The sequence below is a fragment of the Streptomyces melanogenes genome (assembly GCF_014649795.1).
In the GTDB taxonomy this organism is placed as follows: domain Bacteria; phylum Actinomycetota; class Actinomycetes; order Streptomycetales; family Streptomycetaceae; genus Streptomyces; species Streptomyces noboritoensis.
Window position 1 is genome coordinate 55708 of sequence record NZ_BMTS01000006.1, and the last position, 55921, is coordinate 111628.

At 71.9% G+C, this 55921-nt stretch carries 55 protein-coding genes (2 of these 55 running past the window's edge); 39 read left to right on the top strand and 16 right to left on the bottom strand.

The features are described 5' to 3' along the window. The 3 genes from IE252_RS14895 to IE252_RS14905 all read left to right on the top strand — a co-directional run. Window positions 1-1644: the 3' portion of an alkyl sulfatase dimerization domain-containing protein gene (locus tag IE252_RS14895; protein ID WP_190089881.1), read on the top strand. Its footprint begins 234 nt before the window's first position; 1644 of the gene's 1878 nt are visible here — the last part of the coding sequence; its start codon lies beyond the left edge, outside the window; its stop codon occupies window positions 1642-1644. Window positions 1645-1809: 165 nt separating this feature from the next. Continuing rightward, a complete protein-coding gene (locus IE252_RS14900) occupies window positions 1810-3045 on the top strand; it encodes an FG-GAP-like repeat-containing protein (RefSeq protein ID WP_190089882.1) in 1236 nt (411 codons plus the stop codon). Window positions 3046-3077: 32 nt separating this feature from the next. Then, a complete protein-coding gene (locus tag IE252_RS14905; RefSeq protein ID WP_190089883.1) occupies window positions 3078-4310 on the top strand; it encodes an FG-GAP-like repeat-containing protein in 1233 nt (410 codons plus the stop codon). Window positions 4311-4326: 16 nt separating this feature from the next. Here IE252_RS14905 and IE252_RS14910 read toward each other — a convergent pair whose 3' ends face one another. Both IE252_RS14910 and IE252_RS14915 read right to left on the bottom strand, forming a co-directional pair. Beyond that, the gene (locus IE252_RS14910) at window positions 4327-5988 is read right to left on the bottom strand and encodes an N-acyl-D-amino-acid deacylase family protein (protein WP_268248405.1); all 1662 of its coding nucleotides are present in this window, start codon (window positions 5986-5988) and stop codon (window positions 4327-4329) included. Window positions 5989-6199: 211 nt separating this feature from the next. Then, a complete protein-coding gene (locus tag IE252_RS14915; RefSeq protein ID WP_190089885.1) occupies window positions 6200-7471 on the bottom strand; it encodes an amino acid deaminase in 1272 nt (423 codons plus the stop codon). A 90-nt stretch (window positions 7472-7561) separates the two neighbouring features. Here IE252_RS14915 and IE252_RS14920 point away from each other — a divergent pair, with 90 nt between their 5' ends. From IE252_RS14920 to IE252_RS14935, 4 genes are all read left to right on the top strand, one after another. Then, the gene (locus IE252_RS14920) at window positions 7562-8773 is read left to right on the top strand and encodes a sugar kinase (protein WP_190089886.1); all 1212 of its coding nucleotides are present in this window, start codon (window positions 7562-7564) and stop codon (window positions 8771-8773) included. After that, window positions 8770-9534 carry an IclR family transcriptional regulator gene (locus tag IE252_RS14925; RefSeq protein ID WP_190089887.1) on the top strand — a complete coding sequence of 255 codons (765 nt, stop codon included), beginning with the start codon at window positions 8770-8772 and terminating at the stop codon, window positions 9532-9534. The genes IE252_RS14920 and IE252_RS14925 overlap by 4 nt, the downstream gene beginning before the upstream one ends. Then, a complete protein-coding gene (locus IE252_RS14930) occupies window positions 9531-9944 on the top strand; it encodes a RidA family protein (protein ID WP_190089888.1) in 414 nt (137 codons plus the stop codon). The genes IE252_RS14925 and IE252_RS14930 overlap by 4 nt, the downstream gene beginning before the upstream one ends. A 118-nt stretch (window positions 9945-10062) precedes the next feature. Further along, window positions 10063-11520 carry a GntP family permease gene (locus IE252_RS14935; protein WP_190089889.1) on the top strand — a complete coding sequence of 486 codons (1458 nt, stop codon included), beginning with the start codon at window positions 10063-10065 and terminating at the stop codon, window positions 11518-11520. A 170-nt stretch (window positions 11521-11690) separates the two neighbouring features. Here the strand turns inward: IE252_RS14935 and IE252_RS14940 are convergent, their stop codons facing one another. Continuing rightward, entirely contained in the window at window positions 11691-13046 is a 1356-nt protein-coding gene (locus tag IE252_RS14940; RefSeq protein WP_190089890.1) for a M14 family metallopeptidase, read from the bottom strand. Between the two features lie 312 nt (window positions 13047-13358). On the opposite strand from IE252_RS14940, the gene IE252_RS14945 reads away from it, so the two are divergent. From IE252_RS14945 to IE252_RS14960, 4 genes are read left to right on the top strand one after another with little or no spacing between them, the layout of a single operon-like run. Continuing rightward, window positions 13359-14465 (top strand): macro domain-containing protein, encoded by a 1107-nt coding sequence (locus tag IE252_RS14945; protein WP_190089891.1) that lies wholly within the window; start codon window positions 13359-13361, stop codon window positions 14463-14465. Then, window positions 14462-15124, top strand: a complete 663-nt coding sequence (locus IE252_RS14950) for a hypothetical protein (RefSeq protein WP_190089892.1) — start codon at window positions 14462-14464, stop codon at window positions 15122-15124. The genes IE252_RS14945 and IE252_RS14950 overlap by 4 nt, the downstream gene beginning before the upstream one ends. Before the next feature lie 3 nt (window positions 15125-15127). Beyond that, window positions 15128-15781, top strand: a complete 654-nt coding sequence (locus IE252_RS14955; protein ID WP_190089893.1) for an RES family NAD+ phosphorylase — start codon at window positions 15128-15130, stop codon at window positions 15779-15781. A 17-nt stretch (window positions 15782-15798) separates the two neighbouring features. Continuing rightward, entirely contained in the window at window positions 15799-19515 is a 3717-nt protein-coding gene (locus tag IE252_RS14960) for a CHAT domain-containing protein (RefSeq protein WP_190089894.1), read from the top strand. On the opposite strand, the gene IE252_RS14965 is transcribed toward IE252_RS14960, so the two are convergent. Beyond that, entirely contained in the window at window positions 19496-21382 is a 1887-nt protein-coding gene (locus IE252_RS14965) for a caspase family protein (RefSeq protein ID WP_190089895.1), read from the bottom strand. The two genes, IE252_RS14960 and IE252_RS14965, sit on opposite strands and share 20 nt — an antisense overlap. 158 nt (window positions 21383-21540) lie before the next feature. Between IE252_RS14965 and IE252_RS14970 the strand changes: the two genes are divergently transcribed. From IE252_RS14970 to IE252_RS14995, 6 genes are all read left to right on the top strand, one after another. Next, the gene (locus tag IE252_RS14970) at window positions 21541-22071 is read left to right on the top strand and encodes a hypothetical protein (RefSeq protein ID WP_190089896.1); all 531 of its coding nucleotides are present in this window, start codon (window positions 21541-21543) and stop codon (window positions 22069-22071) included. A gap of 61 nt (window positions 22072-22132) precedes the next feature. Beyond that, window positions 22133-23905 carry a hypothetical protein gene (locus IE252_RS14975; protein ID WP_190089897.1) on the top strand — a complete coding sequence of 591 codons (1773 nt, stop codon included), beginning with the start codon at window positions 22133-22135 and terminating at the stop codon, window positions 23903-23905. Further along, window positions 23902-24090 carry a hypothetical protein gene (locus IE252_RS14980; RefSeq protein ID WP_190089898.1) on the top strand — a complete coding sequence of 63 codons (189 nt, stop codon included), beginning with the start codon at window positions 23902-23904 and terminating at the stop codon, window positions 24088-24090. Before IE252_RS14975 ends, IE252_RS14980 begins: the two co-directional genes overlap by 4 nt. 5 nt (window positions 24091-24095) lie before the next feature. Beyond that, a complete protein-coding gene (locus IE252_RS14985; protein WP_229848438.1) occupies window positions 24096-24644 on the top strand; it encodes a hypothetical protein in 549 nt (182 codons plus the stop codon). Window positions 24645-24707: 63 nt separating this feature from the next. After that, a complete protein-coding gene (locus IE252_RS14990; RefSeq protein ID WP_190089900.1) occupies window positions 24708-26273 on the top strand; it encodes an AAA family ATPase in 1566 nt (521 codons plus the stop codon). Between the two features lie 147 nt (window positions 26274-26420). Continuing rightward, window positions 26421-27263: a S1 family peptidase gene (locus tag IE252_RS14995; protein ID WP_190089901.1), complete on the top strand. Its 843-nt coding sequence runs from the start codon at window positions 26421-26423 to the stop codon at window positions 27261-27263. A gap of 50 nt (window positions 27264-27313) precedes the next feature. Here the strand turns inward: IE252_RS14995 and IE252_RS15000 are convergent, their stop codons facing one another. Further along, on the bottom strand, window positions 27314-29005 hold the full coding sequence (locus tag IE252_RS15000; protein WP_308434539.1) for a chitinase: 1692 nt from the start codon (window positions 29003-29005) through the stop codon (window positions 27314-27316). A 261-nt stretch (window positions 29006-29266) separates the two neighbouring features. Between IE252_RS15000 and IE252_RS15005 the strand changes: the two genes are divergently transcribed. The 16 genes from IE252_RS15005 (at window position 29267) to IE252_RS15080 (ending at window position 41567) form a co-directional block, all read left to right on the top strand. Then, window positions 29267-30118: a hypothetical protein gene (locus IE252_RS15005; RefSeq protein ID WP_190089902.1), complete on the top strand. Its 852-nt coding sequence runs from the start codon at window positions 29267-29269 to the stop codon at window positions 30116-30118. A 68-nt stretch (window positions 30119-30186) separates the two neighbouring features. Next, entirely contained in the window at window positions 30187-30891 is a 705-nt protein-coding gene (gene cpaB / locus IE252_RS15010; protein ID WP_190089903.1) for a Flp pilus assembly protein CpaB, read from the top strand. A 7-nt stretch (window positions 30892-30898) separates the two neighbouring features. Beyond that, window positions 30899-32134, top strand: coding sequence for a CpaE/TadZ family protein (locus tag IE252_RS15015; protein WP_190089904.1), 1236 nt, complete (start codon window positions 30899-30901; stop codon window positions 32132-32134). Then, window positions 32131-32517, top strand: coding sequence for a TadE/TadG family type IV pilus assembly protein (locus IE252_RS15020; protein ID WP_190089905.1), 387 nt, complete (start codon window positions 32131-32133; stop codon window positions 32515-32517). The genes IE252_RS15015 and IE252_RS15020 overlap by 4 nt, the downstream gene beginning before the upstream one ends. After that, window positions 32514-32891 (top strand): TadE/TadG family type IV pilus assembly protein, encoded by a 378-nt coding sequence (locus IE252_RS15025; protein ID WP_190089906.1) that lies wholly within the window; start codon window positions 32514-32516, stop codon window positions 32889-32891. The genes IE252_RS15020 and IE252_RS15025 overlap by 4 nt, the downstream gene beginning before the upstream one ends. Before the next feature lie 17 nt (window positions 32892-32908). Further along, complete coding sequence (locus IE252_RS15030; RefSeq protein WP_190089907.1) at window positions 32909-34246, top strand: TadA family conjugal transfer-associated ATPase; 1338 nt, start codon at window positions 32909-32911, stop codon at window positions 34244-34246. Window positions 34247-34254: 8 nt separating this feature from the next. Continuing rightward, window positions 34255-35193 (top strand): type II secretion system F family protein, encoded by a 939-nt coding sequence (locus IE252_RS15035; protein ID WP_190089908.1) that lies wholly within the window; start codon window positions 34255-34257, stop codon window positions 35191-35193. A 10-nt stretch (window positions 35194-35203) separates the two neighbouring features. Continuing rightward, the gene (locus IE252_RS15040) at window positions 35204-36091 is read left to right on the top strand and encodes a DUF5936 domain-containing protein (RefSeq protein WP_190089909.1); all 888 of its coding nucleotides are present in this window, start codon (window positions 35204-35206) and stop codon (window positions 36089-36091) included. An 11-nt stretch (window positions 36092-36102) separates the two neighbouring features. Next, a complete protein-coding gene (locus tag IE252_RS15045; RefSeq protein ID WP_190089910.1) occupies window positions 36103-37356 on the top strand; it encodes a DUF8745 domain-containing protein in 1254 nt (417 codons plus the stop codon). After that, window positions 37344-38072, top strand: a complete 729-nt coding sequence (locus IE252_RS15050; protein WP_229848368.1) for a response regulator transcription factor — start codon at window positions 37344-37346, stop codon at window positions 38070-38072. The genes IE252_RS15045 and IE252_RS15050 overlap by 13 nt, the downstream gene beginning before the upstream one ends. Window positions 38073-38198: 126 nt before the next feature. Next, on the top strand, window positions 38199-38429 hold the full coding sequence (locus IE252_RS15055) for a hypothetical protein (RefSeq protein ID WP_067163534.1): 231 nt from the start codon (window positions 38199-38201) through the stop codon (window positions 38427-38429). Further along, a complete protein-coding gene (locus IE252_RS15060; RefSeq protein ID WP_190090171.1) occupies window positions 38426-39112 on the top strand; it encodes a pilus assembly protein TadG-related protein in 687 nt (228 codons plus the stop codon). The genes IE252_RS15055 and IE252_RS15060 overlap by 4 nt, the downstream gene beginning before the upstream one ends. A 43-nt stretch (window positions 39113-39155) precedes the next feature. Then, on the top strand, window positions 39156-39746 hold the full coding sequence (locus IE252_RS15065; protein WP_190089911.1) for a hypothetical protein: 591 nt from the start codon (window positions 39156-39158) through the stop codon (window positions 39744-39746). Window positions 39747-39760: 14 nt separating this feature from the next. Then, the gene (locus IE252_RS15070; protein ID WP_190089912.1) at window positions 39761-40417 is read left to right on the top strand and encodes an OmpA family protein; all 657 of its coding nucleotides are present in this window, start codon (window positions 39761-39763) and stop codon (window positions 40415-40417) included. A gap of 302 nt (window positions 40418-40719) precedes the next feature. Next, the gene (locus IE252_RS15075) at window positions 40720-41139 is read left to right on the top strand and encodes an SRPBCC family protein (RefSeq protein WP_190089913.1); all 420 of its coding nucleotides are present in this window, start codon (window positions 40720-40722) and stop codon (window positions 41137-41139) included. Further along, complete coding sequence (locus IE252_RS15080) at window positions 41139-41567, top strand: MarR family winged helix-turn-helix transcriptional regulator (RefSeq protein WP_190089914.1); 429 nt, start codon at window positions 41139-41141, stop codon at window positions 41565-41567. The genes IE252_RS15075 and IE252_RS15080 overlap by 1 nt, the downstream gene beginning before the upstream one ends. A 7-nt stretch (window positions 41568-41574) precedes the next feature. On the opposite strand, the gene IE252_RS15085 is transcribed toward IE252_RS15080, so the two are convergent. From IE252_RS15085 to IE252_RS15095, 3 genes are all read right to left on the bottom strand, one after another. Then, window positions 41575-41961: a VOC family protein gene (locus IE252_RS15085; RefSeq protein WP_190089915.1), complete on the bottom strand. Its 387-nt coding sequence runs from the start codon at window positions 41959-41961 to the stop codon at window positions 41575-41577. A gap of 123 nt (window positions 41962-42084) precedes the next feature. Further along, window positions 42085-42450, bottom strand: a complete 366-nt coding sequence (locus IE252_RS15090; protein ID WP_190089916.1) for a DUF192 domain-containing protein — start codon at window positions 42448-42450, stop codon at window positions 42085-42087. Window positions 42451-42772: 322 nt separating this feature from the next. After that, the gene (locus tag IE252_RS15095; protein WP_190089917.1) at window positions 42773-42952 is read right to left on the bottom strand and encodes a hypothetical protein; all 180 of its coding nucleotides are present in this window, start codon (window positions 42950-42952) and stop codon (window positions 42773-42775) included. A 345-nt stretch (window positions 42953-43297) separates the two neighbouring features. Between IE252_RS15095 and IE252_RS15100 the strand changes: the two genes are divergently transcribed. After that, the gene (locus tag IE252_RS15100) at window positions 43298-43567 is read left to right on the top strand and encodes a GntR family transcriptional regulator (RefSeq protein WP_190089918.1); all 270 of its coding nucleotides are present in this window, start codon (window positions 43298-43300) and stop codon (window positions 43565-43567) included. Window positions 43568-43608: 41 nt separating this feature from the next. On the opposite strand, the gene IE252_RS15105 is transcribed toward IE252_RS15100, so the two are convergent. Together IE252_RS15105 and IE252_RS15110 are read right to left on the bottom strand one after the other, a co-directional pair. Further along, window positions 43609-43803, bottom strand: coding sequence for a hypothetical protein (locus IE252_RS15105; protein ID WP_190089919.1), 195 nt, complete (start codon window positions 43801-43803; stop codon window positions 43609-43611). A 305-nt stretch (window positions 43804-44108) separates the two neighbouring features. Beyond that, the gene (locus IE252_RS15110) at window positions 44109-44429 is read right to left on the bottom strand and encodes a hypothetical protein (RefSeq protein ID WP_190089920.1); all 321 of its coding nucleotides are present in this window, start codon (window positions 44427-44429) and stop codon (window positions 44109-44111) included. A 517-nt stretch (window positions 44430-44946) separates the two neighbouring features. Here IE252_RS15110 and IE252_RS15115 point away from each other — a divergent pair. Beyond that, window positions 44947-46299, top strand: coding sequence for an NsdA family TPR-like regulatory protein (locus tag IE252_RS15115; RefSeq protein ID WP_190089921.1), 1353 nt, complete (start codon window positions 44947-44949; stop codon window positions 46297-46299). 85 nt (window positions 46300-46384) lie between these two features. Here the strand turns inward: IE252_RS15115 and IE252_RS15120 are convergent, their stop codons facing one another. The 5 genes from IE252_RS15120 to IE252_RS43175 all read right to left on the bottom strand — a co-directional run bounded on the left by IE252_RS15120 (window position 46385) and on the right by IE252_RS43175 (window position 51438). Beyond that, window positions 46385-47320, bottom strand: coding sequence for a major capsid protein (locus IE252_RS15120; protein WP_190089922.1), 936 nt, complete (start codon window positions 47318-47320; stop codon window positions 46385-46387). A gap of 40 nt (window positions 47321-47360) precedes the next feature. Next, window positions 47361-47858, bottom strand: a complete 498-nt coding sequence (locus IE252_RS15125; RefSeq protein ID WP_190089923.1) for a phage terminase small subunit P27 family — start codon at window positions 47856-47858, stop codon at window positions 47361-47363. 816 nt (window positions 47859-48674) lie between these two features. Next, window positions 48675-48842 (bottom strand): HNH endonuclease, encoded by a 168-nt coding sequence (locus IE252_RS43170; RefSeq protein WP_229848372.1) that lies wholly within the window; start codon window positions 48840-48842, stop codon window positions 48675-48677. Window positions 48843-49709: 867 nt separating this feature from the next. Further along, window positions 49710-51113, bottom strand: a complete 1404-nt coding sequence (locus tag IE252_RS15135; protein ID WP_229848374.1) for a recombinase family protein — start codon at window positions 51111-51113, stop codon at window positions 49710-49712. Then, window positions 51106-51438, bottom strand: coding sequence for a recombinase family protein (locus tag IE252_RS43175; RefSeq protein ID WP_229848376.1), 333 nt, complete (start codon window positions 51436-51438; stop codon window positions 51106-51108). The genes IE252_RS15135 and IE252_RS43175 overlap by 8 nt, the downstream gene beginning before the upstream one ends. Before the next feature lie 504 nt (window positions 51439-51942). On the opposite strand from IE252_RS43175, the gene IE252_RS15140 reads away from it, so the two are divergent. Genes IE252_RS15140 through IE252_RS15155 form a run of 4 tightly spaced genes read left to right on the top strand, consistent with a single transcriptional unit; the run spans window position 51943 to window position 55420 of the window. Further along, the gene (locus IE252_RS15140; protein ID WP_190089924.1) at window positions 51943-52641 is read left to right on the top strand and encodes a prepilin peptidase; all 699 of its coding nucleotides are present in this window, start codon (window positions 51943-51945) and stop codon (window positions 52639-52641) included. A gap of 43 nt (window positions 52642-52684) precedes the next feature. After that, window positions 52685-53479, top strand: coding sequence for a class I SAM-dependent methyltransferase (locus IE252_RS15145; protein ID WP_190089925.1), 795 nt, complete (start codon window positions 52685-52687; stop codon window positions 53477-53479). A gap of 29 nt (window positions 53480-53508) precedes the next feature. Then, on the top strand, window positions 53509-55020 hold the full coding sequence (locus IE252_RS15150; RefSeq protein WP_190089926.1) for a DUF2079 domain-containing protein: 1512 nt from the start codon (window positions 53509-53511) through the stop codon (window positions 55018-55020). 34 nt (window positions 55021-55054) lie between these two features. Beyond that, complete coding sequence (locus IE252_RS15155) at window positions 55055-55420, top strand: winged helix-turn-helix transcriptional regulator (RefSeq protein ID WP_190089927.1); 366 nt, start codon at window positions 55055-55057, stop codon at window positions 55418-55420. Between the two features lie 276 nt (window positions 55421-55696). Here IE252_RS15155 and mgrA read toward each other — a convergent pair whose 3' ends face one another. Beyond that, on the bottom strand, window positions 55697-55921 hold the end of the coding sequence (gene mgrA, locus IE252_RS15160; RefSeq protein ID WP_190089928.1) for an L-glyceraldehyde 3-phosphate reductase. The gene runs 819 nt beyond the window's last position; 225 of the gene's 1044 nt are visible here — the last part of the coding sequence; the start codon falls outside the window, past its right edge; its stop codon occupies window positions 55697-55699.

Genomic DNA, 55921 nt, shown 5'->3' on the forward strand with positions numbered 1-55921 from the left:
AACGCCCGCGTCTGGCGCCAGGGCCGTATGAACGCCATGGCGGGCCTCTACCTCGTCACCCGCGCGGAAGACGGCGGCGTCTACCAGGTCCGCGGCTACGACCTCGCCAACATGACGATCGTCGAGGGCCGCACCGGACTGATCGTGATCGACCCCCTCGGCTCGTACGAGACCGCCCAGCACGCCCTGCGCCTCTACCGCGCCACCACCGACGACCGCCGCCCGGTCAGGGCGATCGTCTACACCGCCAGCTGCGTCGACCACTTCGGCGGCTCGCGCGGCCTCTTCGCGGACGAAGGGGACACCGTCCCCGACGACCTCGCCGTGTACGCGCCCGACGGCTTCCTCGACGACGCCGTCCGCCGCCACGTCGTGGAGGGCCTGGCCACGGCGTGCCTGGTCGACCACACGTACGGCACCCGCCTGGAGGCCGGCCCGTACGGCCTGATCGACAGCGGACCCGGCCTCACCGTCTCCGCGGGCGAGGCCACCCTGATCCCGCCGACCCACCAGCTCTCCGGCGAGGTCGAGGCCGACGGCGTGCGCCTCGTCCTCCAGCCCGCCGCGGGCCTCCAGTCCCCGGCCGAGATGAACGTCTACCTCCCCGACCGCAAGGTCCTCTACCTCACCGCCCCCGGCCTGCTCGGCGGCCTCGGCGACGTACGCGCCCGCCACCTCGACGAGACGCTGAAGGCCTTCGGCGGGATCGCGGAGATCGTGGCCGGGGCGTACGAGTGGCCCGGCTGGGGCGACAAGGCCGTCTCCGCCCGGCTCGCCGCGCGCCGGGACGCCTGGGTCCGGCGCCAGAGCCAGCCCTCGAACCAGCCGTTCTACGCCCCCGGCTACGTCGGCACCGCCACCCAGGCCGCCCGCCAGACCTGGCTGCGCCTGCTCGGCCACGAGTTCGTCGCCGCCACCGACGCCGTCGCCGCGACCCCCGCCTCCGCCGCCACCGCCCAGCGGTACGTGGTGGCCCTCGGCGGCGCCGAGGCGGTGCTCGCCGCCGCGCGCGAGGAGTACGACGCCGAGACGCCCCGGTACGGCCGGGTCGTCGAGCTCCTCGACCACGTCGTGGCCGCCGCCTGCGACCGGGCGACCGTGTCGGCGGCGGTCCTGGAGGCCGCCACCTCGCTCCAGGCCCTGGCGCTGACCCAGCTCGGCTACCTCGCCGAGTACGGCCCGCTGCGCAACGCCTATCTGACGGCCGCCCGCGACCTGCGCCCCGGCCCGCAGCCGCCCGGCTCCCGCCCGGTCGTCGCCGACCTGGTCCGCCACGCCAACCCCGCCCAGTACTTCGCCGCCGTGGCCGCCCGCCTGGACGGCCCCCGGGCCGCCGAACTGCGCGACCCCGTCGTCCTGTTGTGGCACTTCACCAACACCGGCCAGTCGGGCGTCACCGTGCTGCGCGACGGCGTCCTCGTCTACACCGACACACGCGGCGACACCATGCCGCCCGGCGTCGACAAGCCGCACGCCACGATCACGCTCACCCGCGAGACCCTCGATCAACTCCTCGCCCCGGGCCCGGACTTCGCCGCCAACTTCGACGCGGCGGTCCGCGCGGGCCGCGTCCAGACCGACGACCGGACCGCGGCCGACACGGTCTTCGGCTACCTGCTCCCGGGGGTGCAGGCCGTGAACTGAGCCCGGGCGGAGGCGGGGACGGCGAACGCGGGACCGTCCCCGCCGAGCCCGGAGTCCCGTACGTAGACGCTCTGGTTCGAACTGATCCTCGACGGGCGGCTATGATCCGTCGACTTTCGACGTATTCACAGCATCCGCACATACCGGGGGGACCACGTGCGTTCCATGTCTGCGCGCCTCATACGCGGCGGGCTCGCGGCCGCCGCCACGGCGGGGCTGGCCGCCACCGTCACCACCGCGCCCGCCCGGGCCGCGAGCGGCTACGACCGCTGCGCCTACGGCAAGCTGTGCGTCTTCAGCGAGCCGCTGGGCAAGGGCGACATGCTGGTCGTCTCCGGGTCCATGCTGCGGCTGGGGTCCTGGGACAACCGCATCAGCTCCTTCGCGAACTACTCCGACATGCCCGTCTGCTTCAACAGCGAGCCGGACCTCGAAGGGAACCCGGAGCGGGCCAGGGCCACGCACTACTACTCCGGCCAGGTGTCGTTCGACGAGAGCTCCCGGCCCGACCTCGACAACACCGTCAGCTCGCTCGACCTGGACCCCGAGGCGGACTACTTCTGCGGTACGGAGGGGCGCTTCCCGACGTACTCCACCTGGCAGTCCGAGACCAGGCAGCGCCCGGCCGGGCTGCCCGCCTCGGCCGCGTTCGGGGACGCCGACGGCGACGGCTTCGGCGACCTGTACGCGCGCGACAAGTTCGGGCAGCTGTGGACGGACCACGCCTACGCGAGCAAGACCCGCACCCGGGTCGTGGGCGGCGGCTGGAACGCGATGACCCAGCTCACCCGGCACGGCGACTACAACGGGGACGCCAAGGAGGACCTGTTCGCCCGGGACCGCTCCGGCGTCCTGTGGTTCTACCCGGGCCTGGGTGACGGCACCTTCGGTGACCGCGTCAAGGTCGGCGGGGGCTGGAACGCCATGCGCGACCTGACGGCCGCCGGGGACCTGACGGGCGACGGCCGCGCCGACCTGCTCGCCGCCGACACCACCGGCACCCTGTGGACGTACCCCGGTGACGGGCACGGCACCTTCGGCGCGCGGCAGAAGGTCGGCGGGGGCTGGAAGGTCATGAACGAGCTGGTCGGGGCCGGTGACATGAACTCCGACAAGCGGGCCGACCTGGTGGCCCGGGACACCGCAGGGAAGCTGTGGTTCTACCCCGGCACCAGGCGCGGCACCTTCGGCGACCGCAAGCTCATCGGCACCGGCGGCTGGAACGGGCTCACCGAGCTGGCGGGCGTCGGCGACGTCACCGGCGACGGCCGCCCGGACCTGGTCGCGCACGCGCCGGGGCAGAAGGAGCTCCGCGTGTACCCGGGCACGGGCGCGGCGGACGGCGGCCTGCGGTCCCCGAAGCAGTACGCCCAGGCCCGCTCCACCCACCTCGTCCTCTGACCCCCTCACTGTTCTCGAACGGAGTTCGGTCCATGCTCGGCACCACCTCGGCCCGGCGCCTGATCGGTACGGCCACCGCCGTCGCCGCCTCGCTGGCCACCCTGCTCACCGCGGCCCCGCAGGCGGCCGCCGCGGAGAACTACGACCGCTGCCCGGCGGGCAAGCTCTGCGTGTTCCAGTACGGGGACTTCAAGGGCAAGATGGAGATCGTCTCCTCCAGCCGCCCCACCCTGGGCATCTGGAACAACTCGATCTCGTCCTTCGTCAACAACAGCGACCTCTACGTCGCGATGGCCCAGGACGCCGACTACGGCGGCGAGCACTACTACATCAGTCCGCACAGCGGCCCCAACGACCTCTCCGGCGGCACCATCGGCCGGCAGTGGGACAACAGGATCAGCTCCATCCGGGTGGCGACCACCGACTACGAGGTCACCCAGGGCGTGCCGTGGATGGAGTGGTTCGTCCAGGACCACGAGAAGCGGCCCGCCGGGCTGCCCGCGGTGGCGCAGTTCGGCGACCTGAACAACGACGGCCGCCCCGACCTCCTGGAGCGCGCGGACGACGGGCGGCTGTGGTTCCTGTCGGGCATCGGCGACGCCGACTGGGTCACCAAGGGCAAGCTCGTGGGCGGCGGCTGGAACGCGATGACCCAGCTGACCCGGCACGGCGACTACAACGGGGACGGCAGGGAGGACATCTACGCCCGCGACCGCTCCGGCGTCCTCTGGTTCTACCCGGGCCGGGGCGACGGCGCCTTCGGCGACCGCGTCAAGGTCGGCGGCGGCTGGAACTCCATGCGCGAGATCAGCGCGGCCGGTGACCTCAACGGCGACGGCCGCCGCGATCTGCTGGCCCGCGACACCTCCGGGGTGCTGTGGTCCTACCCGGGCAACGGCCGGGGCATCTTCGGCGACCGCGTGAAGGTCGGCGGCGGCTGGAACGTCATGAACCAGCTCGCCTCGCCCGGCGACCTCAACGGCGACGGCAAGGCGGACCTGGTGGCCCGCGACGGTTCCCGGAACCTGTGGCTGTACCCGGGCAACGGCCGCAGCAACTTCGCCGGCCGCACCAAGCTGCCGTACGCCTGGCCCGCGGACGCCCCGGTGCTGGCCACCGGTGACGTCAACGGGGACGGGATCTCCGACCTGATGCGGCCCATCGACTCCCAGCTGTTCGCGTACTTCGGTGACGGACGCGGCGGGCTCGGCTCCCCGTACGCGGACATGCTCTGGGACACGGCCCGTAACGTGCGGGTCTTCTGACGACTTGTCAGGTGTTTTACGGGGTGGGCGTTCTGCGGACCGCCCGCCCCGCCAGCACGTCCGTGCGCCGGCCGTCCTCGATGACGAACCTGCCGTCGATCAGGACGTACGGGATGCCGGTGGGCAGGGTGCGGGGGTGCTCGAAGGTCGAGCCCGCCGCGACCGCCTCCGGGTCGAAGAGCACGAGGTCCGCGCGGTAGCCCTCCTTGATCAGGCCCCGGTCCGGGAGGCGCAGCCGGGCCGCCGGGCGCGAGGTCAGATGGGCGACCATCTCCTCCAGGGGGAGAACGCCTAGGTCACGGGCGTAGTGGCCCAGGTAGTGGGGGAACGTGCCGTAGGCGCGGGGGTGGGGCTTGTCGCCCTGGAGGATGCCGTCGCTGCCGCCGGTGTGGACGCGGTGGCGCATGATCGCCCGGACGTTCTCCTCGTGGCCCACGTGCTGGAGGATCGTCGAGCCGAGGCCGTCGTCGATCAGGAGGCGGCGGGCGGTGGTCCAGGGCGCCTCGCCGCGCGCCCGGGCCGACTCGGCGACCGTGCGGCCCACGAACGACGCGAGCCCTGGCTCGCCCACCCCCGAGATCTCGATCGTCTCCCAGTCGATCGGCACCCCGTGGCAGCCGTCCGACCCCACCACCTCCAGGGCGTGCCGGATCCGCTCGGCCGCCGCGTCGTCCCGCAGCCGCGCGAGGACCGTCTCAGGCCCGCCCTCGCCCGCCCAGCTCGGCAGCATCGCGGCGAGCGTCGTACAGCCCGGGGTGTACGGATAGGTGTCGAGCGTGATGTCCGAACCGGTGGCGAGCGCTTGGTCGAGGAGGGTGAGGAGCTCGGGCGCCTTTCCTTCGTTGACGCCGAAGTTCATGGTGGCGTGGGCCAGGTGGAGCGCGCAGCCGGCCGCGCGGGTGAGCTCGACCATCTCCTCGTAGGCGCGGAGGGCGCCCGCGCCGTACGAGCGGTGGTGGGGGCAGTAGTAGCCGCCGTACCGGGCGACGACCTTGCAGAGTTCGGTGAGCTCGGCGTCGGGGGCGTACATGCCGGGGGTGTACGTGAGCCCGGACGACATGCCGACCGCGCCCTGTTCGAGGCCCTCGGCCACCAACTGTCGCATGCGGTCCAGCTCTTGGGGGGTGGCCTCGCGGTCCTCCCAGCCCATCGCGTACATCCGGACCGTGCCCTGCGGGATCAGGTAGGCGGCGTTGACCGCGATGCCGTTGCCGTCGAAGCCGTGGTCGAGGCGGTCGAGGTAGCCGCCGACGTCGCGCCAGTCGAAGTCGATGTCCGAGCCGTCGCCGTTCCAGCCGGTGATCGCCTTGCGGACCTCGGTGAGGGTGCGGTCGTCCGTGGGCGCGTACGAGAGGCCGTCCTGGCCCAGGACTTCCAGGGTGACGCCCTGGGCGGCCTTGGCGCGGTGGTCCGGGTCGCGGAGGAGGGCTAGGTCGGAGTGGGCGTGCATGTCGATGAAGCCGGGGGATAGGGCCAGGCCTTGGGCTTCGATGGTGCGGGTGCCGGTGAGGCGGGGTGCGCCCTCTTTGTGCAGTGCGGCGATTCGGCCGTCTTTGATGCCGACGTCTGCGCGGTGGCGGGGGGTGCCGGTGCCGTCTATGACTAGGGCGTCGCGGATGACTAGGTCCATGGTCCGGTTTCCGTTTGCGGTGGCTGATGTCGCGGGCGGATTCCCCACCCCGCCCCTTCCCGAAAGCCCTCTGGCGGGCGGCCGGGTGTGGGTCGGGGTGGGCTGCCGGGGGCTTTGCCCCCGGACCCCCTTGCTTTGTCTGCGGGCCGTGGTGGGTTGCTCGCGCAGTTCCCCCGCGCCCCTTAATGGGCCCGGAGGGCCCTCCTAGGGGCGCGGGGAACTGCGCGGCCAGCCAGCCACGGTCCGCAGTCGAAAACGCTTAGAAGTACGTGCGTACGTAGTCCGTCACCGTTCCGTCCGCCTCCACCAAGGGGATCAGGGGCCACTTGTCGAAGCTGGTGCAGGGGTGGGAGAGGCCCAGGCCTACCCAGTCGCCTACCTCCAGGTGTACGTCGGGGGACGTGCGCAGCCAGGCGTGCTGGTCGGAGAGGGCGGTGACCTCGATGCCGGTCGCGGGTCGCTCGACGCCGTCGCGGGCGCCGCGCACCACCTGCGCCTCGGGCAGGTCGAGGTCGTACGCCGCGTCCCGCTTGCCCGCGTTCACGAACGCCTGGTCGGGGCTGGGGCGGGAGACGACCTGCGCCCACAGGCGGAAGGCGGGGTGGAGGGCGCCCTCTTCCGGGATGCGGTTGAAGGGTGTGACCCGGCGGTACTGGCCGTCGTCGTGCGAGACGTACGCCCCCGAGCGCAGCAGCTTCAGTACGGGAAGGGAGAGTTCGGGGATCTCCGCGAAGGTGTCGGCCACCGCGTCGAACCACGCGCTGCCGCCCGCGCTGACCACGATCTCGTCGAGTCCCGTCCCCGAGAAGCGGCCCGCCTTGTCGAACTCCGAGGCCAGCGCGGTCAGTCGGCGCAGCCAGGCCGCGACCCGCTCCGGGGTGGCCCCGGGGACCTCGGCCTCGTAGCCCGCCACGCCCACCAGGCGCAGGGTGCGGGTGGCGGCCACGGCGTCGGCGACCGCCGTGCACTCGGCCTCGGTGCGCGCGCCGGTGCGGGCGCCCTCGCCCGCGCCCAGCTCGACGACGACGTCCACCGGGCGGGCCGCGCCGGCCAGCGCCGCGTCCATCAGCTCGACTCCGCGCACCGAGTCCACGTAGCAGATGAGCTGGAACTCGGCGTCCCGCGCCAGCTCGGCGGCGATCCACTTCAGGGCCGCCGCGTCGACCAGCTCGTTGGCGAGGAAGATCCGCCGGATGCCGAACGCGCGGGCCACGCGCACCTGGTGGGGCACGGCGAGCGTGATGCCCCAGGCGCCGTGGTCGAGCTGGCGGGCGAACAGCTCGGGGGCCATCGTGGTCTTGCCGTGCGGGGCGAAGGCGAGGCCGTGCCGGGTCGCGTACGTCTCCATCAGCGCGAGGTTGTGCTCCAGGCGCTCGGCGGAGAGGGCGAGCACGGGGGTGGTGAAGCCGTCCGTGAACAGGTTCCGGCGCTGGGCCGCCAGCTCGCCGACGGTCAGGCCGTCGGCATCCGGGGGAAGCCCCTTGAAGCGGTGGTCGACGCGCTCTTCGGCCAGTCCTGCCAGGAACCCCATGGAAGCCCTCCGGTGCCGCGTTGCACTATGTGCAACGCCCGTTGCGTGTATCGCTTACTGCTGTCTAACATCCGGGCCAACGCCGGGTCAATGGTGCGCCGGGTCGAGGTGCGGGGAGTGTGGGCGCTGGTGGATGCGGACGTGGATGTGGATGTCGTCTGTCTCGGGGAGTCCATGGTCACCTTTCTGCCGTCCCGGCCCGGGCGCCTCGCCGACGTGCCGTCCTTCGCCCGGGGGATCGGCGGCGCCGAGTCCAACGTGGCGTGCGCGCTGGCGGCCGCCGGGCACGCGGTGAAGTGGGTCAGCCGGGTGGGGGCGGACGGCTTCGGGGACCATCTGGTCGAGGCGGTGGGCGCGTACGGGGTGGACACGTCCGGGGTGCGGCGCGACCCCGGTCGCCCCACCGGCGTGTACTTCCGCACCGCCGACGACCGGGCCGCCGGGACGCACGAGGTCGCGTACTACCGGGCCGGGTCGGCCGCCTCCGCCATGTCGGTGGCGAACGTGCCGGTGGGTGAGGTGTGGGCGGGGCGGGTGCTGCATCTGTCCGGGATCACTGCGGCGTTGTCCGCGGACTGCCTCGCCCTGACCCGCGAGCTGACCGCCCGCCGGCCCGGCCGTCCGCTGGTTTCCTTCGACGTCAACCATCGGAGCGGGTTGTGGCGTGACTCGGCTGGGCCGGGGGTGCTGCTCGAACTTGCTCGGGGGGCGGATGTGGTGTTTGTGGGGGAGGACGAGGCGGAGGAGGCGTGGGGGTTGCGGGGGGCGCTGGCGATCCGGGACGCGTTGCCGGAGGTGGGGGTGTTGGTGGTGAAGCGGGGTGCGGTGGGGGTGACCGTGTTTGAAGCCCCCACCCCGCCCCTTCCCGAAACTCTCCGAGGGAGCTCTTTGTCTGGGGGCCGTGGTGGGCTGGTCGCGCAGTTCCCCGCGCCCCTAGGAGGGCCCTCCGGGCCCATCGAGGGGCGCGGGGAACTGCGCGACCAGCCCCCACCGGCGGACGGCCGGACGACAAGCGTGATCACCGTTCCCGCGCCCCGCGTCGACGTCGTCGCCACCGTCGGGGCCGGGGACGCCTTCGCCGCAGGGTTCCTGCACGGCACCCTGCGCGGGCTCCCCGTACAGGCGCGGGCACGCATCGGGCACCTCTTCGCCGCCGCCGCCCTCACCGTCCCCGGCGACCACGCGGCTCCGCCGCCCCGCGCGCACGCCGACCGGCTTGCCGCTCTGGACGACGACGCCTGGGGGAGACTTCGTCTCGGCCCCGGGTGGACGGGGGAGGAGCAGGAGGTACGTACGTCATGAGCCAGACCGTCGACCGGGCGCTGAGCATCCTGCCGTTGCTGGCGCAGGGCCCCGCCGACCTCGGGCAGGTCGCCGAGCGGCTCGGGGTGCACAAGTCGACCGCACTACGGCTGCTGCGCACCCTGCACGAGCACGGGCTGGTCTACCGCCAGGAGGACCAGCGCTACCGCCTCGGCGCCCGCCTCTTCGCGCTCGCCCAGGAGGCCGTCGAGAACCTCGACGTACGGGAGATCGCGCACCCCCACCTCGTCGCGCTCAACGAGCGGATCGGACACACCGTCCACCTCGCCGTGTACGAGGACGGCGAGGTGCTGTACATCGACAAGGTCGAGAGCCGCTACCCGGTGCGGATGTACTCCCGCGTCGGCAAGCCCGTCGCCATCACCGTCGCCGCCGTCGCCAAGCTGCTCCTCGCCGACCTGCCCGACGCCGAGCGCCGCGCGGTCGCCGACAAGCTCGACTACCCCATGTACACGTCCCGTTCGACGCCGAACGCCGCCGCGTTCCTGAAGGAGCTCGCGGCCGTACGCGAACAGGGCTGGGCCACCGACCTCGGCGGCCACGAGGAGTCCATCAACTGCGTGGGCGCGCCGGTGCGCGGCACCGACGGCCGCGTCGTCGCGGCGATGTCCGTCTCCGCCCCCAACGTCGTCGTCACCGCCGAGGAACTCCTCGGCCTCCTCCCGCTGGTGCGCCGCACCGCGGACGCCATCAGCCGGGAGTACTCCGGCAACATCCCAGAACAGGAAGGCAGTTCATGACCGAGAAGGTCGCCATCACGCCCCCCACCCACACCACCCCTCCCGCCAAGTTCTCGCACGGCGTGCGCAAGGGGAACATCCTCCAGGTCGCCGGGCAGGTCGGCTTCCTGCCCGCCGAGGAGGGCAAGCCGCCCACGACCGCCGGGCCGACCCTGCGCGCGCAGACCCTCCAGACCTTCGCCAACGTCAAGGCGATCCTGGAGGAGGGCGGCGCCACCTGGGACGACGTGATGATGATGCGCGTCTACCTCACCGACGTCGACCACTTCGCCGAGATGAACGAGATCTACAACGCGTACTTCGAGGAGCAGGGCCTGAAGGCGCCCGCCTCGGCGCGTACGACGGTGTACGTGGGCCTGCCGAAGGGCCTGCTCATCGAGATCGACGCGCTGGCCGTGCTGGACGCCTGACCTTGCCCTTAGTACGACCACTCCACAGGCCGCACGGAGCGGCGCCCCGGACCGCCGGGGCGCCGCCCCGCGGTCCCCCACGCCCTGGAACAGCCCTGCCAGCCCTGGGAGTCCCCGTATGTCGTACCCGCTCGCCGCCACCGCGCCCCCGCCGCCCCCGCCGCACACCGGCGGGATCCTCCCCCTCGTCGGCGGTACGACCGGTCTGCTGACCGTCGCCGCCGTGGGCATCGCCCTCCTCCTCTACCTGATCATCAAGGTCAGGCTCCAGCCGTTCGTGGCGCTGCTCGCCGTCTCCATAGCCGTCGGCCTCGGGGCCGGCCTCTCCGTGACCGAGCTCTTCGGTACGGTCCAGAAGTCCGCCGCCGTCTCGACCGTCGAGTCCGGCATGGGCGGCATCCTCGGGCACGTGGCGATCATCATCGGGCTCGGTACGATGCTGGGCGCGATCCTCGAAGTCAGCGGCGGCGCGGAGGTGTTGAGCGCGCGGCTGCTGGCGTTGTTCGGGGAACGGCGGGCCCCGCTCGCCATGGGTCTGACCGGTCTAGTCTTCGGCATCCCGGTCTTCTTCGACGTCGGCATCTTCGTCCTGGCGCCGATCGTGTACGCGGTCGCCAAGCGGTCCGGCAAGTCGATCCTGCTCTACGCCATGCCGCTGCTCGCGGGCCTGTCCATGACCCACGCCTTCCTGCCGCCGCACCCCGGCCCGGTGGCGGCCGCCGGGCTGTTCCACGTCTCGCTCGGCTGGGTGATCCTGATGGGCGCGGTGGTCGGCCTGCCGTCGGTGGCGGCGGCGTGGGCGTACGCCGCGTGGATCGGCAAGCGGATCTTCGTGGCGGTGCCGCAGGACATGGTGGAGGCGGCGGAGGAGGCGCGGGCGGGGGTGGCGGCGGAGCAGCGGGAGCGGCCGGTCGCGCTGGCGACGGTGCTGGTGATCATCGGCACGCCGCTGCTCCTGATCCTGTCGGCAACGTTCTCGTCGATAGCGCTGGACGCTTCCCGTGGCCGCTCAGTGATCGAGTTCTTCGGCAACCCGTTCGTGGCGCTGACGATCGCGCTGGTGCTGGCCTACTACCTGCTCGGCATCCGGCGCGGGTGGTCCCGCGCGTCCCTGGAGACGGTGTCGACGGCGTCACTCAAGCCGGTCGGGAACATCCTGCTGGTGGTGGGTGCGGGTGGGGTCTTCGGCGCGGTCCTGAAGGCGTCCGGGATCGCGGACGCGCTGGCCAAGACCTTCCACGACGTGGGCCTGCCCGTCATCGTGCTGGCCTGGCTGATCTCCGTTGCCCTGCGGGTGGCCCAGGGCTCGGCGACGGTCGCGATCGTCACGACGGCGGGCATCGTGGTCCCGCTGGTCGAGGGCGCGGACTACTCCCAGGGGCACCTGGCCCTGATCATCATGGCCATCTCGGCGGGCTCGATCTTCGCGTCGCACGTCAACGACGGCGGTTTCTGGATGGTGTCGAAGTACTTCGGAATCTCGGAGCGGGACACGCTGAGGTCGTGGACGGTACTGGAGACGGTGCTGGCGGTTACGGGAGGCGGAGTGGCAGCACTCCTGAGCCTCCTGATCTAGCCCCACCCCGCCCCTTCCCTAAACCCTCCGGGGGAGCTCTTCGTCTGCGGGGTGCAGGGGCCGCAGGCCCCGCCCGGGGTCCGGGGGCGCAGCCCCCGGGAAACCACCTTCACCCCTTCCCCACCCCCGGAGGGTTTAGGGAAGGGGTGGGGTGGGGGCCAAATCTGCCGTCAGCCCGTGCAGTACTGCTGTTCCTTCCCGATCGACCGGTACATGCAGTCCGCGTTCTCCAGCAGCTGCAACACCGCATCCCGGTTCCGAGCCGTCTCCCGCTCGATCACCTCGTCCGGCGGGTAGAAGCCGCCACCCGCGCCCGATTCACCCGGGTACATCTCGAAGGTGTAGTCGAAGATCTTCTGCGTGCCCCACAGGAAGTCGTCGATCGTGCCGTCCGTGATGTACAGGTCACTGGACTGCTCCGGCGTGTACCCGTTGGACGCCGCCATCTTCCCGCCCACCGCGGCGAACGCGTCGTGGTCGTCCTTCGTCAGCCCCGGCGCCGTGTCGTTGTACGTGTAGCCGAACGGCCACAGCACCAGCTCGCTGTAGGTGTGGAAGTCGATCCCCGCCTTGATCTGCTGCTTGCCGCCCACCACCCGGCTGCGGGCGAAGTCGGAGACGACCTTCACCTCGGGCGCGGACTCGGCCGCCGTGCCGCGGTACGTCTCGGAGCCCTTGCTGGACGAGGAGCCGCCGCAGCAGCCCCACTTGTAGTTCCAGTTGCGGTTCAGGTCCGTACCGACGTACGAGGAACCGGAGTTGGGCTGACGGTTCTTGCGCCACGAGCGGTAGGAGCCGGTCGCGATGTCGTACTCGCCGCCGTCCGGGTTGAGGTCCGGCACGATCCAGATCTCGCGGCTGTTCACCATGTTGGTGATGCGGGAGTCCTTGCCGTAGCCCGCCCCGAACTCGCGCAGCAGGTACAGCGCCATCTCCACCGTCAGGTGCTCGCGCGCGTGCTGGTGGAAGGTGAAGAGGACCTCCGGCTCGTTCTCGTCCGTCGCCACGTTGTCGCTCACCTTGATCGCGACGATGTCCCTGCCCTGGTACGACTTGCCGATCACGCGCTTGCTCATGATCGAGGGGTAGGCCGCGAGCCGCTGGTCGATCTCCGTCGTCATCTCGGTGTAGTTGTGGTACCCCGAGTCCGCCGGCGGGAAGTCGAAGGGCTGGGGCGCCGCGCCGTTCGTGCGCGACGGCGGGCCGGGCAGGGCCTTCAGCGCGTAGCCCAGCGTGCGCAGGTTCTTCGCCTGCGCCGCGTCCGCGCTGACCACGACGGTGTGCTCGCGCACCTCGTCGATGGCCACCCCGGTCGCCGCGATGGCGGTGCGCGCGGCGGGCGTGGCCGGGCCGTGGATCTCGTACTGCGTGGTGGCCTCGTCGGCCGCCACGTCCGCGCGTTCGCTGGGCGAGGGCGCGGGGGACGCGGTGGCGTGCGCGGTCAGGGGTGCGGCCAGGGCCATCGCGAGGAGGGCGGCGAGGCCCGCCGAGCGTCTGGCGGCGCGCGGGCGCGTACGGAGTCGCATGAATTCTCCTGGGGATGTGGAGGAGGTGGGGGTGTTCATGTCGACGTTGCTGGGGAGTGCGTTGTTGCTGGGGGAGTGCGTTCTCGGCTCGCCTCCCGAGCATCTGCTCGTGGCATGTCTGCGTCAAGATGGCTTGACCTCTGCCCGGGTGGGTGTAGGTGATATCTCGTCAAGAACCTTTTGCATCCCGTGACTTCGACCTGGAAGCGACCCGCTACCGACCCGAGTCCGACCCGCCCCCGGCGGACAATGGGAACCCGAGGACCGGAGCGGGGTTGTGATGCCTGCGCGTGCGGTGCGATTCTTTGCGCCATGCCGCACACTCAACTGCCCGACCACGGGGCGGTCCTCGCGGAGGTGAGGGAAGTGCGGCGGGCCGGGGTCGTCCGACTGCGGGAGCTGCGGGTACCGGCGCTCGCCGAGATATCGGACGGCCTGGAGGCGGCGGCCCCAGGGGCACCGCACTTCCCCGCCGTCGAGCGGCTGCTGCGGCTCGCGGTCTCCCGCATCGGCGGCGGCACGCTCCAGGAGGCCGCCGAGTACAGCCTCGGGCTCGCCCAGGGCACCCGCGACTGGCCGGCCGCCGACCGGCGCAAGCGCGCCGCGCAGGTCTACGGCATCAGCGTCGAGCGCTTCCGCAAGCATCATGAGCTGATGGTGCTCGGCGAGGTCGCCGAACAGATCGTCCGCATGGCCCCGGTGGGCCGTACGGTCGTACGAGATGCCCCGGTGGTGCTCTTCCCCGGCATCCGCCGCGCCGCGCCCCGCCTCGCCCCCGCGCACCGGCGGCTGCGGGTCCGGTCCGCGCGGCTCACCGTGCACGTCCACCCCGCCGACCTGCTCCGCGACGTCGACGTGGTGGTCTCGCCCTCCAACACGTACTTCGCGCTGCCCGAGGCCTACAAGTCCTCCGTCGCCGCCTCGCTGCGCCGCGCGGGCGCCCTGCGCGACGCGGCGGGCGGGCTCGTCGAGGACCGGATACACGACGAGTTACGGGCCTGGGTCGCCCGGCACGGCAGGCCCGGCGGCCCCGTCGCCCCCGGCACGGTCGCCGTCACCGGCGCCGGGGCCCTGGAGCGGCAGGGCGTGCGGCGGCTCTACCACGCGGCCGTCGCCGTGCCCCGGGCCGGCACCAACGACTACGACGTGCTGCCCGCCGACGTCACCCGCGCCGTGGCCCGCGCGTTCGCGCTGCTCGGCGAGGAGGCCGGGCGCCACCGGCCGCCGCTGACCTCCCTGTGCCTGCCGCTGCTCGGCGCCGGGCGCGGCGGACTCGCCCCGGCCGAGAGCCTCGCCGCCGTGTGGGCCGCCGTCGAGGCGGAGCTGGCCCGGGGCGCCCGCTGGGACCTGCACTTCGTGGTGCGGCGCGCCGAACGCGCCGATCTGATCGAGCAGTTGCTGGGGGCGGAGACCGCGTGAATCCCTATGCCGTGCTGGCGGCGGCCGCCGCCGAGTGGGACACCGTCGGGCCCCGGCTCGACACCGACGTACGGGAGGAGCTGGCCTCGCTGCTCGCGCGCGTACGGGCCGCCGCCCGGCTCGAAGCCGATCCCGCCGGGACCGCCGAACGCGCCGTGGAGCTGCTGCGCACCCGGCTGCCCGACCGGTTCGGACCCGGCCGGTTCGCCCCCACCGCCTTCCTGCCGGACGCCGGTGAACTGGACGCCACCTATCTGGGCTTTCGCGCCGAGGACCTCGCCGTCCTGCTGCTCGACGGCCACCGGATGGTCGGGCCGGTGCTCGGCGCCGTACGGGAGCGGCTGCTCGCGGCCCCGGCCGTGGACGGCGACACCGTGCTGCGCGCGGGCGGCGACCCGTACGCACCGGGGCTCGTGCGGCTGCGCGGCGAGGGCGGGGTGCTGCGGCTGCCCGCCTTCCAGTTCTCCGAGGGCACCCTGCCCTGGCTCACCGTCCTGGAGGTCAACGAGGTGCTGCGGGCCGATACCGACCCGTGGGGAGCCGCCGACTGGTGGCTCTCCGAGAACGCCTGGCTGGGCACCGAGCCCGTACGGCTGCTCGGCACCCCCGACGACCGGCGGCTCGCCGCGACCGCCCGCCACCTCGTCGAGGGGGAGTAGCCCGTGCCGAACTACCAGCCGCCCGCCGCGATGGCCGGGACCCCGGCCAAGGTGACCCTGACGGCCGGGACCGTGCTCTACCGGGTGCACGCCTCGCGCCGGGCCGGGCACTCCTTCAACCCCGTTCCGGCGCACTGTCTCTACGGGGGCGGCCGGTTCGACTCGACGGGCTGCGACGCGTACGGCTATCTGTACGCCGGGCTCAGCCCCGACTCGGCGGTGAGCGAGACGCTGCTGCACTCGCTGTCGTTCGACCCGGCCGGGGGCGCCCGGCTCGTGCCCAAGGTCGCGGTGGAAGGGCGGCGGCTGACCGTGCTGCGGCTGACCGCCGGGCTCGACGTGGTCTCCCTGGTGACCGGGCACGAGCTCGCCGCCGTCCACCAGGACAGCTGGCTGGTCCAGGCCGAGTCGCGGGACTATCCGTACACCCGCGACTGGGCGCACTGGATCCGCCGCCACACCGAACCGTGGGCCCAGGGCTTCCTGTGGGCCTCCAAGCGCGAGCCGGGCGACCGGGCGGTGGTGCTCTTCGGCGACCGCTGCCCGCCGGACGCGCTCGCCGCCACCGCCGACGACCCCGTCGAGTTCGCCACCCCGGCGGGCGAGGAGTGGCTGAACTCCGTCCTGCTGCCGTACCACGCGCGCCTCGCGCCCTGATGAGATCCGGACTCCGCGTGCCCGAGAACGACGAGCTGAATGCTGTATTGGACGAACTGTGGGGCGAGCGCGCCGCGTTCATCGAGTCGGACGGGACGGACGAGGAGCGGCTCGCCCTGCTCGACCCGTCCGTACGCCACCACGAGGCCGTGCTCGACGCGCTCGCGGACGACGCCCCCGAGGCGGCCGAAGTGCACGAGGGGCTCGGGTTCCTGTGCCAGCAGCGGGCGCTGCTCACCGACGAGGGCGAGGACCTGCTGCTCTCGGCCCGGCACTACGCGGCCGTGCTCGACGCCGCCCACCCCGACAGCGACCTCCCGCTGGTGCGCTACAGCCGGGCCGTCTCGCTGATGCTGCACGGGCGGGCCACCAGGAACCGGGCCGAACTGGAGGAGGCGCGCGCCGAGTTCGACACGGCGGCCGTCGAGGCGCGGCGGACGGGCGGCGAGCGGCCGCCGTGGGTGGAGGACGCCGAGTACAAGCTGGTGCTGTGCCGGGCGCTGATCTGGACGATGTGGCAGGACGAGGCGCAGGCGGCCGCCGCCGAGGCCGAGCTGGGCACCCTCTTCGCCGCAGACCCGGGCGTCGAAGAGCGGCTGCTGCCGCAGTACCTCGACTTCTTCGGGCGGGTGCTGTACGAGCGCGGGGTCGTCCGGCAGGACGCGGCGGCCAAGGACCGTGGCGTACGGCTGCTGCGGCGCGGGCTCGTGGAGTGGGAGCCGGAGCGGGACGGGCGGCTCGCGGCCACCGCCACCCTGCTCTGCGTGGCCCAGCAGGCCCGCTACCGCGACGACCCCGACCCCGGGCGGCTGCACGACGTGGTGCTCGGCGCCCGTGCGGTGATCGGGGAGGAGGGCGCGGAGAAGGAGCTGCGGGACATGGCCGTCCTGATGCTCGGCTGGGCCCGCCAGATGCTCGCCGAGCACGGGCTCGAGGACGACAGCGAGGGGCCGGACGTCTCCTTCGAGGAGGTGCGGGGCGTCTACCGGTCGATGATGGACGGCGTCCAGGACGGCACCTACCAGCTGGACTACGGCGAGGAGGGCTACTTCGCGCTGATCAACGACGCCGCCTCGCCGGACCGCGCCAAGCACGGCTTCGACCACGTCTTCGCCAAGTGGAGCGAGCTGGAGCCCGGCAGCGTCGAGCACACCCGGGGCGCGGCCGCCCTCCTCGCGCACCTGCCGATGTTCGACCCGCACGGCGACCAGGTCACCAAGGAGCAGCGGGACGCGCTGACCCGGGCCGTGCTGCGGCCGGGCCCCGACGACGACCCCGACTGGCGGCGCCGGGCCCACGCCGTGGCGGGCGGCGCGCTGCTCACCGAGGAGCTGGCGGCCGGGGCCGGGGCCCGCCTCGACGAGGTCCTCGCCCACTTCGACAGCGCCGACGAGGGCCCCGGCGTCGGCGCCGACCTGGGCCTGGTGCGGATGATGGCGACCGTGCACCGGGGTCAGATGAGCGGCACCGCCGACGACATGGCGGCGGGCGCGCAGGCCTGGCGGCAGCTGCGCGAGAACCCGGAACTACCGCCGTACGCACGCCGGTTGATGGACGCCCAGCAGTCCGGCTACGACGCGGCGCAGGCGGCCCGCAGCGGCGACCTGGCCGCCACCGACGGGCATATCGCGGCCCTTCACGCGGCCATCGGCACGCTCGCCGAGGACGACACCTCCCGCATCGAGCTGTGGACCTTGCTGGAGAACGCCCGCTCGGCCCGCGACGAGCTCGCCGAGCGGCTCGGCGCCCCGCCCGCGCCCCCGCTCGCCGGCCGGCCCACCGCCGCCGAACTGCGCCGGGGCGCCGCCCGGTTGAGCCGCGACCACCGGGCCTGGGTGCTCGGCGACGGCGGCATCGCGCGGGCCCGCCGGGCCGGGCTCACCGGTGACGTGGAGCGGATCCGGGAGTCGCTTGCGCTGATCGAGGAGGGGCTCGCGCTCAGTGACGAGGGCAGCGACAGCTGGCTGCGCTACTCGCACACGGCGGGCAGCGTGTACTGCGGGCTCGCCTCGGGGGAGCGGCTGCCGTACCGCCGCACCGAACTCCTCGCCAAGGGCATCGGCCTCCTGGAGGCGGCGACCCGGCAGGCCGCCGGGCCCGGGCACCGGCTGTGGGCGCAGGCGGCGCTCGCGCTCGGCCGGGCGTACCGCACGCGCGCCCGGACCGGGGACCGCGCGGCGGGTCGCCGCTACGGCCTGGACGCGCTGCGCGGCCACGCCTGGGCGGCCTTGCTCCAGTCCGGCACGGCCGACGCCGCCGAGGCCGCGCGCACGGCCACGGCCATGTCCCTGGAGGTGGCGGCGTGGTGCCTGGCGGACGGGGTGCCCGAGGAGGCCGTGCAGGCCCTCGACTCCTGCCGGGGCCTGGTCCTGCACGCCGCCACCACCGCCTCCTCGGTGCCCGAACTCCTGGAGGACGGCGGCCACGACGCGCTGGCCCGGGAGTGGCGTGCCACGGGCGCGAGCGCCGACCTGGTGCCGAGCGCCCTGCGCCGCAGGGCCCTTTCGGCGCTGACGGCCGACGGCGGCCCGGGGGAGCCCGGCACCGGCGCCGCCCGCCTCCTCGACACGCCCGCGCCCGGCGAGATCGGCGCCGCCCTCAAGGCGCTCGGCAAGGACGCGCTGGTCTATCTGGTGCCCAAGTCGGAGGACGGCGGCGGCGTCGCCGTCCTGGTCACCTCGCGCGGCGACGTCCACCACGTGCCGCTGCCCCGGCTCACCGAGGACGCCGGGCCGCTGCGGGAGTACGAGCCGCTGGCCCGCGCCACCGGGCGCGACGTCGGACCGGTGCCGGGCTGGGGCGGGGCCGCACCCGCGCGGCCGCTGCGCGACCAGCTCGACCGGCTCTGCTCCTGGGCCTGGTACGCCGCCGTGCGCCCGCTCTTCGACCTGTTCGTGGTGCCCGACCGGCCCGGCCGCGTGCCCCGGCTCGTCCTCGTCCCGATGGGGGCGCTCGGCCTGGTGCCCTGGCACGCGGCGTGGGCGCCCGACGGGGACGGGGCGCGGCGGCACGCCATCGAGGAGGCGGAGATCTCGTACGCCGCCTCGGCCCGGCTGCTCTGCGAGGTCGCCGCCCGCCCCCGCACCCCGCACACCGGTGCGGCCCTGGTGGTGGGCAACCCCACCGGCGACCTGCGGTACGCGGGCGAGGAGGCCGACGCGGTGTGCCGGGCGTTCTACCCGGACGCGCGCTTCCTCGGGCTGCGCACCGGCGACGGCACCCCGGACGAGGTCGCGCACTGGCTGCGCGAGGGCGGTGACGGCGGGGCCGTGCTGCACTTGGCCTGCCACGCCGCCGTAGAGGAGAGCCGCGGCAGCAGCGCCTACCTCTCCCTCAAGGGCGGCGAGCTGGCCGCCGAGCACCTCACCGCCACCCTGCGCGGCCGGCTCGGCCTCGTCGTGCTCGCCGCCTGCCGCAGCCATGTCTCCGGGCGCGGCCACAACGAGGCCTACAGCCTGGCCGCCGCCTTTCTGGTGGCGGGCGCCCGCTCGGTCGTCGGCTCGCTCTGGCCGGTCCCGGACGACGCCACCTCCGTGCTGATGTTCATGACCCACTACTTCCTGCGCCGCGAGGACGAGCCGCCCGTACGGGCCCTGCGCCGCGCCCAGTTGTGGATGCTGGACCCGGCGCGCGAGCTCCCGCCCGAACTGCCGCCGCTGCTCGCGGCCCGGGCCGGCGCCATCGACCCGGCGGACCTCAGCGCCTGGGCAGGCTTCACGCACCTCGGCCAGTGACCCCCGGCCCCGGCACCACCGTCCGCAGCGCGACCGTCCGCGTCGCCCACTGGCCGGGCCCCACCGCCCTGACCGGCCCGACGTCCCGGCCCCCGGGCCCGGCCAGCCGCAGCACACCGTCCGGGGCGGCGCCGTCGCGCGCCCCCGGCCCGTACGGATCCCACGCCCCCAGCCGGAACGGCACCGTGTTCAGCTCGCCCTCGGCCACGATCAGCTTGAGCCAGTCGCGCGCGTACGCCCCCGGGCGCGGCTCCCGGGTCGCGGGCAGGCTCAGCCGTACGGGCTGGCCGTCGAGGGCGTGGCCGGTGTGGCCCGGGGCGATGAAGTGGCCGGGGAACAGGGTGGAGTCGATGGCGTACCGGTCGTTCAGGTCGAGCAGGACGCACCACAGCGGGCGGTCGCCCACGTTGCGCAGCCGGATGGAGACCCATGGCTCCTGCGGCCCGTCGTAGGCGCGGACGATCTCGCCGTTCCCGTCCGGGACCAGCGGCTCCTGGTCGCCCCACGGCACGACCTCCACCCGTATGTGCCCCCGCAGCGGCGAGGTGCGCGCCTCCAGGTCGCGGATGCCGTGCCAGTGGGCCAGATGGGTCAGGCAGTCGGCGACCCGGGCGGTGTCCGCCGGGTCGTACAGCGGCAGCGGCGCCACGAACGGCGAGCCGTCCCGCCGCAGCACCCGCACCTGCCCGTCGCCGTGCGCCTGGACCCGCAGGAGCAGCCCGGCGGACTCGGCTTCCGGGCCCGTCACCAGACGTACGACCGGTGAAGTGAGCTGGTCCGCAAGCGACTTGGCGAAACCTTCCGGCCCGTCGACCGTCACAGCGGCCGACGCCGACGGCGTCGCGCTCAGCGCCACCGGATGCACCCGCCCGGGCGCAGGCGTCCACCCGTCGGGGTCCACCAGCGTCCGGTCCGCCAGCACCGCACGGGCCACCAGCGGGCCGCCGCCCGGCCCGGTCGCCGTGAACTCGGTGCCGGGACCGCCGGGCAGCCCGTGGACCCGCCCGCAGTCCACCTCCCAGCCGTCCGCCCCGAACCGCAGCAGGTGCGGGCTCGGTGTGCGCGGCGCCCCGCCCAGGAACGGGGTGTCCGCGAGGCCGCCCGCGTCGGCCGGGAACAGCACCGGGTGCTGCTCGAACCCGGTGCGCCGCACCCCGGCGTGCGCGGCGGCCAGCAGCTCCCGGTAGGTGGTGTCCGGGCCCGCCGCGCCCAGGGCGTCGAGCAGCGCGTGGGTGAAGACCCCGCGCCGGACGGGAGCGCCGGACGCACTGTCGGGCGCGTAATCCGCCTCGAACGACAGCTGGTTGAGGCGGCTGGCCGCGAGGAGGACGTGGCCGGACGCGCGCTGGGGGCCGCCCGTGTCCCGGGGCGCGGCGGGCGCGAGCCAGGACGGGTCGGGCGGGGTGGAGCGCGGGGCCAATCGCGGATCGCGGGTGCCGCCGCCCGAGAAGCAGCAGTCGAGCACCGCCGCCACATGCGCGCCGCCCGCCGCGAGCCCGTCCAGGAGCGCGCCCAGGCGCTTGTCGGGCAGCGGCCCGTCCACACAGACCAGTGCCTGGCTGCGGCCGGTCGCCTCCACCACCTGCTCCTCGATGGTGCCCAGGACGAGCTCGGTGCCGTGCCCGGAGAACCACAGCAGCGCCGTGTCGTCGGGACCGGCCTGCCCGAGGTGGTCGCGCAGCGCGGACTCGACGGCGGCGACGGTGGCCTCGCCGTCGAGCAGCGTACGGACCGACAGCCGGTCGCCGACGCGGTGTTCGAGGGACCGGCGGGCCGCCAGGACGTCGTTCACACAGCCCGAGAGGCGGGCGTGCCGAGGGCCGCGGTAGGCGTCGATGCCGACGAGCAGGGCGTAGATCATTCGCATGGGCGGGAGTCTGGCAGCAGAACCTGGCCGGAAACAGGTCGTACCCCGGTCGCCGTCCGGGCGCCGGGGCCACAATTCCCGTTCCGGCACACACGATTGACGCCGACTCACTAGTCTGCCTGAGTCCGCCCGCACGACCCATGATCTCCGGGGGAACCATGGGACCCATCGAACGACCCCGCCGCGTGGTGCAGCCGCCCGCGACCGCACCCGTCCAGCCGCTCCAGCAGTCCGGGACGGCACGGACCGGCCACCAGCCGTGGCAGCCCGCGCCGCAGCAGCAGGAGCGGACCTCGCAGCGCCGGGGCGCCACCGCCCCGCCCCTGCGCCACGCGCTGTACGGGGACCGCTCGGCGGACCTGCGGGAGGCGCTGTCGCGCCTGGACGCCCAGGTCGACGAGGCCGCGCGCAGACAGCTCGCGGACTGGATCCGCGAGGAGTACGAGGTCCAGCACACCGCGATCCCCGTCGGGTTCGTCACCAAGTGCTACCTCGGCGCCCCCTTCGTGGACCACATCCTCGACCTCGCCGGAGCGATCGTGGAGCACTACGCGCCCGGCACCCCCATGCCCGAGCCCTTCGGCGCGGGCCGGATGCTGGCCCGCTCCGGCTCGTACGTCTGCGTAGAGGTGTACGGGGACGGGCTCGTGCTGCCCGTGCTGCCGGACGGCTCGGTCGTCCACCCGTGAGCACCCCCGCGGACGCGCATCCGTACACGTACATCTGACGCACCCCGATCGGAGACACCGCATGGCTGACGTCGACTACTCCCTGCACAGGAAGGTGCAGGAAGTCAGCGGCCTCGTCGTCCGGCTCAGCGAGCAGGTGGGAGCCGTGGGCGGCCAGGTGGCCGCCGTCGACGCCAACCAGCAGCTCACCCGCACCGAACTCCAGGAGCTGCGCGACGAGTTCCGCGCCTTCGTCCAGCAGGCCCAGCTCACCGCGAACGTCCAGCGCGCGGAGACCCGCGTCGGCGTCATCCAGGACCAGGTCGACCACGAGTTCGGGCACCACAAGGTGGTGCGCCGCACCGCCGTCGGCATGCTCCAGGCGTTCGACGTGGGCCTGGTCTCCGAGGAGACCGTGCGCGCGGTCAGCGAGCAGCTGATGATCCAGACGCCCCGGTACTGGCTCGCCCCGGCCCTGGTCGCGCTGGCGGCCTGGTCGGCCGACGACCCGGGTCTTTGCGGGCGCGCCGTGGAGGAGGCGTTCCGCCGCTCCTCCCACCGCACCTCGCTCTTCTTCGCCCTGGTGCTGCGCCGCCAGAACCGCCGGGACGAGTCGGTGCGCTGGCTGCGCCACTATCTGCTCGCCCAGGACCCGGCGCACCTCGGCCGGGAGTTCGCGGTCATCCTGGAGTCCATCTCGCAGGGCGCGTTCGGCGCGGCGGGCCGCGAGCTGCTGCGCACCACGCTCGACGGCTGGCGCGAGACGATGCGATACGACGACGCGGCCCAGCGGGCCCAGATCACCCGCTGGCGCGCCGAGCTCGACTCGCTGCGCCCGGCCGCCCCGCAGGACGAGTACCCGGTGCTCGCCCAGGTCTCCCCGCAGGGCCCGCAGCTCGCCGGAGTCCTGTCGTCGGCCCGCGTCCAGCGGGTGGCGCACGACAAGTACCGGGCGCTCCTGGAGCGGGAGTTCACCACCTCGGACCGGATCGAGGACGCCGTCGACGACATCCTCGACCGGCTCGTGTCCGAGTACGACAACGAGGAGCTGCCGCTGCGGCGCGACCTCGCCTTCAACCACGCGGTCATCGACCACGGCGGCGACCTCACCGCCGCGAAGGGCGCCCTCGACACGGACTCCGCCGCGTACGAGGAGACGCTGGACTATCTGACCGTGCAGACCACGGCCGCGCTCAGCCCCGAGGCCATCGGCACCTCGGTCGCCACCCAGCGGCTCGCGGTCGCCGCCTGCCGGGAGTGGTTCCGCCACGCCCACCAGCAGTTCTCGGCGGACTACCGGGGGGCCGTGCCGCAGGACGTGCAGGCGCGGTTCGGTGGCGCGTACCCGATCGCCGGGCGCACCTTCCAGCTGCCGCCGTGGACCGGCTCGTACACCCAGCCGCTGCCGGGCCTGGAGCAGCAGCTCGCCGCGCACTGGGACACCCACGCGCGCACGTTCCTCGCCTCGTTCGCCTATCCGCTGGCCCGCAAGGTGACCCCGCTGGCCCTGGTGCTGCTGGGGATCCTGGTGATCGGCTTCGGGATCAGCGCGGGCGTCACGCTCACGCTCATGGCGATCACGGGCGCCGTGTGGGGCCTGGTGATCCACCAGGGCCTCAGCGCCGCCCGCAAGGTCGAGAACGCCGCGAAGACCCTCCTCGACCAGTCCAGGCGCGACGCTCTGCACCAACTGCGCGCCGGATCGGCCGAGTTGACCGACTGGTACGAGTCCTACCGCACCGCCGACGCCGTGGAGCCGCGGCTGCGCGAACTGATCGACTCGCTGGGGGCCGCCCTCGACGGCGCCTCCCCCTTCGACGGCCGTACCGTCCGCAAGGAAGGCAGCAACGCATGACCGTCCCGCACCAGCCCCCGCCGCCGGACCGCCCCGCGCCCTCGCCGTGGGCGGCCACCGCCGCCAAGCCCGGCGAGCGCGTCACCACCCGGCTGCGCCGGATCGTCGAGGGCCTGCCCGACTGGTCCCCGCTGCCGCCCGGCGAGACCCTGGTGCGCCGCCGCCGCGACCCCGGAGGGCTGTGAGCACCATGTGGGGGCACGGCGGCACCTACCAGACGTGGACGGACCACCTGGCCCGCTGGTCGCGCGGCGAGCAGGTCGACGGGCGCGCGCTGCCCGCGCTGGAGCGGGGCGACTACCACCAGGACACCTGGGTGCGACTCACCGACCAGCTCACCCGGGCGCTCTCCACCCGCCTCCAGGGCTGGGCGGACGACCTGACCCGGGCGCTCAACGCCGAGCAGGACGAGTTCGCGGCCGCCCGCGCGCTCGTCCAGGCCCGGTCGGGGCTGCACGCGGTGCGCGCCCTGGCCGGGCACCCCTCGCTCACGCCCGAGCTGCGCACCCGGCTGATCAAGCTGGTCGACGGCCAGATCGCCGACCTCCAGCGGCAGTTGGAGACCCAGCTCGACCGCCTCGGGCGCACCGGGGCGGACCCGCGCTGGATCGAGGCGCGCCGCCGCACCCTGCGCGACAACCCGCTCACGGGCGGCGCCGCGCCCGGCGCGCCCGAGGCCCCGCAGCCCTGGGCGTACGACCCGACGGCGACACCGCGCCGCCGCATCGTCACGGACTGAGCGGCCGACGACGACCGCCCGCACACGTACGTACGCAACCGATCCGACCGGAGAAGCCCCCGCATGCCCAACTACGCCGAAAGCCATCGCGACCTCGACAGCTACATCTCCGCCCGGGTGCCGGTCATCGGGATGCGCACCATCGAGCAGCAGCGGGCGCTGCGGCTGGTGCGGGAGGTGGCGACGCACCCCCGGCGCAGCGGCATGCCGTTCTGGATCTACACCCGGGCCACCGGCCTGCGCGACCTGCGCACCAACGCGCCCCTCCAGGAGGACCGCTCGCTCACCGGGGCGATGGAGTACGCGGCGTCCCAGTTCGCCGCCCGCCCCAACGCCACGCTGGTCCTGGTCGACCCGGACGACCTGGAGGGCGACACCCCGCTGACCCGGCACATCGCCGAGGTCGCCCGGCTCGCGGGCAACAACTCCGGCTCGATCATCCTGCTCACCGACACCCCGGTGTGGAGCGGCCTCCAGCGGCTCGGCATGAGCCTCCAGCTCGACCTGCCGGACGCGGACGAGATGTACGGGGTGCTCGCGGGCTTCCTCACCGACCACCAGGGGATCATCCCGATCGCCTGGAGCGAGGACGACGCCCGCCGGGCCGCCGAGACGCTGCTCGGGGTCACCGAGGCGGAGGCGGTCAACCTGATGGCGACCGTCGCCGCCAAGGGCTCGGTCGACAAGGACGACGTGCCCGCGCTCGCCCAGTCCAAGGACCGCATCTTCAGCGATCTCACCGGCCTGGTGAAGGTCCAGCTCAAGGACGCCGACTACACGGTCGGCGGGCTCTCCAACCTGCGCGACTGGCTGCGCCGCAAGAACCAGCTGATGCAGGCCGACCTGCGCCACACCGAGATCCGGCCGCCGCGCGGGGTGCTGCTCGTCGGCGTCCCCGGCTGCGGCAAGTCGCTCTCCGCCAAGGCGATCGCCGCCGAGTGGAAGCTGCCGCTCTACCGGCTCGACATGGGCGCCATCCACGGCAAGTACCTCGGCGAGTCCGAGGGCCGCTTCCGGGAGGCCCTGGAGACCGCCGACCGGGTGGCGCCCTGCGTGCTGTGGATCGACGAGATCGAGAAGGGCCTGGCGGGCCGGGACGACGGCACGGGCGTGCCGCAGCGGATCATCGGGCAGTTCCTGTTCTGGCTCCAGGAGTCCCGCTCGCGCGCCTTCGTCGTCGCCACCGCCAACGACGTGCGCAGCCTGCCGCCCGAGCTGCTGCGCAAGGGCCGCTTCGACGAGCTGTTCTTCGTGGACCTGCCGGACGCGCAGGACCGCAAGGAGATCATCCAGCTCTACTACCGCCGCTATGTGAAGGCCGAGCCCGACCCCGACCAGCTGGCCCGCCTCGTCGACCTCTCCGAGGGCTTCGCGGGCTCCGACATCGAGGGCGCGCTGCACGACGTGGGCGCGGAGGTCTACCTGGGCGGCGGCGCGGAGGCCCTGCGCCCGTCCTTCGTGATGGACACCTTCGCCAACACGATCCCGCTGAGCCGCAACAACCCCGAGCAGATCGAGGAGATCCGGGCGTGGGGCCGCGAGCGCGCGGTGGCGGCGGGACGCACGGCGGGGGCGACTACGCAGGGGGTGCCGGGACCGGCCCGGCGGATCGTGTTCATGGAGGACTGATTCATGCGGGAGCGGCCGGATTCGTGGAGGCGGTTGATCGAACTGACCTGAACTCGCCTGTTGCCCAAGGGGGTTGGCGCGTCCAACAATGCGCATGACAACTTCAGGAAAACCCGTTCCTGAATCCCTTCAGAGGGGAACCCCCACATGAAGAAGCCTCTCGTCGGCGCGGTGCTCGCGCTCCTGCTCGTCGGAGCGGGCGCGGCACCGGTCGTCGCGGCGCCGCACACCCACAGCGGCGCCAAGGCGACGGTCAAGGCGGTCGACTTCGCCGGAACGGTCGCGCTCAGCAACTGTTCCGGGTCGCTGATCCGCACGCCCAGCTCCCAGCCGAACGACCCCGCTCTCATCCTCTCGAACGGCCACTGCCTGGAGACCGGGTTCCCGGCCGCCGGCGAGGTCATCACCGACCAGCCCTCCACGCGCAGCTTCTCGCTGCTCAACGGCTCGGCGAGCAAGGTCGGCACGCTGCGGGCCACCAAGGTCTCGTACGCGACGATGACCGACACCGACATCACGGTCTACGAGCTGAACAAGACGTACGCGCAGATCCAGGGCCAGTACGGGATCGGCGCGCTCACCCTGAACGACCAGCACCCGGTCGCGGGCACCTCCATCAAGGTGGTCTCCGGGTACTGGAAGCGCACCTACAGCTGCAACATCGACGGGTTCGCCTACCGCCTCAAGGAGGGCGACTGGACCTGGAAGGACTCGGTCCGCTACACCTCCGCCTGCCAGACCATAGGCGGCACCTCGGGCTCCCCGGTCATCGACACGGCCACCGGCAAGGTGGTCGCGGTGAACAACACCGGCAACGAGGACGGGCAGCGCTGCACCGAGAACAACCCGTGCGAGGTGGACCAGAACGGCAAGGTCACCGTCCGCTACAAGATCAACTATGCCCAGGAGACGTACATCATCGTCCCCTGCATAGGCACCGGCAACAAGTTCGACCTGAACCGTCCCGGCTGCACCCTGCCCAAGCCGTAACAGCGGAACTCCCCGCGCCCCGGACGAAGGGGGCGCGGGGAGCCTCCCGGTTACGGGAGCGCGTGGACGTGCGGGCCCACCGCGTTCGACCAGGCGTTGCCCGACTTGGCGTCCCAGTTGGTCGACCAGGTCATCGCGCCGCGCAGGCCCGGGTACGTCTTCGACGGCTTGAAGGAGCCGCAGTTGGTCCCGGCGGTGAGGCAGTCGAGCGCCGCGTTCACCACCGACGGCGAGACGTAGCCGCTGCCCGCGCCGCTGGTCGAGGCCGGCAGGCCGAGGCCCACCTGGGACGGGTCCAGGCCGCCCTGGAGCTGGATGCAGGCGAGCGCGGTCAGGAAGTCGACCGAGCCCTGCGAGTAGACCTTGCCGTCGCAGCCGTTCATCGAACCGCTGTTGTAGTACTGCATGTTGACGACGGTCAGGATGTCCTTGATGTTGAGCGCCGTCCTGAAGTACTCGTTCGACGTCGACTGCATGTCGATCGTCTGCGGCGCCATCGTGATGACGAGCTTGCTGCCCGCCTTCGAGGAGAGGGACTTGAGCGCCTGCGTCATATAGGTGGAGTTGAGGCCGTTCTCCAGGTCGATGTCGACGCCGTCGAAGCCGTACGTCTGCATCAGCGAGTAGACCGAGTTGGCGAAGTTCGCCGCCGAGGTGGAGTCGTTGACCGACACCGTGCCGTTCTGGCCGCCGATGGAGATGATGACGGACTTGCCCGCCGCGTGCTTGGCGGCGATGTCCGCCTTGAACTGGTCGACGGTGTAGCCGCCGAGGCCGTTGGTGTCGAGGTTGAAGGTCACCCCGCCCGGCGTGCCGGTGGCGTCCGCGAAGGAGACCGCGATGATGTCGTAGTTCGCGGGCACGTCGCTGATCTTCTGGACGGTCGCGCCGTTGTTGAAGTTCTGCCAGTAGCCGGTCACCGCGTGCTTGGGCACGGTGCCGCCACCCGGGTTGCCGCCACCGCCGGAAGTGGTGGCGGTGACCGCCGCCGACTTCGTGGACTCGCCCGCCGCGTTGGTCGCCGTCACCTGGAACTGGTACGCGGTCGACGCGCTCAGCCCGGTCACGGTCGCCGAACTCCCGCTCGCCGACTGCACCTTGGCGCCGTCGCGGTAGACGTTGTACCCGGTCGCGTTGGAGACCGCGCCCCAGGACAGGTCCACCGACGAGGACGTCACCGAGCCGACCGCGAGGCCGCCCGGGGCCGCCGGGATCGTCGGGGCCGGGTCGCCGCCCCCGCCGCCGTCCGGGCCGAACACCGAGATGTCGTCGGCGTAGTAGGCGGGCTGGCCGTACCAGCCGTGCGTGTAGACCTGCACGGACGTGGTGGAGGCGCCCGTCTTGAAGGTGGTGGAGAGCTGGTTCCAGCCGCCGCCGGTGCCCGGCGTCCAGGTGGAGACGTCACTGGTGCCCGTCCCGGTGGCGCCGAGGTAGACGTACGAGCCCTGGACCCAGGAGCTCAGCGTGTACGTCGAGTTGGGCTTCACGGCGACCGTCTGGACGCACTGGCCGGTGTCGGAGCCCGAGGGGGTCGCCTTGAGGGCGGCGGACCCGCCGTGCACCGGCGAGGAGACGGCGGCGCCGCTCCCTGCCGTACAGCTCCAGTTGGCGAGCCCCGACTCGAAGCCCGCGTTCTTGGCGTTGTTGACGTCCGCCGCGTGGGCGGTGCCGGTGAGCCCGGCTATGGACAGGGCGCCGGCCGCGGCCACGGCCACGCCGATTCTGCCGCCTGCTCGTTTCACTTGCTGCCTCCGGTGGGGGAGTTGGGAGGTCGGTGGGGAGGTGGGGCGCGCGCTGTGCGACAAGCTGGTCCAGACCTGCGTACAAACTGGTCCAGACCAATCGGCTTGTCAAGACCTCTGGCGCCCCTCGTGGCATCACAGAAACGAGAAGACTGTTCACCCGCAGCTATCTCCTGGATACAGTGCTGCTTCAGGAGGGAAGTGCGGTGATCACTTACGGCTGAGGGGGCCCGCCACGGGCCGAGGGAACGGGGACTTGATGTGCCAACCGCGATAGCCGTCACCAGCCCGGACCTGGTGTTACCGGCACCCGATCCACACACGCCCCCGGCGGCGGTCTTCTCGTCCCCGGACGTCCAGCCGCTCGACGACGCCCTCGCCCACGCGCACCGTCTGCTCGACGCGCACGGCCATCTCGTCGTCCTGTACCCCCAGTCCCTCCCGGCCGCCCACGAGCAGCGCCTGCACACGGTCCGCTCGATCCTGGAGAGCGACCGGATCGCGCTGCTCGGATCGCCGCTGCCGCCGCTGGGCCTCGCCGTGCTCGCCCGCCAGCTGTGCCAGCTGTCGGTGTGCGACTTCAGCCCCGGTGTGCTCGCCTCGGCCGCCCGCCTGCTCGCGCACTACGTGCACGCGGGAGCCGTGCTGAACTCGGTCACCCGGCTCGACCGCGTCCCCGTCGGACTCAAGACGCACGCCAAGTCCTGGCTGCCCGGCAGCCAGTTCGCGGTGCTCGCCCACCCGGTCCCGCAGCTGGTCAGGATCGGCGCGGGCGACCTGGAGGGGCCCGACTACGCCTGCCATCTGCTGGTGGCGAGCGCGGCGGCGCCCTCCGAGTGGGTCACCGGCACGCTCGCCACCGGGTGGCAGGTCGGCGCGGTCCTTGAAGCCCCGCTGCCGGGGTACTCGCCCGGCTGGTGGGGGACGGGCAAGCTCACCGAGTTCGCCGCCCATCTGTCCGACCTGTCCGTGCTCTACCAGCTCGTGGCGTCCGTGCGCCGGGAGTCGTGCCGGTGGTGCGGCATGGAACTCATCGGCGACCGCTGCGGGTTCTGCGCCTCCCCCGTCGCCGCCCCGGAGCTCCAGCTGCCCGCGGGAGGCACGTACAGCTAGCCGCCGCGCAGCCCGCCCGGTGGCCTTGTCCGCTCAGTCCCACGTCATCGAACGAGGTCGTACGGTCAATGAACTCCCGTCAGCGCCGTGGCGTCATCCTTCTCCTGGTCTCGGTCCTGTGCGCCGCCGGCGCCTTCGCCGGGGTCCTCTCGGTGATCCACGACGCCAACTCGAAGGTCGGCCCCGAGGTGACGGCGTACCGGGTGAACAGCGACATCAAGCCCAACACGGAACTGAGCGCCGACCAGTTCAGCCGGACGAGCATGCCCAAACGGTGGCTCTCCGACAACGCCGTCACCGACCTCTCCGCGATCCGCGGCAAGGTCGCCGTCACCCAGCTCACCAAGGGCTCGCTGCTCCAGTCCGACATGATCGCGCAACGCCCCGAACTGCGGCCCGGACAGCAGGAGATCGCCATCATGATCGACGCGTCCACCGGCGTCGCGGGCAAGATCCAGCGCGGCTCCTCGGTCAACATCTTCGCCACCTTCGCCGCCGCCAAGCAGGGCGACACCCCCCAGTCGAAGATCATCGTGGCGGGCGCCAAGGTCCTCGACGTCGGCAAGCTCACCCCTCTCGATCCCGGCCGCGACGACCGCAACAAGAGCACCGAGGCCGTCCCGATCACCTTCGCCCTGGGCACCCTCGACGCCCAGCGCGTCGCGTACGCGGAGTCCTTCGCCCAGCACGTGCGCCTCGCGCTCGTCGCGCCCGGCAGCGACCCCTCGGTCCCGCCCGGCGACCGTACGTACCGCCTCGAAAAGGACCAGTGAGGTTCGGATGACCACCAGGATCCTCCCGGCCGTCGCCGACGCCGACGCCGCCCGGTCCGTCACCACCCTGCTCAGCCAGCTCCCCGACGCCGAACCCGCCGCGCCCGTCGCGGACTCGACCCAGCTCCTGGACACCCTGGCCCGGCTGGCCGGGGAGTCCCTGGACGAGCTGCCCGAGGTCGTCCTCGTCCACGAGCGGATCGGCCCGGTGCCGGCGCTCGACCTGGTGCGCGAGGTCGCCCTGCGCTTCCCCGCCGTCGGCGTCGTCCTGATCACCTCCGACGCGGGCCCCGGCCTGTTCGCCGCCGCCATGGATTCGGGCGCGCGCGGCCTGGTCACCCTGCCGCTGCACTACGAGGAGCTGGTCAGCCGGGTGCAGGTGGCCGCCCAGTGGTCGGTCGGGGTCCGCCGCCACCTCGGCGGCGGGGGCGAGGCCTCCAGCGGCCCCGGCGGCACGGTCGTCACCGTCACCGGCGCCAAGGGCGGGGTCGGCGCCACCGTCACCGCCGTCCACCTCGCGCTGGCCGCCCGGGCGTCGGGCCGCACCACGGCCCTGGTCGACATGGACCTCCAGGCCGGGGACGTGGCCTCCTACCTCGACGTCCAGTTCCGCCGCTCCATCGCCGACCTCGCCACCATCACCGACATCTCGCCCCGGGTCCTCCAGGACGCCCTGTTCACCCACTCCACCGGCGTCGGCCTGCTGCTCGCCCCGGGCGACGGCGAGCGGGCCGAGGAGGTCACCGACCGCGCGGCCCGCCAGATCCTCTCCGCCCTGCGCCACCGCTACGAAGTGGTGATCGCGGACTGCGGCACCCAGATGAACGGCGCCAACGCCGCCGCCGTCGAACTCGCCGACACCGCCCTGCTGGTCACCACCCCGGACGTGGTGTCGGTACGGGCCGCCAAGCGGATCGTACGGATGTGGGACCGCCTCCAGATCCGCAAGGCCGAGGAGACCACGACCGTGGTCAACCGGCACACCCGCGCCACCGAGATCCAGCCCGCGCTCGTCCAGAAGGTCACCGGCACCCGGATCACCCGCACCTCCGTCCCCGCCAACTTCAAGGAGCTGCAGGCCGTCGTGGACGCGGGCCGTCTGCACGACCTGGACGCCAAGTCCACGGTCAAGCAGGCGCTGTGGACGCTCGCGGGCGAGCTCGGCCTGGTCAAGGGGGTGGGCCCGGCGCCGGAGAAGAGCGGCCGGGGCACCCTCGTGCTGCGGCGCCGGGGGCACGGATGAGGGGCATACGGACGCGCGCCGACCGGGACCGGGGACAGATCGTCGTGGAGTTCACCGGGATGGTGCCGATCATCCTGGTGACCCTCGCCGCGATCTGGCAACTGGTCCTGACCGGCTACACGTACACCGTCGCCGGACACGTGGCGGACGAGGGGGCGCGGGCGGGGGCGGCGAAGGACGGGGGGCCCGGCGCCTGCGAGACGGCGATGCGGGCGGCCGCCCCGGACGGCTGGGACGTGGGCCCGGGCTGCGGCGGAGGCGGCGACCCCGACGTCTTCACGGCCACCGTCGCGATCAAGGTGCCGGTGCTCTTCCCGGGGGCGCTGTCGTTCCCGTTCACGGTGCACGGGCGGGCGGGGGCGGCGCGGGAGGAGACGCCGTGAGGCGCCGTGGCCCCCGGGGCGACCGGGGCTCGGCCGCCGTCGAGTACCTCGGCTTCCTGCCGCTGCTGCTCCTGGTCGCGCTCGCCGGCGTCCAGTTGGGCCTCGCCGCGTACGCCGCCCAGCAGGCGGGCACGGCCGCCCGGGCCGCCGCCCGTACCGGCGCGCAGACCGAACGGGCGCACGGAGCCGCCCAGGCCGGGAAGGCCGCGGTGAGCGACTGGGTCGGCAAGCGCGCCGCCATCGGGGTCGGGGGCTGCCCGGGGGCCACGGTGACCGCCACGGTCACCGTCTCCATCCCGTCCGTCTTCCCCGGCATCGACCACTTCGGCCCGGTCCACAAGAGCGCCACCATGCCCTGCGACGAGAGCAACTGACCGAGGAGGCACGCCACATGAGCCTGCGGGCCCGTATCACCGCCCCCGAGGAGACCCGGGGCGGCGAGGGCGACGCGCATCTCGTCGCCACCTACCGGGGCAAGCTCCTGGAGGAGATCGACCTCGCCGAGATGTCCTCGCTCGCCGCCGCCGAGCGCCGGGCGCGGCTGGAGCGCGTCCTCGGCCACATCCTCAGCCGCGAGGGCCCGGTCCTGTCCACCGGCGAACGCGCCCAGCTGATCCGCCGGGTCGTCGACGAGGCGCTCGGCCTGGGCGTACTGGAACCGCTCCTGGAGGACGCCTCCGTCACCGAGATCATGGTCAACGGGCCCGACCAGATCTATGTGGAGCGCGGCGGGCGGGTCGAGCGGCTGCCCATGCGGTTCGCCTCGCACGAGCAGCTGATGCAGACCATCGAGCGGATCGTGTCGACCGTCAACCGCCGGGTCGACGAGTCCAACCCGATGGTGGACGCCCGGCTACCGTCCGGCGAGCGCGTCAACGTGATCATCCCGCCGCTCTCGCTGACCGGCGCGACCCTCACCATCCGCCGCTTCCCGCGCTCCTTCACGCTCCCCGAGCTGATCGCCTTCGGCTCGCTCGACCAGCCCATGCTGATGCTGCTCGCCGGGCTGATCCAGGCGAAGTTCAACGTGATCGTCTCCGGCGCCACCGGCACCGGCAAGACGACCCTGCTCAACGCGCTGTCCGGGCTGATCCCCGAGCACGAGCGCATCATCACCATCGAGGACTCCGCCGAACTCCAGCTCCAGCAGACCCATGTGATCCGGCTGGAGGCCCGCCCGGCCAACGTCGAGGGCAAGGGCCACGTCTCCATCCGCGACCTGGTCCGCAACTCGCTGCGCATGCGCCCCGACCGGATCGTGGTCGGCGAGGTGCGCGGCGGCGAGTCCCTCGACATGCTCCAGGCGATGTCCACCGGCCACGACGGCTCGCTCGCCACGGTCCACGCCAACAGCGCCGAGGACGCCCTGATGCGCCTCCAGACGCTGGCCTCCATGTCCGAGATCAAGATCCCGTTCGAGGCGCTGCACGACCAGATCAACTCGGCCGTCGACGTCCTGGTCCAGCTCACCCGGCACGCCGACGGCTCCCGCCGGGTCACCGAGATCGCCCTGCTCGACTCGCACGGCCGCGACCCCTACCGGCTCGCCACCGTCGCCCGGTTCGAGCCCCGCCCGATGGCCGCCGACGGCCGCGTCCACGGCGAGTTCCGCCACTTCCCGCTCCCGCGCCGCGTCGCCGAGCGCCTCTACCTCGCGGGCCAGCCCGTCCCGCAGGCGTACGGCATCGCGTCCTTCGACGAACAGCTCACCACCCGAGAGGCGAGGTAGCACCGCCCATGTCCGCACTCACCCAGCTGACGACCGGGGTCGCGCTGCTCGCCTGCACGGCGGCGGTCGTCGGTGTGCACGCGTACGCCACCGGTCGCGCCCAGCGCCGGGCCCTGGTCGAACGGCTCTCCACCGCAGGGGAGCCGCTGCCCGCCGGGCGCCGGCGGCCTTTCGCCGGGGTGGACCGCAGGCTGCGCCGCACCGCGGTCGGCAAGCGCATCGAGCGCAAGCTCGCGGTGACCGGCCTGGACCTCACCCCGGGCGAGTTCTTCGTCTACGTACTCGCCGGAGTCGTCGGCCTGTGGGTGGTGGCCGCCTCGGTGCTCGCCTCCTTCTTCGGCCCGCTCGCCGCGCTGGCCGGTCTCTGGGCCGCCAACACCTTCCTGAACTGGCAGCGCACCCGGCGTACGGAAGCGTTCATCAACCAGCTCCCCGAGATCTCCCGGGTGATCGCCAACGCCACCCAGGCCGGGCTCGCCCTGCGCACCGCCATCGCCATGGCGGCCGACGAGCTGGAGGCCCCGGCGGGCGACGAGCTCAAGACCGTCGCCGACCAGCTCGCCGTCGGCCGCACCCTCGACGACGCGCTCGGCGAGCTCGCCCACCGGCTGCCCTCGCGCGAACTGGTCGTCCTCGTCTCGACGCTGATCCTCTCCAACCGGGCGGGCGGCGCGGTCGTCAACTCGCTGCGCAACCTCACCACCACCCTGGAGGAGCGCAAGGAGACCCGCCGCGAGGTGCGCACCCAGCTGTCTCAGGTGAACACCACGGCTTACGCGGTGCCGGCGATCGGGGTCGGTGCCATGCTGCTCGTCAACCAGATCGCACCGGGCTCGCTCGCCAAGATGACCGGCACGTTCCTGGGCCAGGCCGCGGTCGTCGTGGCGCTCGGGCTGTACGCGCTCGGGTTCGTCGCGATCCGCCGTATCTCCAAGATCGACGTCTGAGGGGGCGGGCATGGAACTGATCCTGGGACTCATCGGCGGACTCAGCGTCCTGGGCGCCTTCGAGGGCGTACGGATGTACCGCGCCGAGGCCAAGCTCCCCGGCGACCTGGCCCTCGCCCTGGAGGTCGGCGCCACCCGCACCACCCGCACCGGCGGCGCCATCGACCGCCTCGGCATCCGCTACGCCCCGCTCGTGCTGCGGCTGATGGGCCCCAAGCGCGTCAGCGAGAAGCGCCGCAAGATCGACATGGCGGGCAACCCCGGCGGCCTGACCATCGACCGCTACGCGGCCCGGCGCGCGGTGTACGGGGCGCTCGGCGCGGTCGGCGCGGTGGTCATGGTCTCCGGCGGCAACTACCTGCTGGCCCTGCTGATGGTCGCGTTCGCGTACTACTGGGTCGAGGTCGGCATCTGGGCGGCCGTCCGCCGCCGCCGCGACGACATCGAGCGGACCCTGCCGGACTTCCTCGACGTGCTGGCCGTGGTGGTCTCCGCCGGTCTCGGCTTCCGCCAGGCCCTGGAGCGGGTCGCGGAGAAGTACGAGGGCCCCTGGGCCGACGAGGTGCGGATCGCGCTGCGCCAGATGGACATGGGGGTCAGCCGCCGCCAGGCCTTCGACGACCTGCGTCGGCGCAACGACTCCGAGCAGGTCGCCATGTTCGTCACCGCCCTCCAGCAGGGCGAGGAGCTGGGTGCGCCCATCGTGGACACGCTGATAGCGATCGCCACCGACATGCGCCGCACCGACGCCCAGAACGCCCGCCGCAAGGCAGCCAAGGCGGTCCCCAAGGCGACGCTGATGGTCACCACGTTCATGGTGCCCGCCACCATGATCCTGATGGCGTCCGCGATGCTGCTCGGATCCGAGGCCGACATCGGCTCGCTCACGGGGAAGTGAGGGGGACCACCATGCCGAGGCCACCGCAGCCGTCCGGCCCGCCGCCCGAGCCCGAGGTCTCCCTCCAGCTCAACGCCCTCCAGGCGCTCTGCCGCCAGGTCTTCCTGTTCCGCCTCGCGATGATAGGGCTCGGCACCCCCTTCGCCCTCGCCAACTCGGCCCGGGGCATCGCCACGTGGCTGGTCTCCGGGGCCGTACTGATCACCTTCATGGGCTCGTACGCCCTCTACCGCGACTGGGAGCGCTTCGGCCCGCTGCTGCTCCACCCGTGGCTGCTCGGCGTGGACACCGCGTTCGGCGCGCTGCTGCTGTTCACCGCGACCCCCGACTCCCCGCTCGGCTACGTCGTCGTCTGCACCCCGCTGCTCGCCGGTCTGGTGTACGGGTGGCGGGGCGCGGGGATCTTCGCCGGGCTCCAGTGCGTGATCCTGGCGCTCGCGTACATGGCCCAGAGCCGCCACCACCCCCAGCCGGTCGCCCCGGCCCTGCTGCTGCCCGGCTTCTGCGTCCTGGCGGGCGCGGCCGGGGTCGCGCTGCGGGGCCTGCTGCTGCGGTTCGGGGTGGCCTCGCGGGCGCTCACCGAAGCCCGGGCGCGGCTGGCGGTGGAGGAGGAACGGGCGCGGCTGGCCAGGGAGTTGCACGACTCGGTCGCCAAGACCCTGCACGGCGTGGCGCTGGCCGCCGAGGGCCTGGCCGCCTCGGCCGACCGCTCCGACCCGGTGACAGTACGCCGGGGCGCGACCCTGGTGGCCCGCTCGGCCCGCCGCGCCGCCGCCGAGTCCCGCGAACTCCTCGCCGACCTGCGCCGCGAGCCGGGCCCGGACGGGGGAGTGGACGTGCTGGCGGAACTGGCGGCGCGGGTGCGGGACTTCGCGGGTCGGAGCGAGAAGCCGGGAGTGACCTACCGCCCCCTGTCGGTCGATGCGATGCGGGTCCCGCACCCGGTCGCCCGCCAGCTCCTCACCATCGCCTCGGAGGCCCTGGAGAACGCCCACCGCCACGCGGGCCCGGCCCGGGTGGACGTGTCGGCGGGCGTGGTCGGGGACGTGCTGCGCATCAGCGTGTACGACGACGGGCGCGGCCTGCCCCCCGGCACCACGCTCGACGGGCTGCGCCGGGCGGGCCACTTCGGCCTGGTCGGCATGGTCGAGCGGGCGGCGGACCTGGGCGCGCGCATCCGCATCGGCCGGGGCGAGGCGGCGAAGGGCACGGAGGTCCGCCTCGACCTGCCGCTGGCGGCGCTGGGGGAGGGGTGTGCGCTGTGACCCGGGTCCTGGTGGCGGACGACAACCCGGTCGTGCGGGCCGGGCTCACCGCGCTGCTCGACGGCCGCGGCGGCACGGAGGTGGTCGCCGAGGCGGCGGACGGCCGCGAGGCGTACGAGGCGGCGCTACTGCACCGGCCGGACGTGGTCCTGCTCGATGTGCGGATGCCCGGAGTGGACGGTCTGGCGGCGCTGCCCCGCCTGGTGCGGGTGGCGCCGGTGATGATGCTGACGTACAGCGCCGAGCCCGAGACCGTACGCGAGGCGCTGCGGCTCGGTGCGCGCGGCTATCTGGTCCACGGCGAGTTCACGGTGGAACAACTGGTGGGCGCGGTACGGCAGGTGGGGTCGGGCGGAGTGGGCCCCCTTGGCTGTTCCGCCACTCCTCCGGGTGTCATGCCCCGGTCGATTTCATTAAATCCGAACGAAGAGGCTTCGCGGATGCAACCGGATGTGGGACAGTCGTCACCGGGGCGCCGGAGGGGAACTCCGCTCCTCGGCAAGGGACTTGGGGTGCACCGGCTGAGCAGGAGGGAGGTGGAGGTGATGGAGCTGATCGCGGCGGGCATGAGCAATCAGCAGATCGCCGCCGCCTGCTTCATCAGCGAGAAGACGGTGAAGAACCACATCAACCGCATCTTCGCGAAGCTACACAGCAACAGCCGCACCCAGGCGGTGGCGACGTGGCTGGGCACGCGGGGGGTGGCGGGACGATGAACCTCCGACGTCGACTCGCCTCCCGGTCCCGGAATTGGGCCCTGGGGCCCTGTGCCGGAACCGGAGGGCCCGGGTACGGTGCGGCTGTCGAGCGCGGCACCGCCGTAGACCCCGGAGGGGACCACCATGAACGACAAGCTCCTCAAGCCCGCGACCGCCGCCAGGATCCGGGTCCACGGCTGGCTGAACACGACGGCGACGGCGCTGCGGCGGCGGGGGGACCGGGGGCAGGGCGCGGTCGAGTACATGGGGATCATCATCGTGGTGGTGGCGATCATTCTGGTGCTTACGCAGACGAATTTCGGCACGACGATCGCCGGGAAGATCACGGCGGCGATCAACAAGATCAACCCCTGACCCCACCCGCGTCCCGCCGTCCCACCGGCGACCGGGGGCAGGCCTTCCCCGTCTACATCACCGCGGTGGCGGGCCTGCTCTTCCTCGCGTTCGCGTACTTCGCGGTCGGGCAGGCGGCGGTGAAGCGCAACGAGGCCCAGACGGCCGCGGACGCGGCGGCCCTCGCGGCGGCCCAGGACTTCCGCGACCAGCTGCGGAACGGCCTGCTCGACACCTTCGACCTCGTGCGCTGGCAGAAGCTGCTCGAAGGCGATCGGGGCGGGCTGCTCCCGCACGACTCCTGCCCGGCGGCGTACGACCTCGCCTCGCGCAACGACGCCACGGCCGACACCTGCGAGCTCTCCTTCGGGCCCGAGCCCACCTATCAGGTGGCCGTGCAGACCAACAGGACGGCGGGCCACTCGGTCATCGCCGCCACGCAGGACCACAAGGGCAAGGCGAAGGCGACCGCCGTGGTCGTCCCGCGCTGCCACCTCAAAGAGGCGCCGGGGAGCGGGCCCACCACCGAGCCCCCCGAGCCGGGGCCGACGTCGAGCGAGTCCCCGGGGCCCGGCGGCCCGGGAGGCGAGCAGAAGGCGTACCGACTCGTCTGCGACAAGCGGGACTTCGAGATCGACCCCGGCCACCTCGACCTCCTGCCGAAGGCGTCCGACCTGTTCTCCGTCCATCTGGCCGACAAGTAAGCGTATGAAGTGCGCAGCACGAAGGACCGAAGGGGCTTCACTCATGGACAAGGCCAAGACCGGGGCGTGGACGAGAGGCGCGGTGGTCGCGGCGGCTGCCGCCGCCCTGACGCTCACCCTGACCGCCTGCGGGGGAGACGGCGGGGGCAAGCCGAAGGGCGACGACAAGGCCTCCACCGCTCCGGCGGCGTCCGGCGGGAAGAACTCCCCGGCCGGTGGCCCGTCCACCCAGAGCACCGAGGTCCTCGCGACCATCAGCGGCGCCGACGGCGTCGAGGTGGTGATCAACTCGGCGAAGCGGGACGCCGGAGGGTTCGTGACGGTGCAGGGCGTCGTGAAGAACGGCTCCAAGAACCTGTTCTCCGCACCCGGCTGGCAGGGCAGCGAACAGGAGCTGAGGAGCAACGGCGCCTCCATGGCGGGCGCGGCGCTGGTCGACAAGGTGGGCAAGAAGCGGTACCTGATCCTGCGCGACACGGACGGGCGCTGTCTGTGCTCGCAGTTCACGACGGGCATCCAGGCCGGGGAGGCCGCCCCCTTCTACACGCAGTTCCCCGCGCCCCCCACCTCCGTCACCGACGTCGACTTCCAACTCCCCACCATGCCCACCGCCACCATCAAGATCTCCGGCTGAGGCTGAGGCACCCCATGCAGGCCACCGACGCAACACCCGCGACCCCGGCCCCCGGTCCCCGCCGCCGTCACGCCCGCCCCGCGGTCCTCGCCGCCGCGGTGCTGCTGTTCGTCGCGGCGGGGGCCGGCGCGGCCGTCGCCGACGATCCGAACCCCACCGCCGTGCCCGCCGCCGCCCCGCCCGTGAAGGTCGACGCCAACGCGCCCGGGCTCAAGCTCTCCGACGGGGCGACGCTCGCCGCGCCGAGGGTCGTCGACATCAAGTCGGTCGTCGAGGACATGGGCGGCGAGGAGCGCCGCTCCGACACCAACGCCGACATCTCCTTCGCCCTGCAGGCCGAGGTCCTCTTCGGCAAGGACAGCGCCGCGCTCTCCGCCGAGGCCACCGGCCGCATCCAGGCGATCGCCGACGAGATCAAGAAGCAGAAGGCCACGAACGTCCGCGTGTTCGGCTTCACCGACAACCTCGGTACGCACGAGCACGGCGTCGTCCTGTCCCGCCAGCGCGCGGACGCCGTCCAGGGCGCGCTCTCGCAGTCGGTGGGCGGCGCGGTCACGTTCGACATCCGGGGGTACGCGGAGGACTACCCGATCGCCGACAACTCCTCGGAGGACGGCCGCCGCAAGAACCGCCGAGTCGAGGTGTCCTTCCCGCGCGGGGCCTCCGGCTAGGACCGGGCCCGGCAGCGAGGGCGGGCCCGGCCGGCCGGGTGGAGGTGCGGTCGGCCGGGCCCCGTATGCGCGCGGGCCCCCGTCAACGTCCGTTGGAAGTGACGCTCCCGCGCACCACAGAGGCTGCCAGCGGGGGCGTACCCGGGACTTGGACAAAAGCGCACGCGGGCGCGAGGTGGCCGGGAATCGCCCATGCGGTCATCGGTGAAGTGTGGACAGATAGTCTGCGCGCAGATAATCTACGGGAAGGTTAAAGCGCGCGACAGGTCGACACGGGCATCAGGCGTCAGAGGAGAACCGACATGTGGGTGTACGAGCACGGCGTCGAGACCAGCGCCACCCCCGAGGCCGTCTGGCGGCTGTGGGCCGATGTGGAGAACTGGGGTGCCTGGAACGCGGACGTCCAGAAGATCGAGATCCGGGGCCCGTTCGCGGCCGGGACCGAGATCACCATGGGGGCGGACGGTCAGGACCCGATCGAGCTGCGGATCACCGAAGTGGCCGAGAACGAGCTGTTCGTGGACGAGGCCCGCTTCGACGGCCTGGTCCTGCGCACCGCGCACCGGCTCGACCGGCAGGCCCCGGACCGTACCCGGGTGGTCTACCGGATGGAGATCACCGGAGCCGCGGCCGACGAACTGGGCCCGGAGATCGGCTCGGCCGTCACCGCCGACTGGCCCCAGACCATGGCCGCGCTCGTCCGGCTCGCGGAGGGGCGCTGATGGCGCTCACGCCCGGCGAGAGCCCCGGGTTCCTGCTCTGGCACGCCACCCTGCGCTGGCAGCGCGGGGTGACCGCGGCCCTGGCGCCGCTGGGTCTCACGCATGTGCAGTTCGTGCTGCTCGCGTGCACCTGGTGGCTCAACGGGCAGGGCGAGCACCCCAACCAGCTGGCGGTCGCCCGCCAGGCGGGCACCGACGTCAAGATGACGTCCCAGGTCGTCCGTACGCTGGAGGGCAAGGGCCTGCTGGTGCGCGAGACCGACCCGGCGGACACCCGGGCCAAGCGACTGCGGGTGACGGAGGCCGGGGCGGAGCTCGCGCCGCGGGCGATCGCGGCGGTCGAGGCGGTGGACGCGGAGTTCTTCCGGCCGGTGCCGGTGGGCGAGGCGGTGGCGCTGCTCGCGGCGCTGGCCCGGCCGGAAGACTAGGCCTGTCCTAAGATCCGCTGCCGTACGGCCTGGTGATCATCTCCATGGCGTGGCCGGACGGGTCGAGGAAGTAGACGCCCCGGCCGCCGTCGTTGTGGTTGATCTCGTCGGGGCGCTTCATGTACGGATCGGCGAAGTGCCGTACGCCCCACTGCTTGATCTTCTCGTAGCCCGCGTCGAACTCCTCCTCGGAGACGAGGAAGGCGTAGTGCTGCGGCACGATCTTGTCCGGGTCACCGGTGGCGAAATCCAGGGTGACGCCGTTTCCGGTCTCCACGGGGATGAACGGTCCCCACTCGTCGCCGACCCGCAGGCCCAGGATGTCCGCCAGGAACTCGGCGGAGGCCCGCTTGTCGCGGGAGTGGATGATGGTGTGATTCAACTCGACTGACACGGTGGAATGCCTCCAACAGGCATCTCACGGGCACCTCCACGCTCACCCGGTCGGTGACCAACGCGCGATGCCGTGCCGTGATCGTAGGCAGGGGCGTGCGGGGCGGGCAAGGCTACTTCCGGCTTACGTGTGGCCCGCATGTAGTTCTACGCGCACCCGTACGCCGGGTCGGATGCCCCACTGGGCCATTGCGCCCGCCTCCGCCTCCAGGATGTGGCGGGCGCGGAGGCGGGGGGCGGTGAGGCGGTTCGGGGGGACGGTGTGGAGGGTGATCACGCGGAGGTGGCGGTCGAGGTAGGCGACGTCGAGGGGGAAGCGCATGCGGAAGGTGTGGACGGAGGTGGCCGGGCTGAGCAGCACGGCCCCCTCGACCCCGTCCCGCCCGAGGAGCCCCCGGGTCCGGGCCCGATAGGACGAGGCGACCTCAAGGGGCACGAGGATTCCCCCTTCAACCACCAACTGCCCGCACCCGTCCCGCCATCGCGCCATACGCCCACGCTACAGAGCCCCCACCCCACCCCTTCCCGAAGTTCCAAAGTAGGGGTTCTGTCCCGCCCGACCGTGCGCCGGGAGGGACAGCTTGGAAGGACGTACTAGTTAGCTGTTGAGCGGCGCATCACGGGCAGTTCATCCCACACGGCATGCTGCGGGTACTTGTGCGCACAGTCCGGGCACACGTTGCGGGTGTACCCGGACCCGCCGCTCATGCTCTGTACTGCGCCGATGACAACAGGGGCGCCAGTCAAGTGTCCGCAGGTAGCCAACGTGGGCGGCTTGGCGGGCTCGGGCTCCGGGGTGATCGCGTCGCGGGTCATGCGACCACCGCCACGTACACATCGTGCCGCTCGGGGTTCGGGTAGTCGTAGCCGAGATCGGCGAACACCATCGCGAGGCAGCGTTGGCGCCGCCGTTCGATCGCGGCTTCTTCCCGCTGGACCCATGCGCGAAGATAGGGCGGGATGCGGGGGCCGTGCTTCTCGACTGTTGTCATGGACCGAGCGGGGACGACCAACGTAATCGGGGCCGAGGGCGCACAGATCACGGTCTTGCGCGGGGTCGGGACCGGTGAGGGGGCGGGACGGGGAGAGGGGCGGTTCCCGCAGTGGCGTCCGTGGGCGGGCAGTAAGAGGCGCAGCACCCACAGCAGGGCACGGGCGATAACATCGCGCATACGTCGTTCAGCTCCTAGATAGCTGTCTCGGCGGAGCCCCGATAGACCGGGCCTAATCGGTCTGTCGGGGCGTTTTCGTGTTCGACGTTAAGGGGACTCCTCTACCCTCGTCTACCAACGTATGGAAACGGGCGCCGCCGTGGCCGGTTGTCTACGCTCTTCGGTATGAGCCCGACCATTGATTACGACGCCCCGACTCCGCCGTATCAGCAGATGGCGGCCGAGATCATCCGGGATATCGAGTCGGGCACGATCGCGGTAGACCGCCCGATTCCCTCGGAGTCCGCTCTCATCCAGCGATGGGGTGTGGCCCGGGACACCGCGCGGCGAGCAGTCAAGCATCTGCGGGAACTCGGTTACGTCTACACCGTGCCCCAGCGGGGCACCTACGTTCGCGATCGGAGCGCCGAGGGCGAGCACCAGGGCGACGAGTAGGCCCCGGCCGACACACGGGGGCGTGCCGACCGGGGCCGTAGTCAGGTGCGGGTGCGCTCACGCTGGCAGTGCTGGCACACGTAGCCCGTGCGCAGCACCAGCTTCATGGCGCCGGGGTCCTTGTGGGTCTGGCACAGCCACGACAGTTCGGAGTTCTCCGGAAGGTCGCGTTTCAGGAACCTGCGTGCCGTCGCGCGGGCGCTGCCGTCACCTGATCCAGGGGTGCTACTGGTCATCTCCGTTGCCGTTCTCGTCAGGCTCCGGCTCCGGCTCGGGGGCGCTGATGATCTCCTCGCCCGCCACGTCGTAGCCGTTCACTTCGTCCCTGCCCATAATGAGCCTCCTTCGGTTCTGTCGTTGCGAGTTGAGCCGAACAGTCCGCCCCAGCGCCTGAGTCCCCACTGAGCCGATGGGGCGGACACCTCGCCCCGCTGCCCGCGTTGGACCTCACATCACGACGCAGACAGCGGGAGCTGAACCCGACCCCCGGCCGGAACGGGGCTGCCCAATGCACGGGGGCGCCTCACCGGGGCCGGGAGTCTCAGGGGTGGCCAGCCCTCGCGTGTTCCTCGGAGGCCGCCAGTTCCCGTTGGTTGACCGCCAGTCGCCGTGTCTGCTCCTGGGAGCTGTTCAGCACCACACAGGCCATGTCTTCCACCCTGCGGGCGAAGATCGCGTGACCCGTGGCGGCCGTGTGCTCGATCATGGCGACGCTTCCGGCCTTGAGGTCCGCCGTTGCGTCCAGCGTCCAGAGGCATCCGCCATCGGCGGCGGACATGCAGCGGGCCGACAAGGTCACTTCGCTCGACGGGTGTCGTAGCACCTTGTAGACCACGGCGCGCAGGGTGCTGCGGGCGCTCATGGCCGAACCGCCGGGCGGAACGCGTCGGTCTCCCAGGGGTCCCCGCCGTCCGGCGGCACCAGCGTGACTACGTGCGTCTCGCCATCCCACGTGACGGCCCTCCCGAGCCGCCCGCGCGCTGTGTCCTTGACCAGCACGCCGGGAGCGGGAATCCACGGCAGTCCGGGTACGACAGCCCACATCAGCGCCGACCCCCAATCGGAGTGTCGAAAACGCGGGCCCGTGCCATCTCCTCCGGGGTGAGGTGCCGCAACGCTTCTGGCGCTGTTGCCCACTCGGTCCCGCCGCCGGGCGGTCGCAGGTACACGCTCCCCGCGTAGCGCCACTGGACCACGCCGATCTTGTTGTCGTTCGCGGTGTCCACTACGTACTGCGGGCCATCCATCGCGTCTCACCGTCCCCAAGAGGAATGCCGACTCATCAGATAGCCAACATCCGCTGTGCGCTGGCGGGTAGCTTCATGAGAGGTAGTGAATAGTGGTGAATGCAGCTCACCCTTTGATCAAGGGCGGTCGTGGTGAAAGATCCAAATGCGAAGCTCGCTGACTGGCTCGAACGGTCGGGGTGGAGCCGTGGCGAACTCGGACGACGCGTCAAGACCATGGCGGCCGAATGGGGACACCCGCACGTCTGCTCGGACACGTCCAGCGTTCGCCGCTGGGTGGCCCTTGGGGAGGCGCCCCGGCATCCTGTCCCGGCGATCCTGGCCGATCTGTTCTCGGCGCGCTTCGGGTACCGCGTCACGACTGACGACCTGGGACTAGGCGAGTCGCCCGACATTGACCGGGCGCTGACCTACAACTCATCGTTTGCTGTGACGGTCGAAGCAGTCGCAGAGCTAGGGAGAGCGGACGTGGACAGGCGAGCATTCCTTGTGGGGGCGCCTTTCGCGGCGGTGGCCGCAGTCGGGCCGTCCCGTGACTGGCTCCTCAACGCCCTTGATCAGCAACCCGAACCGGGTCGTCACGTGCGCCTGGAAGACGTGGCATCCGTGAAGAACATGTTCAGCGCGTTTCAGGAGATGGACATCTTCCAGGGGGGCGGGAGCGGCCGACTCGCGCTTGCCGCGTACATGAACGAGCATGTCTATCCCCTGCTTCGCCGGACGAACAGCGAAGAGGTTCGTCACGCCCTGTGCCAAGCCACTGCCGAACAGGTCTACCTGTTGGGCTGGATGGCCTTCGACAACGGCGAACATGGCACGGCGCAGCGGTACTTGGTTCAGGCTTTGCGGTTCGCCGAGGAGTCGAAAGACCCTGCCCTCGGGGCTCACGTGCTTGCAGGCATGGCAGACCAAGCAACACTGCTTGGGCATCCGGAGGAGGGGCGGCGACTCGCCCAGTCCGGCCGACAGGGCCTCGGGCGTACCGAGTCGAACGCCTGCCTCGCTGACCTCTGGACGCTCGAAGCGCGCGCGCTCGCCGTTCTCGGTGACAAGCCAGCGACGGTCAAGGCCATCACCAACGCGGAACGCGCCTTCGACAAGGTTGACCCCCAACGCGAGCCAGAATGGGCAAAGTTCATCGACCCTGCGTATCTTGGCGGCGAATGGGCCAACGCCTTCCGGGACATCGACGAGCCAAAGCACGCAGAGGAACACGCCCGTGCGTCGATCGCCCACGCACGCAAGCAGAACAGGGCCCGACGCGGAGCCATGTCCCAAGCAGCCCTCGCCGTCACCCACTTGCAGCGCAGGGACCTTGAGGCCGCGCATTCGGCGGGAGTCCGGACGCTCGACCTTGCCCGCCGGGTGAAGTCGTCCCGCAGCGTGGAAGCCGTTCAGGATCTACAGCGGCGCATGATCCCCTTCGGGCAACACCCGCTCGTCGCCGACTTCAACGAGCGGGCTCGCGTCCTTCAGGCCGCCTGACGGAACGCCCAGCCAGACCAACGACAAGAGCCCCCGCACCCGCCGCCCCGAAGGGTGACGAGCGCGGGGGCTCGGTGGTGCCGGGTCAGCCGGCGAGGACGTTGGTCAGCCGTGCGGCTGCCTTCCCGCCGAACAGGGCGAGACCGCAGTAGAAGTCGATGCGGGTGCGGTAGACGGGCTTGTCGTGGGACTCGCCAAGGTCGGTTGCCTGAACCCCGCCGTTGGTCAGGCCGGTGACCCCGGAGTCTGCTTCCGTGGACCCGAAGCGCACGGCGTAGATGTCGCCGGTCTGCTTGCCGCCGGTCCCGGCAGTCATCGGGAGTACGTCGGTGCCGTCGAGCTTCTGCCCGGCATCCAGGAGCGGGATGCCCTTCCAGACCGGGGCGCGCTTCCCGGCGATCTCGGCCGAGAGGAGTTCGGCACCGCCGAGCCGCCGGAATCCGGACTCGATCTTCGCCCGGAGCGCGGCGTTCATGTACAGCGCTCCGTTCGTGCCGTTGAGGCCGCGCACCTGAGCGACGAGCGCGTCCAACGCGTCAAAGAAGTCATGGCCGTTGGCGACCGGGCCGACGCCCTTCGCGTCCAGGACCTGGCCGCCGAGCAGACGCTTGCGCAGTCCGTCGAACCCCTTCGGGTTCACCTCCACATCGCCGTTGAAGAACTGGTCGGCGAAGTGGACGGAAGCGGCCTTGACCTTCATAGCGGTCTGTACGGCCCGCTGGTCGTTCAGGTTGCCCCGGGTCTGCACGATGAACTTGTCCACGTCAGCATCCCCACCCAGGATGGCGAGCGTTTCGATCCGCTGGTTCAGCGTGCCCGTGCTCTCCGGGTAGGCCTCATTCACGCCCCGGAACGAGACCCCGGGAAGCGTGGACTCCTCGTTGTATCGGTAGGCGTTGCCCGCCACCTGTATCAGCGGGAGCCGGTCCAGGATCGGCGACTCCTGGACGAACGTTTCGATCACACCGCGCTGAAGCTGATCAAGGGAGAGCTTGGCGGATTCAGCAAGGGTAAGAGACATAACTGTTTACTCCTGAAAATAGCGAAGAAGGCATTCGGGGTCAGTCCCAGATGTCCGAGTCGTTGTCCTCGGATTCCGGCGGGACGATGCCGGTTCGGGCGCTCGGTGAGAGGCCGAGTTCTCGTATGTAGCGCGCTAGTTGGGTGCGGTACTGCCCGGCGATGGTCGCAGCCCCGTTCTTCACCGTCCCGCGCTCGGCGGTCACGATCAGTCCGCGCTCGGAAAGGTCCCGCTCCGCCTGGTCGATGCGGGCAACGCAGATGCAGAGGTCCTTGACCGTGGTGTGGTCCACTTCGCCGATCCCGGCGGCGACTTCCAGAATGGGGACGATGCGGCGCCACTCCTCGGACGCCACTTCCCGGCACCGGACGTTCGCTGATTCAACAGCGGGATCGGATGAGGGCGGGAACACCCCGGACCAATCCGGCTCGGCGAGGATCGCGCGAGGCACGATCACGCCCTCTTTGATCGCAGTCTTTGAAGGGTTGCCCTCACGCGCCCGCTGAACGGCCGACTTGGGCCGGTATCTATCTGCCATGCATTCTCACTTCCTGATGTCGGCCCCGTTCGGGGCCTTCCAAAAACGTCCGCAGCACCGGTGCAAGTTTCTGCGCTCACTGCCGATTCGGAGCGAAGAGGCATCGGGAGTACCCGCCTGGTCAGAGACTCAGAACCGGCGAGGCTTGATACGTTCAGCGGCCCAACCGCCAGGTTGATGCTTCGCGGTCTCGCGGTTATGACACGTCGCGCACAACGGACGAAGCCTGTTCGGCGCGTCCGGATCGGCTACGCCCTGCGCAACCAACTGCCGCCGCGACAGCGGGAAATGGTCGGCAACCGTGGCCGTGCGACCGCACAGCAGACACCACGGGTTGCGGTACAGGTACGCCTTACGGATGCGCTGCCACCGTGTGTCATAGCCCCGTTCGGCGCTCGTTCCACGCTGTTGCTCGGCCTCGCGTCGGTGAGCCTCACAGCGGCCACCACGGGCAGTCACCTCGGGGCAGCCGGGGACAGAACAAGGGGGGCGGGGTCGTTTAGGCATGGGGGATCCTCACGGCCAGCAGGCCAAATGTGTGCGTCTATCAGTAAAATTTCTTTCTATTCGCTCTACCTCCGCCACCCCGCGCTATGTGGTCAGCCACGAACGCCACCCCCTACACATGGGAGCGACAGCAACACCCCCAATGGCAGGAGTGGCAGTGCCAAGTCCGCGTACCCAAAAGCCCCGCTCGGCTCCACAGGTCGACATCCGCTGTGGCCCCGTGCACGTCACAATCCAGCGCATTCCGGGGTGGTTGGTCACTGCCATGACAACGGCCGCAGGAGCCGGAATCACCTGGTGGACAAGCCGCTAGCCGGTCGCCGGGATGCCACGGCGTAGGGTCCCGAACTCGGTCCGGGTCTTGAGCTGGTGGCACCCGTGGCACAACACCTGAACGTTGCTGTCCACGTCCTCGCCCCCGAGGGACAGCGGACGTACGTGGTCGACATCCACCCCGTCGGCGGGGAAGTCGCCCATGCACCAGTCGCACCAGGCCGAGCCCCGTTCCTGCACTCGTCGGCGGAGCCGTGCAGCAGCGTCATACCGCTTGGCCCGTCGTCGGCTCCGTGCCCGTCGAGTGCGGACCGTGGCCCGCCCCTCGAACGTCGCGTGGTGAGCCTTACAGCGGCCCCGATGGGTCGCGGGCGACGCTGGTTCCGAGCGCCGGACACTCAGACCGCCTGATGTCCCCCTGTAGGGCGGGTGCGCGGTAGTTCCGCTCTCTCCGTGGGAGTAGTAGGGACCGAGAGATTCCCGGGGTGGCGAGGTGGTGAACGAAGCCCCAAATCTGTTTTCTCTAGAGTTTTCTTATACGACCTAGGAAAAGGGTCTAACCCACCACCTCACCACCCCTCGCTCCGCCGGTGGCGCTGGCCAGCGGAGCGAGGGGCGCCGCGTGGCTGTCATGCAGCGTCTGCGGGGTGCGTGGTGCGCGGGCAACGCTGGTGAGAGTCGGGCACTCGGACCGCCGGGTGTCCCCCTTGGGGTGGGTGCGCGGTAGTCCCGCTCTCTTGCCCCAGTAGTAGGGACCGAAGGTGTTGCGCGGTGCTGAGGGTGTCGGCAGAGACCCTGTTGGCGGGATGGCTGTCCTACCCGGAAGTAGTAGGGCCGGAGAGATTCCCCGGGACGGCTCGGTGTGACGCTGAGGGGGGCTGTTTCTGTTTTTCTTCTACTTCTCATAGAGAAAAGTGAAAAAGCCCTTCCAGCGTCACACCGTCACGCTTGCTTGCCCGCTGGTGGCCCTCGCCGACGGGGAGCGGCGCGGCAAGAGGGGCGCTGTGCGCCTGTCTGCGGGCAGAGGAAAGCCCCAGCGGTCGAGGACTACCGGGGCTCCCCTATGGTCAGTTACGCAGCCGTGGCGAGTGCCTGCGGGGTCAGGTTGCGGTGCGCCTTCGCTCCGGGCGTGGGCGCGTGGTCTGGGTTGTTCTCGGTGGCGACTTCATCGGCCACGGTCACGTTCTCTTCAATGGCGGGGTCCAGGTCCCCGGTGATGGTGAACTCCACCCGCCGAAGGTCGAGCTTGCGCCACCCACCCCGCGTTCCGCGCTTGACCATGAGCCGTGCACCTGCCTCTACGAGCATGGTGCGCCGTGCCATGGTGTCGGCGCTGTTCCAGTCGTCGCCGTAGGTGCGGCCGGTCGACAGGACTTCTCGGCGGGGCTCGGTCTTCTCCCGTGCTTCCAGCTCTGCCAACCGGGTTTCCAACGCGTCGGCGCGCTTCTGCCAGGCTGCCATGCCCGCCTTGGACTTGCGGCGGCCCTTCTGCTCGTCGTGCTCCTCCATCTCCGCCACGGTGGCGTCAATCTCCGGCTGAGGGTCATAGCCCGGTATCTCCGTGACACGGGTGATCTGCACGGGGCCGACCAGCCGCAGGAACTCGCCGTTGACGTACTGCTCGACCCAGTCAGCACGCACCGTGGACGGTGCGGGGCAGTTCGCCCCGTACTTGTAGGAAGAGCACTGGTAGTAGCCCTTGTTCAGGTACATCCGGCCCTCGCAGCCGTCGCAGTGGATCACGCGCAGCAGCAGTGCCCCGGAGTCCTTGCGGACGGGCGAACGCTCGGCGACGGGCTTGGGGGCGAGCAGCGCGCCCACCTGGTCGAACTCCTCGCGGGTGAGGATCCCCTTTTCGGCAGCCATGACCGGGGCGCCCTGGTCGTCGCGCACGGGGTTGCCCCGGTGCATCTTCCAACCCATGATCGCGGGGGACGTGAGCATCTTGACGATGGTCTTGTCCCGCCACCGCGCGGGCTTCCGCTTCGGCCTGTTCGTCTCCTCGGGCTCCGCGCCGCCGTTCTTCGTACGGGTCCGGTAGGCGGCCCAGTGCGCGGACGGGGACAGCACACCGTCAGCGTTCAGCATCCGGGCGATAGTGAGTGGGGCGAGACCGGCCACCAGCGCGGCAATGATTCGCTCAATGACGGTGACCGCTTCGGGGTCCGGGACGAGCGTCCAGCCCACCCCACCATGTTCGGCGGGCATCGGGGCAGGAAGGTAGCCGTAGGCGGGCTGTCCACCACCACGCCACCGAAGCGGCATCTTCCGCATGGCTGCCTGTGCACCAGTTACGCGGTCTTTGATGCTCTGTCCCTCGACCTGCGCCGCGAACGCGAACATCATCATCATGAGTTCGCTCATGGGGTCCATCGGGTTGCGGAAGTCGAAGACAAGCCGACCCGTGCCACCCAGACCCTCGGCGAAAACGATCATCTTGCGGTGCTTGCGGGCCCACTTCGCAAGCTCATGCATGTCGACCATGGACCGGGATAGCCCGGTCGAAGCGCCAGAAGACAAGGGCGTCGAAGTCGTCGGGGCGCTTCAGCCACGCGCCGAGCTGCGGACGCTCGAAGGGGCCGACCTTGGACGCGGACACGTCCAGGTCGACCGCTTCGCGCAGTGCGTCACCCTCGCCGAAGTCGATGCCGAGGGCTGCCGCCGCCTGGTCGTCGGATTCGCGCTGACGCTCGGGGCTGGTGGTCTCATCCGTACGGACCGACAGTCGGATGCACCGCACCCCGCGCAGGGTCTCGGTAGCTTGAGCCAGGATTCCTACAGGGGTGTATGCCTTATCCATGCCCCCTGTGGGGACCGAGGGTGTTGCGCTGCACCCGGCGGTGCCTCGCGCCACTTCCTCCTCTTCCCGGGCTCTGTGGGAGAACGAAGGGTTCCGCGACTGCTTGACCTGCGACGATGCCGCCATGGGGCCGAATCTCCAGAACTGTCAGTCTGGAACTTCGGGGCTTCCCTAAACCCTCCGGGGGTGGGGGTGGACTGGGGTGGGTGGGCTTCCCCGGAGGCTGCGCCCCCGAACCCCGCCGCGGGGCCTGCGGCCCCTGCACCCCGCTTCTTTCGTCTGCGGACCGTGCCGGGTTGCTCGCGCAGTTCCCCGCGCCCCTAACTACCTAGGGGCGCGGGGAACTGCGCGACCAGTGGGGGACGGTCCGCAGACGAGCTCAGAGGGGTCTGGGGGCGCAGCCCCCAGCAGCCCGCCCCGACCCACCACCCGGCCGCCCGCCAGAGGGCTTTCGGGAAGGGGCGGGGTGGGGAAGACCTCCCGCCGCGCCCTAGGGTGCACCCCGTGTACCTCCCCCTACTCGCCGCCGCCTGGGGCGCCCCCCTCGGCTGGCTCGTGCCGCGCGCCGCGTACCGGCTCGCCGTGGAGGCGGGCGAGCCCCCCCGGGCCGCCTGCCCGGAGGGCCACGCGCTCACACGATGGCTCGGCCCCCCGCCATGCCGACAGCGCGGCGCGCGCAGATGGGCCGCGGCGACAGCCATCGCCGCCGCCACCCTCGCCACCACCACCGGCCCCCGCCCCGAACTGGCCGTCTGGCTGCTCCTCCTCCCGCTCGCCGCCCTGCTCGCCGCCGTCGACGCCCGCGTGCACCGGCTGCCGGACTTCCTCACCGTCCCCCTCGCCGCCACCGCCGCCGCCCTCCTCGGCGCCGCCGCCCTCACCCCGCACCACCAGGGGTCCTGGCGGCACGCGCTGCTCGGCGGACTCGCCCTGGGCGGCGCGTACTTCGTGCTCTTCCTGATCAACCCCGCCGGCCTCGGCTTCGGCGACGTCAAGCTCGCCGTCGGCCTCGGCGTGGTGCTCGGCTGGTACGGCTGGGGCACCCTCTTCACCGGCGCCTTCGCGGGGTTCGCGGCCGGCGGCACGTACGGCCTGGGGCTGATCCTCGCGCGCCGCGCCGACCGCCGCGCGGCCATCCCGTTCGGCCCCTTCATGATCGGCGGTGCGTACCTCGGCCTGCTCCTCGGCGGCCTCGCCGCGTGAATATGCCGCCCCTGGGCCGTACAAGGCGCGTAGGGTCCGCAACATGGCGCAAACCATCCGTAACCACAACACCCGCACCTTCGAAGACCTGATCGCCGAGGCGGCGGCCGCCCCCGTGGACGGCTGGGACTTCTCCTGGCTGGACGGACGGGCCACCGAGGAGCGGCCGTCCTGGGGGTACGCCCGTGCCATGGCCGCGCGCTGGGCCCGGGCCACGGCCGCCCTCGACGTGCAGACCGGCGGCGGCGAGGTCCTGGCGGCCGTCCCGCAGCTGCCGCCGCTCGCGGTCGCGACCGAAGGGTGGCCGCCGAACGTCGCCCGGGCCACCGCCCTGCTGCACCCGCGCGGCGTCGCGGTGGTGGCCGACGCCGACGAGCCGCCGCTGCCGTTCGGGGACGGCGCCTTCGACCTGGTGACCAGCCGTCACCCCGTCCAGACCTGGTGGCCGGAGATCGCCCGGGTGCTCACCCCGGGCGGTACCTACTTCTCCCAACAGGTCGGACCCGCCAGTGTGTTCGAGCTGGTGGAGTACTTCCTGGGTCCGCAGTCCGCCGACGTCCGGGGCAGGCGCGACCCGGGCAAGGCGCGCGCCGAGGCCGAGGCCGCCGGGCTCCAGGTGGCGGACCTGCGCCAGGAGAAGCTGCGCACCGAGTTCCACGACATCGGCGCCGTCGTCTACTTCCTGCGCAAGGTGATCTGGATGGTGCCCGGCTTCACGGTCGAGGAGTACGAGGACAAGCTGGCGGCGCTGGACGAGCAGATCCGTACCGACGGGCCCTTCGTCGCGCACACGACACGGTTCCTCATCGAGGCGAGGAAGCCCCTGCGCTCCTCCTGAGCGCCCTAGCATCCGACCATATGGAACGGATGCGGACAATCAGCAACGAAGTGTCCTCGCTGCGGCTGCGAGGGGTCGCCGCGATTCCCAGCCGCCGGGGCCCGCGCACGGCGCCGCCCGCCCTCCTCTGGTGGGGGTGGGCCGCCGCACTCTTCCTGCTCTACGCCGCCGTCGGCGCCCGCCGCCAGGCGCTGATCCGCACCACCGGCTACGACCTCGGCATCTTCGAGCAGGCCGTGAAGGCGTACGCCCAACTGCGCGCCCCCGTCGCCCCGTTGCGCGGCGACGGGTTCAACCTCCTCGGCGACCACTTCCATCCCGTGCTCGTCGTCCTCGCGCCGCTCTACCGGATCGCCCCGTCGCCGTACACCCTGCTCTTCGCCCAGGCCGCCCTGCTCGCCCTGGCCGTCGTGCCGCTCGCCCGCCGCGCCCGGCAGGCGCTGGGCCGCCGCGCCGCCCATGTCGTCGCCTTCGCGTACGGGCTGAGCTGGGGCATCGCCTCGGCCGTGGCGTTCGACTTCCACGAGGTGTGCTTCGCCGTCCCGCTCGTCTCGTACGCCCTGGAGGCGCTGGCCCTGCGGCGCTGGCGGGCCGCGGTGGCCTGGGCCGCGCCGCTGCTCCTGGTCAAGGAGGACCTGGGGCTGACCCTCGCCGCGATCGGCGGGTACATCGCCTGGAAGGGGCGGCGCCGGCTCGGTCTCGCGACCGCCGCCGCCGGGCTGCTCGGCAGTGCCCTGGAGTTCAAGGTGCTGATGCCGTTCTTCAGCCCGGCCGGCACCTACGCCCACGCCGCCAACCTCGAACCCGCCCACGGCTCGCTGCTCGCCACCCTCGCCTTCGCCCCGCTCGACGCGGTACGCCCCGAGGTGAAGGCCACCACCCTGGTCCTGGTCTTCGCCCCCGCCGCCCTGATCGCCCTGCGCTCGCCGCTCGCCTGGCTCGCCGTGCCGACGCTCGGCTGGCGGATGCTCTCCCAGAACGCCTTCCACTGGGGCACCTCGTTCCACTACACGGCCGTGCTGATGCCCGTCGTGCTGGCCGCCATGACCGACGCCCTGGCCCCCTACCGGCGCCCCGGCGACGCCCTCGCGCGCCGCCACGTACGCGCCTCGCTCGCCACCACCGCGGCCGTCACCCTGGTGCTGATCCCGTCCTTCCCGCTCGCCCAGCTCGTCCACCGCTCCACCTGGCGCTCCACCGCGCACATCGCCGCCGCCCGCGACCTGCTGCGCCGCATCCCCGACGGCGCCACCGTCGCCGCTTCCAACCGCCTGGTGCCCCAGCTCACTTCACGTACCGACGTCGTGCTCTTCCCGACCTACCCGGTCCACTGGCGGCTGTACGACACCGGCGCGCCGGTGCCCCCGCCGACCGCCCAGTGGATCCTCTACGACCGGGTGCCCGCCGAGTCCTGGCCCTACCCGCCGGGCTACTGGCCGTACCCGAAGGACCGTCAGGAAGCCGAGCTGGTCAAGGCGGAACAGGCCTACGGATACCGGATCGTCGCCCAGCGGGACGGAATCACCCTGCTCAGACGTTGAGGACGGCGACGGACGTACGAGACGAGGGAGAGCCATGGGCAGGCACACCAAGGGCGGCATCAGCTACAGCTGCGGCCTGGACGCGGCGGTCGACGTGGTCGGCGGCAAGTGGAAACCGCTGATCCTGTGGGCGCTGCACGACGGCACCTACCGCTTCGGCGAGCTCCGGCGCCGGGTCGAGGGCGTCACCGAGAAGGTCCTCGTCCAGCAGCTGCGCGAGCTGGAGACGGACGGGATCGTCCACCGCGAGGTCTACGGGGAGGTGCCGCCCCGGGTGGAGTACTCGCTGACACCGCGCGGCCAGGCGCTCAACACGGCACTCACCCCCTTGGGTGAGTGGGGTGAGGCACACATGGAGTGGATCCTGGAGGTGAAGGCCGGCTCACGCAGCGTGGCCTGAGCCGGTCCGCACCGCCCTGACCTGCACGGTCAAAGAAGCGTTCCGGCACCGGGTCCCCCTTGTGGGTCAGCCCTGGGGGGTGCCTTCTCAGTGCCTCCGCGGTTTCGGAGCGTAGTTTCGGCACGCCGTGGCACCCAGGACCACTTACGAAGGGTTATGGTGGAAACCCCCCCTCGGGCCGGTCCGTATCCCCCCCACGGACCGGCCCGTTTTTTGTCGGCACCCTCCGGCGCCGCTTCCTGTGAATCCGCTGTCAGTTGGCGATCACCTGGGTGATCAGCCGCGCCCGGCCCAGATGTTGGTGCCCGCGGTGTCCACGGCGAAGGTGTCGATCTCCTTCAACTCCTCGGCCGTCAGCGGCGCTCCGGCGAGCGCCGCCACGTTCTCCTCCAGCTGCTTCACGCTGGACGCGCCGATGAGCGCCGACGTCATCCGCGGGTCGCGCAGCACCCAGGCGATCGCCAGCTGGGCCAGCGACTGGCCGCGCCGGGCGGCGATGTC

Excerpts from the sequence above, each read along its gene's own strand:
- IE252_RS14900 (WP_190089882.1), top strand. The coding sequence starts at position 1,810 with ATGTCTGCGCGCCTCATACGCGGCGGGCTCGCGGCCGCCGCCACGGCG.
- IE252_RS14905 (WP_190089883.1), top strand. The coding sequence starts at position 3,078 with ATGCTCGGCACCACCTCGGCCCGGCGCCTGATCGGTACGGCCACCGCC.
- IE252_RS14915 (WP_190089885.1), bottom strand. The coding sequence starts at position 7,471 with ATGGGGTTCCTGGCAGGACTGGCCGAAGAGCGCGTCGACCACCGCTTC.
- IE252_RS14920 (WP_190089886.1), top strand. The coding sequence starts at position 7,562 with ATGGTGCGCCGGGTCGAGGTGCGGGGAGTGTGGGCGCTGGTGGATGCG.
- IE252_RS14925 (WP_190089887.1), top strand. The coding sequence starts at position 8,770 with ATGAGCCAGACCGTCGACCGGGCGCTGAGCATCCTGCCGTTGCTGGCG.
- IE252_RS14930 (WP_190089888.1), top strand. The coding sequence starts at position 9,531 with ATGACCGAGAAGGTCGCCATCACGCCCCCCACCCACACCACCCCTCCC.
- IE252_RS14935 (WP_190089889.1), top strand. The coding sequence starts at position 10,063 with ATGTCGTACCCGCTCGCCGCCACCGCGCCCCCGCCGCCCCCGCCGCAC.
- IE252_RS14940 (WP_190089890.1), bottom strand. The coding sequence starts at position 13,046 with ATGCGACTCCGTACGCGCCCGCGCGCCGCCAGACGCTCGGCGGGCCTC.
- IE252_RS14945 (WP_190089891.1), top strand. The coding sequence starts at position 13,359 with ATGCCGCACACTCAACTGCCCGACCACGGGGCGGTCCTCGCGGAGGTG.
- IE252_RS14965 (WP_190089895.1), bottom strand. The coding sequence starts at position 21,382 with ATGCGAATGATCTACGCCCTGCTCGTCGGCATCGACGCCTACCGCGGC.
- IE252_RS14970 (WP_190089896.1), top strand. The coding sequence starts at position 21,541 with ATGGGACCCATCGAACGACCCCGCCGCGTGGTGCAGCCGCCCGCGACC.
- IE252_RS14975 (WP_190089897.1), top strand. The coding sequence starts at position 22,133 with ATGGCTGACGTCGACTACTCCCTGCACAGGAAGGTGCAGGAAGTCAGC.
- IE252_RS14980 (WP_190089898.1), top strand. The coding sequence starts at position 23,902 with ATGACCGTCCCGCACCAGCCCCCGCCGCCGGACCGCCCCGCGCCCTCG.
- IE252_RS14985 (WP_229848438.1), top strand. The coding sequence starts at position 24,096 with ATGTGGGGGCACGGCGGCACCTACCAGACGTGGACGGACCACCTGGCC.
- IE252_RS14990 (WP_190089900.1), top strand. The coding sequence starts at position 24,708 with ATGCCCAACTACGCCGAAAGCCATCGCGACCTCGACAGCTACATCTCC.
- IE252_RS14995 (WP_190089901.1), top strand. The coding sequence starts at position 26,421 with ATGAAGAAGCCTCTCGTCGGCGCGGTGCTCGCGCTCCTGCTCGTCGGA.
- cpaB (WP_190089903.1), top strand. The coding sequence starts at position 30,187 with ATGAACTCCCGTCAGCGCCGTGGCGTCATCCTTCTCCTGGTCTCGGTC.
- IE252_RS15015 (WP_190089904.1), top strand. The coding sequence starts at position 30,899 with ATGACCACCAGGATCCTCCCGGCCGTCGCCGACGCCGACGCCGCCCGG.
- IE252_RS15020 (WP_190089905.1), top strand. The coding sequence starts at position 32,131 with ATGAGGGGCATACGGACGCGCGCCGACCGGGACCGGGGACAGATCGTC.
- IE252_RS15030 (WP_190089907.1), top strand. The coding sequence starts at position 32,909 with ATGAGCCTGCGGGCCCGTATCACCGCCCCCGAGGAGACCCGGGGCGGC.
- IE252_RS15035 (WP_190089908.1), top strand. The coding sequence starts at position 34,255 with ATGTCCGCACTCACCCAGCTGACGACCGGGGTCGCGCTGCTCGCCTGC.
- IE252_RS15040 (WP_190089909.1), top strand. The coding sequence starts at position 35,204 with ATGGAACTGATCCTGGGACTCATCGGCGGACTCAGCGTCCTGGGCGCC.
- IE252_RS15045 (WP_190089910.1), top strand. The coding sequence starts at position 36,103 with ATGCCGAGGCCACCGCAGCCGTCCGGCCCGCCGCCCGAGCCCGAGGTC.
- IE252_RS15055 (WP_067163534.1), top strand. The coding sequence starts at position 38,199 with ATGAACGACAAGCTCCTCAAGCCCGCGACCGCCGCCAGGATCCGGGTC.
- IE252_RS15065 (WP_190089911.1), top strand. The coding sequence starts at position 39,156 with ATGGACAAGGCCAAGACCGGGGCGTGGACGAGAGGCGCGGTGGTCGCG.
- IE252_RS15070 (WP_190089912.1), top strand. The coding sequence starts at position 39,761 with ATGCAGGCCACCGACGCAACACCCGCGACCCCGGCCCCCGGTCCCCGC.
- IE252_RS15075 (WP_190089913.1), top strand. The coding sequence starts at position 40,720 with ATGTGGGTGTACGAGCACGGCGTCGAGACCAGCGCCACCCCCGAGGCC.
- IE252_RS15080 (WP_190089914.1), top strand. The coding sequence starts at position 41,139 with ATGGCGCTCACGCCCGGCGAGAGCCCCGGGTTCCTGCTCTGGCACGCC.
- IE252_RS15090 (WP_190089916.1), bottom strand. The coding sequence starts at position 42,450 with ATGGCGCGATGGCGGGACGGGTGCGGGCAGTTGGTGGTTGAAGGGGGA.
- IE252_RS15095 (WP_190089917.1), bottom strand. The coding sequence starts at position 42,952 with ATGACAACAGTCGAGAAGCACGGCCCCCGCATCCCGCCCTATCTTCGC.
- IE252_RS15100 (WP_190089918.1), top strand. The coding sequence starts at position 43,298 with ATGAGCCCGACCATTGATTACGACGCCCCGACTCCGCCGTATCAGCAG.
- IE252_RS15105 (WP_190089919.1), bottom strand. The coding sequence starts at position 43,803 with ATGACCAGTAGCACCCCTGGATCAGGTGACGGCAGCGCCCGCGCGACG.
- IE252_RS15110 (WP_190089920.1), bottom strand. The coding sequence starts at position 44,429 with ATGAGCGCCCGCAGCACCCTGCGCGCCGTGGTCTACAAGGTGCTACGA.
- IE252_RS15120 (WP_190089922.1), bottom strand. The coding sequence starts at position 47,320 with ATGTCTCTTACCCTTGCTGAATCCGCCAAGCTCTCCCTTGATCAGCTT.
- IE252_RS15125 (WP_190089923.1), bottom strand. The coding sequence starts at position 47,858 with ATGGCAGATAGATACCGGCCCAAGTCGGCCGTTCAGCGGGCGCGTGAG.
- IE252_RS43170 (WP_229848372.1), bottom strand. The coding sequence starts at position 48,842 with ATGGGCGACTTCCCCGCCGACGGGGTGGATGTCGACCACGTACGTCCG.
- IE252_RS15135 (WP_229848374.1), bottom strand. The coding sequence starts at position 51,113 with ATGCATGAGCTTGCGAAGTGGGCCCGCAAGCACCGCAAGATGATCGTT.
- IE252_RS43175 (WP_229848376.1), bottom strand. The coding sequence starts at position 51,438 with ATGGATAAGGCATACACCCCTGTAGGAATCCTGGCTCAAGCTACCGAG.
- IE252_RS15145 (WP_190089925.1), top strand. The coding sequence starts at position 52,685 with ATGGCGCAAACCATCCGTAACCACAACACCCGCACCTTCGAAGACCTG.
- IE252_RS15150 (WP_190089926.1), top strand. The coding sequence starts at position 53,509 with ATGCGGACAATCAGCAACGAAGTGTCCTCGCTGCGGCTGCGAGGGGTC.
- IE252_RS15155 (WP_190089927.1), top strand. The coding sequence starts at position 55,055 with ATGGGCAGGCACACCAAGGGCGGCATCAGCTACAGCTGCGGCCTGGAC.